The following is a 57,671-nucleotide window of genomic DNA, read 5'->3' on the forward strand; positions in this document are numbered from 1 at the left end:
ATGCAGTCACCAAGGGAATACAGAAGTTCGCTGCTAGCTATAAATTAACCGTGTCCGTTTTAGCGGGGGCAACTCCAGTGCACGTGCTGAATCTCCAGACCGGCGTGCCGACGGCAGGGATCGAGGTCGAGCTGGACAGAAAGCAGGGGGAGGAATGGATCAGGTTAAGTCAGGGAACCACTGACGGGCAGGGACGCATTACGGCGCTCTACCCGGCAGATCAGAAGGCACAGACAGGCGTATACCGCGTGATTTTCAAAACCGGTGACTATTACAAAAAACACGATCAGCCGACCTTTTTCCCTGAGATCCCGGTGATGTTCAGTCTTACTGACGCTGATCAGCACTATCATATCCCGTTGCTACTCAGTCAGTATGGATATTCAACTTATCGAGGCAACTGAGCGTAGACCGCTGTTTGTCGAACAGTGCCAGGTCAGGGATAAAACCTCTACTGGATTGAATAACACAAAGCGCAGCCTGCCGTGCGCGATGGGTTCCTTGCATAAAAAAACCGGCAGGTCGCCGGTTTTTATTCAAAAGCCAGAGATCTACCAGTGATACTTATTAGAGTCTTCCCAGTCTTTCAACTCTTTTTCCGCCTGCTCCTTGCCGTAACCGTAGCGTTCCTGGATACGACCAACCAACTGGTCGCGCTTACCTTCTGCCACGTCCATGTCGTCATCGGTCAGCTTGCCCCATTGTTCCTTCACTTTGCCCTTGAACTGCTTCCAATTTCCGCTAATACGATCTTCGTTCATGCCGGTCTCCTTAGTTAACTAACGGTCTGCCGCCGGGTGACTTGTGTGCAGAGTTTTATTCTATAAAATATGGTTCATATTCATGAATTTTCCTGATCGACGTCACATTTGCGGATTTTTCCTTAAGTGAAATCAGCCCAATCGGCAATAGGGTTAAACCTCAGAACTGTCGTTCCGGCTGCATGACGGAGATGCGGACGATTTCCTGGACCTCAGGAGATAATTCATGCACTCATATGAAAATCGTATCCGGGCTGTGGAGCTTTATTTCGGATATGGAAAAAGGCTGACAGTTGTTGTCAGGGAGTTGGGCTATCCGTCCGTTAAACAGCTTGTTCGATGGTTTCGAATTTTTAAGGAATACGGCGACTAACCCAGTGAATTAAAACCCAGAAAACGCTAAGTACGCGGAAATACGCATAACCTTGGCAAAGATCTTTGAGGGAAAGGCGGGCACAACGCTGGAAGATTTTATGTGCTTCCTGTAGAGGGACATACGCTGGTGTAACGAAAGTCGGATCAAAATATCATGAGGTGCAATGAGTCCGGTAAAGTACCGGCAGCATCTGGGGATCACAACATAACAGTCCAGGAAAACATCCGCATCTCCGTCGCGCAAAGGTTGCTCGTCGGATAATGCAGCGTGTGAAGGCTTCTTCGGGCGGGTCAAAAATGAAATGTACTACGGCAGAAGCTGGGCGGGTATAACGCTGGAAGATTTTATGTGCTTCCTGGACAGGTACATACGCTGGTACAACGAGAGCCGGATCAAAATATCATTAGGTGCAATGAGTCCGGTAAGTTACCGGCAGCATCTGGGGATCACAACATAACAGTCCAGGAAAACATCCGCATTCCCAAAAGTGACATTATCAAATTGGATTCTCAATAAATGTCAAACCTCAATTAAATTGACCGTTTTCAGGCTCAATTGAAATGTCCTTGGTATGTTTTACTGATAGACTTTTCATCATTTATTTAATGAGAAGGTTAAGTTTATGTTCCGGTTTGATCTGACTCCCAATAATGCTGGAATTGTATTCTGGGGTGACAAAGCATCACTGAATGAACTTTATGAATGTATTCATTATATTGTGGACGAAAGTCCTCTCATAAAGAACAAAGAAGGCTTCATACTTGCACTGGCTTATGACATTCGTAAGGCACGGGAAGGCCAGCGGCGAACTGAAGAATATCTCTACGATTTCAGCGAAACCTATCAGCTTTATGGTGTTGAATTACTCTGGCCTCTCGTGCTGCTTCAGGCAGCCATGCTCAGAATTTCAATGAGTTACATTGAAACTGACAAGTCAAAACTGTCTGTTATGTATGCTTTTGAATTCATTATTGAATCTGCGCTAAAACAATTTTCACCCGATCGTTTTGAAGAGATCACAAGAAGCGCAAAAAATGCCTCCAATTCCGATTTCGACTGGATTGAAGATAGTATTGACAGCCGGTGCTGTTATTTTATTAACCAGTCATCAGAAAACAGAAAGGAACAGCTTAATAAAATCATGAATTCTCTGGATTCATTCTGGGCACATTACACCAGAGAAAAACAGGACGTAAAAATGCTGAGCCTGATAAATAATACCGACTGGGAATGGCCCGAAGATATTACATGGTGAAATACAGGTTTTATTCACATCAGCTCCCGGGCTTTTTGCCAAATATATCTTCTGAGCGGGACTGAAGCTGTTTGAGCGCATTAAGGATGTCATTCTGATCCAGCGAACGCTGAGATTTTTTCTCTGCAGATTTCGGGCGGCGTCGTGAAGGCCCGTCACCGGCAGGTACTTACTGGGAGCGGGTGTCATCTCGCTTTTCCTGCACCAGCTGGATTAATTCCAGCGCTCTGCCAAGCCGCTTGTTATCGACTATCGCACCCTGGTCAATTTCCGACAGCCGGTCGTAGGTAGAGTAGGGAAGTGTAATGCCGTTCAGACGAAGCTCTTTTTTTCCGTCAGGGTAATGGTAGACGTCGATATATTTACCCAAAGCGCGGCGACTGTATTCGTTGTCCTGGATCAGATACAGCATTTTATCGTACTGCACCGTCAGTGATTTAGACACCTTACGCTTTTCCCGGACGGACAGAATAAGGTTCAGATCATCATCGGCTTCCAGTGGGCGGTGAACATCAAAGTCGTGTCTTGGCACTTTCCCGAAGCGCCGGTTGTAATCCGCAATATATCCTCCGGCAAACGCATTGGCTTCTTCAATTGAGCTGATCCCATGAAGTCTGAACTCTTTGACCAGGCGATCCTGCAGAGTCAGATGGGCACGCTCCACGCGGCCTTTAGCCTCGCTGGTCTCAGCACAGATCGTCTGAATGTTCAGCTCATACATCGCCCGGCCAAACTGCGTGTGGCCATCACCGGCGGTCGCACTTTTGTTGTTAACCCTGAAAACGCCCGCTTTGTCGCTGTACAACGCAAGGGGCTTCCCGTGTTTCAGAATATAGCGCCGCGTTGCTTCAAAATACGAGAAGGTGGACTCCGATTTAACGAACAGGAGCTCCATAATCCGGCAGGTCGCGTCATCAACATAAACCAGAGCAGTACATGCGGGACCGCGGCCTTCGAACCAGTCATGATCGCAGCCGTCAATCTGTATGAGCTCGCCCGTGCAAGGACGGCGGTAACGGGGTTGCGGGATCCGAGGCGCTCTTTGCTTGCGAGGGATCCAGAGGCCAGCCCGCGTCATAATCCGGCGAACAGTCTCTTTACCCAGGCGCAAACCGTGCAGTTCTTCAAGCTTCTCGCACGCCAGCGTGGGGCCAAAATCAGCGTAGCGTGTCCTGATAAGTTCCAGCGCCAGTTCAGCCAGTCCCGGCGAGAGCTGCCGGTTACCACGCATACCACGGCGCTTGTGAGACATACCGAGCGGACCTTCTTCGCGGTAGCGCACCAGAAGCCGGCGGCATTGCCTGTCACTGATTTCAGGGAGTTCTGCAGCGCGATGCGTGGTGAGGCGGCGCTCGATAACATCCTGAATGACTTTGACGCGGTTAATCTCTTTCAACGTAAATACCCCTGAGCTATCTGCGATCACGGCAAGCCTCCCGGTAGTTTTACTGACTGAAAACGACTCTGTGAGAGGTACCATAACGCGGTCATGTTTATTGAGCCACAAGCGGACATTACTATTGGGGTGCTACAATAAAGGTTCGTTAAATACTTATTATGTTAAATTATGTGTTAAGTAATGAAAACATCATTACTGTTGTTTTATGTCTCTCTCTACCTGAATACTAAAACAATTAAGCCTCTCTCCATGGCACCGATATACCGATAAATGTATGCGTGCAACAGCGGCACGTCACCGGAAGATCTTCGGCTGTTACCTGAGGATCGACCTGTTGCAATAACCCCTGTTCATCAATAAACAAACCCGGATAAAAGCTGAAATCACCACAGCACACGATATCCCGCTGCTGATGTTCATGTTGAGCAACCATCCAGAAAATAGGATCCGCTCGATCTAGACGTTTTACCGCTTCGCTAAACACCACATCCCAACGTTGTCCAATTTTACTCAGCAGAAAATGGAACAACGGTGAATAATCTCGGCCACGATGCTGCTTACCATGCATTGATGCCCGCAGAGGTAAATCTTCATCGGAAGCTCTTTTTTTGTTTCTCTCCCAGCGATAATCCCCGCCAGGGTTATTCGAGTGATGACGCGCCGTTGTGTTTTCGCTGCGGTAAAGCCTGCGGGATTTGTTCACTTTATTAACATGCACAATCTAAATCCTTACATACCGAACATTTTCAATCCTTAATCCTGTTTAAACTACTCCGGCCACGACTTGATTCGTGGCACATCTAGCTTTACTTGGCAGTCAACACCAAATCTTCGCCAGTTTAATAGCACTTTTATCACAGTTCAGCGCCTGAGTACTGCTTCGCAGCTATTATTCAAAAACAGCATTTTAAAATGATTGTTCCAATTGATTGATCACATTTAAAACGTTGCCTTTCGGAAGAGTGATATTATTTATTTCCCCCCCGTTTTCAGACCGCCAAACCAATCTGTCTCCATTGCTGGTCTTAAGGAAGTAAAGGTAGCAACAGTTATCTTCCATTGCAGTGCAAGTTAAATCTAATAACCCATCAATAAGCACTTCTTCATCACCCAGGAAGTATTCTTGAGCATTCTTGAAAACCTCACTTGCAGAACTTAGTGTGTTGTTCTCTTTTAACTCTTCAATATTCGACTTGGAATAAAATGATAAGGTTGTGGCTAATTCGAAAACATCCACAACACTGAAAATTCTTTTTCCATCAATATAAATGGCGAACATTCCATTTTTCCATATGTCCCCGGGTGCATTCCAGGAATCAACAACGTCAAACTGAAGTGCAAATGTAAAAGGGTCACCATAGATCATTTTATTTTCACTCCTAACTCTTTCTGAACGGCACTTGGTATCTGGTCACTTCTAAGTGCATTTTTGTCACCTGTACTGCCATTCCAATGATATTGACCATTAGTTCCTTCGAATCTATGTACATTGCCTTCACTGTCAACTGCAAATCTAACCTCTTTATTAGAATACTGTTTGGTGCTTGGAATTGATTGCTCAAAAAGAGCCAGAGAGTTGCTTGGCTCTATTCCAGCATTTGGCCTATTACCTTGTTGCCCCAAGGTGTGCTTGGGATTTGATTTATAAATTAGACCATTACTTGCAGTTACAGGTTCAGATACTGGTATCGAGCTACCTTTAGTAGCATTTGTATTGCTTTTTCCAACCCCCGTCGCAATCCCCGCAGCACTGGTACCAGCAGCCTGAATCAGAGAATTTATAGCAAGCTGCTTCGCTTCTGGCGAGTCCCCCGACATCAATGCATTGTGAATAGCAGCCAACCGATCTGCTTCCAGCTGAACCGAAGTCACCTGGAGGACAGATAGTTCGTCCTGTTCTTCCGCACTTAGTCTGCCATTAAGACGGGATTTTTCCAGTAACTCGCTTGTGCGATTGGCATAATCCGTCATTAATTGGCTAACTTCATTAGCTTTGTTGACACAATCCTTAGCGCCAGTGCATCCAACCACGCTCTGATGCTGTTCTGCGTTTAATTTTTTGTACTTTTCAATGACAGTATTTTCACAATCAGATTTGCCCCCGCACAGAGCCATTTCGTGAGCACGTGCCTGGTTCTGCTTAAGAGTCAGCGTATTATTCTCAACCTCAGTCCTGCCTGCAGAAGCCCCACTACCTGCTCCGGCACTGCCATCAACCGCGCCGCCGGCAGCTGCACCCGCCAGCGTGACAATGTTTGCGACCAGCATCTTTTCATCGGCTGACAACGCTGATGCATCCTTGCCGTACAGCAGGTGACTAAGCGCATCGTTGTAGCCGAGCAATCCGGCCGTCAGTCCGCCCGCCGCACCGCCAATGGTGCTACCGCCCTGCGCTTTTGCAATCAGACCCGATGCCAGCGTATGCAGCAGGACGCGCATTGGCTCGTTACCCTGCGACACCTGCTTGACCATCTGCGCCAGTAGTGGCGCGGCACCTGCCGCTACCGCACCGCTGACGTTGCCGCCCGCCAGCCCGGCAAACAGCCCGCTGATGGCCTGTGCCGCAATCTGCAGGTCAGAACCGACGCCGTACTTCTCTTCAACTTTCTGATCAAAATCATCGAGCGTTTTTTTCTTATCCGCGTCTGAGAGTCCATTGAACGCGGCATCAGTTTTAAGCTTCTCTCTCTCCTGCTCTTTCTCCTGCTTCTTGAGCGCGTCGAAGGTCTGCTGGATAGCCTGCTGCCCCAGTACCGCCATCTCTCGCTGAACAGCCAGGCTGTCTTCCGCCTTCTGCGCATCAAACTTATCCTTCAGCGCATTCTCCGCTGCGGCAGTGTCGCGGCTGATTTGCGATACGTCCTGCTTCTGGGCATCCGGGTTGCGGATCTCAATCGTTCCCGGCGAGATGGCACTGTAGGTGGTAGAACTTGCCCGGTCCTTCGTCTGCTGCAGCGTGCCCATCGGCAGCGAGTTGCCACCCGACGGCTGTGGCTCCCCGGATTTCGGAATGTTGTTGATGAAGCTGTCAGACGCTGGCGTGGTGGTTTTACCCATGCTGCCGCTGACGGCCACGCTGAAGCCATTGCCGCCGGAATTGGCGTGGTTTTCAATATCGGTCCAGCCGAGCGTACCGGTGCTGAGGTGGTTTTTGTCCGGCGTTGCGGAGGAGGCGATGACCGCGCCATCCAGCTGCGTATGGTTGCCGACGTAAATGTTGTAGCCACCGTCACCCGCGCTGATGCTGCTCTGCTGCTGTACAGAATCAAAATCGTTATAAATTTTGCTGCCGCTCATGCTGGCGCTGCCCTGCACCGGTACGCCCGCACAGATTGGCGGCACGCAGATGCTGGCGCTGAAGCCGGATGAGCTCTGATGGCTGTCGTAGCTCGCACGGTCCTGCTGGCTGGCAATCTCCAGATTACGTCCCGCGTCGAGGTCGACGTGATGACCGTTGAGGTTCGCGCCTTTCAGCGTCACGTCCTGACCGGCTTTCACCTTCAGGTCGCCTGCGGCGGTCACTTCGCTGTTGTGGTGAGTAATGCTGCTGCCGTTGCCGTTTGCGCTGTTCTGGCTGGCGGCCAGTTCAATGGAGAAGCCGTTCTGGCTGCCGCCGAGGCCAAAGCCCACGCCGACGCCATACTTGCTGCCCCCGCTGCTCGATTTCTGGCTGCTGCTGTCCGTGGCGCTGCTCAGAGCGATATCGCGGCCCGCACTCAGGGAGACGTTGTCGCCGCTGATTTTGACGCCTTCACCGGTGATGTCCTGCTTCGCCGTCACCGCTACGTCGCCGCCCGCTTTCAGCACGCTGCCGCTCTGCTGCGTACTGCTCTGCTCCACGGACTGATGGCTGCTGCCTGCGGTGGCGCTGACGGTGACTTTGACGGCTGCGGTGTTCTGGGTATACGCCGACAGCGCGGTCATGGCCGCCTGCGCGGAATAAATGGCCTGCAGGCGCGGATCGTCACTCTGTTTGTGCGACTGAGCGAGCTTGTCAGCCGCCTGTGCCATGCTCACGCCGTAGCCGGAGACCTGCGCGGTGATGCCATACTGCGAGGATTTACTGCTGCTGCTGGCGTCGTGCGTGTCTTTCGCCGGGTCGAGGTGGACGTTTTCGCCGTTAACGTTCAGCGCATTGCCGGCATAGACGTCTGCGCCCTGCAGGTTGACGTCTTTAGCCGCGTTAACGGTCACGTTACCCAGCGTACTGACGATCCCGCTGCGCACGGTGTTCTGCTGCGTGCCCGCGCTGGCGTTTTTCCAGCTGTTGTGGCCCACACCCACGGTTCCGCTGTAGCCGTCGCCACCCAGATCGCCAATGGCATGGTCCGATCCGCTGGCCGACGTCTGCTGACGGTCTTCCCCCGCGGCGACGCTGACGTTGCCCTGTTCAGCGTTCAGTGAAACGCCGGTGGTGCCGGTCAGCGTTGAGCCGGTAATCGCGATGTCGCCTTTGTGGCTGGTCACGTCAACGCTGCCAGCGGTAATCGATGACGTGTGCTGCGTGAAAATGCTGCTGTCGCCGTTCATCTGGCTGTTTTTGGAGCCGTAATTGGTGCCCGCCGATCCGTTGTTTGGTGAACCGCCGCCGCTGCGCGCCAGCGCACCTATTGAGGCGGAGGTCGTCGCCGACCAGTTCTTGCTGCTACTGCTGCTGGCCGCCTTCTGACTGTCGGCGGCGCTGGTGATGTCGATATTATGCGTGGCGTCCAGCGAGGCTTTACCGCCAGCGTTCAGGCTGCTGCCTTCGACCAGAATGTTGCCGGTGGCCGTATCCGCATCGCCACGGGCCGTCAGCGTCAGGTTGCCGGCGGCATTCAGCGTACTGCCACTCTGATAGACGCTTTCAGTGTTCTGGATGGCTTTGCTGTCTGAACGACCATAGGTCGGGCCCGGTGCGGGTGAATCCAGCGCGCTGGCGCCAAACTCGTTACCCACCTGCTTGACCTGGTCGTACACCGAGTTGGTGTTGCTCATGATGTCGCGCAGGTTGCGCACCGTGTCCAGCGGCCCCAGGTTCAGGCTCAGGCCAAACCCGCTGCTTTTTGACTCCTGTTTCGCGGTTTCGCGAACCTGATCCTGACCGGCCACGATGGCGATGTTCTTCGCCGTTACGCTGATGTCGCCGTTCTGACCGCCCGCGACCACGTCACTGCCCTTAATCAGCGCGTTGTTGCCTGCCGTCAGGGTCACCGCACCGTTGCCTGCGCCCACCAAGCTGCGCGCATCGCTCTGCGTGACTTGCTCGCCGTTGCGTTCACTCTTCGCCGACTGTTTGCCGTAGCTGAGACCGAGTGCGCCGCCCATCAGGCCGCTCTTCTTCACCTCTTTGAGGCTGTAGGTCGATTCGGTGTTGGTGGCGGTGACGATATTCAGGTCATGGCCTGCACTGAGTGCGACACCTTTGTCACCGGCAATGGAAGAACCCTGTACGGTGAGGTCGTTTCCGGCAATCACAGAGACCGTGTTGCCGCTCAGCTGTGAGCCCTTTTCGCGGGTGACGCTGTCTTCCTGAATGGTGTGCGTGGTGGTTTTCTTCAGGAAGCCTTTTTTGGTTTTGGTCTCTTCGCGGTACGCATAGTCGCTTTCGGTAGAGGTGGTGAGATCCACGTTACGACCGGCTTTCAGAGACAGGTCCTGGTCGGCTGTGATGTTACTGGCCTGGCTGGTGATGTCGCGACCAGCCGTAAGGGAAGTGCTGCCTGCGCTGGTGATTTCAGTACCCTGCTGCCGCACGGCTTCGTTGATAATGATTTTGTTACTGCTGCGTTCGCTGTTGCCAGATACTGAGTCTTCCGCGTTTAGATTGATGTCACGACCAGCCTGAAGAGATGCATCTTTGCCTGATTTCAGAACCGCTGCCTGACTGGTGAGGTCATGGCCTGCTGAAAGTGACAGGTTGCCCCCGGATGTCACTGAGGTACGGTCGGCAGAGGAACTATGCGACTCATTGTTGCCCTTCTGCGTATTTTGACTGAGCTGGCCTGCATTGAGCTGAAGGTCATTTTCCGCGATGAGCGTTGCATTCCCTGCGGCAGTGACAGAACTGGCGGTAACAGCAAGATTGCGTCCGGCATCCATAACCAAACTGCCACCTGCACTCACTTCACTGTTCTGATTGCTTAAGATATCTGTCTGTGCCGGTGTGTTACCCATGCGCCCGTTAATACCGGAGGTGCTGGCAATCTGATTTGCACTTACAGCAATGTCACCCCACGCGCTCATCAAAAGATCCCCACCAGATGAAAGTGAGGCACCCTGAAGCAAGATGTTGTTACCCGAGTTAAGTGTTAAGGATTGTCCTGCCGTAATTGCAGCAATGCTTCCCGTCTGAACGTTTTTCAGGCCAATGCTGTTAGTGCCGAGTGGGTTAGCCAATGTGATGTTATTGATGCTGCCATCCAGCGTTTCCAGCGCGACGGCTTTGCCCTTTAAGGTGCTGCTTATATTGTTGATGTCGCCAATCGCACTCAGGTTCAGTCCATTCCCCGCTTTGACGAGACCATCATTCAGGTTACTGATGCTGTTCTGGCTATCCAGAGACACCGAATCTGTCGCGAGCAGCGTACTGCCGCTATTGGTGATTGATCCGCCATCTACGTTGACGTTTCTGGCTGCAATCACGCTGCCGTTATTAACCGCTACGTCTTTAGGCGAAAGGTAGAGTTTTGGCACCATCACCGTCTCGCCGTTGATGGTGGTTGACTCCCACCACAGTATGCTGTGATCGAGGGACGCAACCTGATCCGCCGTTAACGAAACACCAAACTGCAGGTTTAATGACTGCTTAGCCGATGCTGCGTTATCCATCAGATACTGCATTTGTGCCAGATCCGACCCGGTGCCGTTCAGATACTGGCTCCCGGTCTGGTTAAGCACCACATTGCTGACATACCGGGTATCAAACGCGGCATCGCCCAGGAAGCGATAGTCACTGTCCGGTTTGAGATTAAGCCTGTCGAGCAGGTATGAAGAACCCAGGAACGTATTCGCATCAGTATATTGCTGGCGGGTTTCCTGCACTGCGCTGGTAGGCTGCTTACCCAGTAACGTATTGAGATCGCCAAATAAGCTGCTATCCAGCTGACCAAGCCCATTCAGTTTTGGATTGACAGTAATGAGGTAAGGGCTGGAGGGGTTGGTTGAAACCACAAAATAGCCGTTGTCGCTGGCAGGTACCGGGTACGCACTGCTGTCAACGTTTGTTGCCTGATATGACTTGAGTGATGACGGTGCAAGTGACCCGCCGGCATCTTTAAGTGCGCCAGACGTGCCGAGGCTGGCATGGCTTTTCTGAGCAACCGTTTTTTGGGTCAGGGAAACACCGTTTTCACTGGTTGAGTCCAGTTGACTCCCGCCAGTTATTTCCTGAAGTGCATTTTGAAGCTGATCCTTCCATGCGGGCGAGTTAACAGCCACTTTATCGGCCGAACTGAGTGATTGTTTCTGAACACTCGCGCTGATGGATTGCTGGCTGAGATGTGTTAATTCGGGTGTCGCTAACGTGTTGATCGTTCCGCTAACGTGCGGATCACTAGAGGTATTACTGACGTTCTGACTAAAGGCTGCATCAATGTTGTTACCTGCCTGAATGACGCTGCGGTATACGTTGCCGCTTCCGGTGGTTTCATATACCGGGTTTCCATCAAGTGTGTAGGCAATAGAACTTGAAGTGATTGAGTTATAAGAATGTTGTGTCTCTGAAGGTCTGGCGGGGTTGGCTAAGCCCAGACCATAACGATAAATCTGATAGACCGTGGTAGTGCCGTCAGTCCAGCTTTTGTTATTCAGGGTGCTACCCGTTAGCGAGATATTATTTCTCGCAAGCATGTTCGAGGCAAAATTATCGAGCTGGCTGGCTTGCACGTTCAGATTGCTACCCGCAGCGATGCGCCCTGCGCTGCCACTAGCCTGTGCAGTGACAGAAATTGTCTGATAAGCAATCTTTTGTACATCAGCTTCAGGATAAGGGGCGTAGCTACCGGTATAAGTATCCCAGTCATCGCCATGCCCGTGATGGTGTTCAGATTTGCTGGCGTAGAGTCCGTACTCATCAGGTGAAAACCATGAGAGCGGGATATTAACGTTAGTCCCCGTGGCCCATGCAGGTACCGCGAGTTGAGTGACCTGCTCACTGGTGCTTAGCGCGTCCCGCGTGTTAAGCAGATGTCCGGTTTTTATTGTGATATCACCATTCTGCGACTCAATAGTTCCCGACGTATTGATGACCTCGCCATTGGCATTCCCCGCTGCGTCGCGCTGCATCCACAGGCTGTTGCCCGCCAGCACATCGCCGCGCTGGTTTTGAATACTGTTAGCGTACAGGTAGAGATTCTGCCCGGCATACAACAGCGCGGTGTTCACAATGCTACCTGGCGAAGAAATGGTGAGGCTCCCGCTCGTACCAGTAAAGCCATTCAGCGCCACATCGCTGCGGCTGGTCAGCGCGACATTGCCTCCGCCCTGCAGTGTGCCTGCGCCGTTCATCGTGATGCGATTGCCGCTCAGGCTGCTGTCGCCGGTGCCGGTGGTGATCTGGCCGTTGTTCGTCAGGTCACCGCCTGCACTTAGCGTCAGCGCCTGCCCCTGTAACGTGCCCTGGTTGTCGATTGCACCGTTGCTGCTGATGCTGAGACGGTTGCCTGCGGCCAGTATGTTGCGCGCGGTAAAGCCGTTGATCAGCTTCAGCGTCGCGTCGCCCAGCGCCACCACCTGTCCGAGCTGATCAAATCCCGTGCTTTCCAGCAGCAGATTGCCGCCGCTGAACAGCTTACCTGCGGCCTGCTGGGTTACATTTGTCGCTTTGACATTCAGCTGACTGGCGCCGAGCAGCGTGCCGCTGTTGGTGAGTTGCGCGTAGTTCACCGCCAGGTTCCCGCCCTGCGCGGTACCCTGGTTCTGCAGGCTGTTGCCGGTGAGTGTCGCCTGCTGGTCTGCCATCAGCGTGCCGCTGTTGCTGGCGCTGGCCGCGTTGAGGACCAGCTGCGAAGCCTGCAGCCAGCCGCTGTTGACCAGCTGTGGCGCGTTGAGCGTGAGATCCGCCGAAGAGAGTAGTTTGCCGCTGTTACTGGCCAGGCCGCTGGTGGCAATGCGGCTGGTGGCGCCCTGAATCACGCCGTAGTTATAGAGTTCGGGCGCGGTCAGCGTCAGGCCGTTCTGAGTGAGCAACGTGCCGCTGGCGTTATTGGTGAGGCGTCCGCCGGCGTTGAGCTGCAGGCTGCTGTCGCCCTGCATGCGCCCGCTGTTGGTGACGCCGCCGCTGCTGAGTAACAGATCCTTACCCTGCATGCGGCCCGCGTTATCCACGGTGGCCGCATGCACGTCGAGCGTGCCGCCGCTCAGCAGCGCCGCGTTTTGCTGCTGCGTCAGCGCGCCCGTCAGGGTGGTGGTCAGGCCTTCCACGCCCGAAATCTCACCGCTGTTGTTAAGCGTCGCGCCCTGTAACGTGAGGTTGCGGGCAATCCACTGCCCCTGGTTGATGAAACTCAGGGCATTGAGCGCGGCGGTGCCATTGGCGGTGATTTTGCTGCCCGTGCCAGAGGTGAGCGTGTCGCTCAGGTTCAGCTGCAGGTCGCCGGCGCTCTGAATGGCGCCACCGTTGGCGAGGCCTGTGGCATCCAGCAGGATCTGCTGTCCCTGCCAGGTGCCGTTATTCGTCACGGCGTCACCGCTGATGTGCAGCGTGCCCTGCGTCAGCAGCTGGCCGCCGGCATTGTTAATCAGCACGCGCGCGGGCTGAGCCTGAACGGCAAGCAGGCGGAACCCCTGGATGGGTGCCGGGCCGAGAGTGAGTGACTTCAGGCCAATCAGGCTGCCCTGATTGGTGACGCTGGCGGGGCGGATGGCGAGCGCATCACCCTGTACCGTACCGCTGTTGTTAAGCGAACTGCCGCTGAGCGTGACGTCTTTTTCTGCCAGCAGTTTGCCGCTGTTATTCAGATTCTGCGCGTCAATCTGCGCTGCGCCCTGAGACAGCAGCTCACCCTGATTATTTAGCTCCCCGCTGACCGATGCCGTGAGGTCAGCGCCGCTCAGCAGCGATCCCTGATGCTGCCAGCTTCCCGCACTGACATTGACGCCCTCACCCTGCAGCGTACCGGAAGTCTCCAGCGTGCCGGCATTCAGCTGCAGCGCTCCCCCGGTCAGAGTCTGACCACCCGCTGACTGAACCAGACGGTCAGATGCCTGCGCATCAAGCGCCGTCGTGCCCTGCCACAGCCCCTGATTACTCAGCGAATCCCCGCGAAGCGTGAGGCTGTCCGCCATTATCTTTCCGCTGTTCGTCAGGCTGCCGGCTGATATGCTGGCATCTCCAGCGGACAGCAGGCTGCCGTTGTTGTCCAGCAGTGTGTCCGAGGTGCCGCTCAGGGAACCGGTGCCGTTGATGGTGCCGCTGGTGGACAGTGAGGTGAAGTGGTAGCCAAGATTTTTGCCCTGCCACATGCCTGCGTTACTGGCCGTCCCTCCCTTCAGGGAGAGTTCACCACCGCTGACAAGTTGCCCGTGAAGCAGGTTATCGAACTGGGCAAACTCTGCGCTCAGCAGCGCGTCACCCTGCAGCAGGCCCTGGTTCTGCAGCTTCGCGCCAGAGGTTTTGATCTGCTGTGCGGCAACGGTTCCTGCGTTATTCAGGGTGTTGACCTGAAGATCGGCCTGCTGCTGTGCCAGCAGCAACCCGCCCGCACTGTTGTCCAGCGCCCCGTCCAGATTTGCGTTCAGACTGGTTGCCGTGATGCGACCGCTGTTGCTGACGTTGTGTCCGGTCAGACTCAGGTCGCCTGTCACCTGCAGCAGGCCGGCGTTGGTGAGCGTGACGGGTGCAAGGGAGAGCGAATCACCGGTGATCAGCTCGCCGGTGGCGGTATTCGTAATGTCAGCGCTGCTGAGCGTTAGCACGCTGTTGCCCTGAAGCAGACCTGAGTTCGTCAGCTGGGGTGAGGTGAGGCTCAGGCGGTCCGCTGCCAGCGTCCCGCTGTTACTGATTCGGCTGCTGAGCAAAGTCATCGCCTGTTCGCTTATCAGCTTACCGCTGTTATCCAGCGTGCCACTGACATTCGCACTGAGCCCGGAACCCGCACGCGCGCTGCCGGCGTTCTGCCAGCTTTCCAGTTTCAGGTCGAGCTGGTCCGCCTGAATACTGCCCTGGTTGTTCAGCGATGAGCCCTGCACGTCTGCCTTGCCGGCCGTCAGTAATTGCCCGTTGCCTTTATTGACGAGCGTATCGCCCTGCAGCGTCAGGGCACTAGTCCCCTGCAGCGTCAGGGCACTAGTCCCCTGCATCAGCCCGCTGTTGACCAGATCCCCCCGCAGCGTCAGCGCCTGCGCGAGCAGCCAGCCGCTGTTGTCGGTGCTCCCCGTTATCCCGACGTGCTGCTGGCCCAGTATCTTGCCGCTGTTAGTTAACGTGCCGGCAGCAATGGTTGCATCTCCTTCACTCAGCGCATTGCCGCTGTTCTGCCAGTCGCCTGCCGTCAGGTCAAGCTGCTGACCCTGCATCTGACCGCGGTTATCCAGCCGGTCCTGCTTCAGCGTCAGCTGACCGCCGCTCAGCACAGTGCCGCTGTTCGTCAGCTGCTGCCCTGTCGCCTGCAGCGACTGTTTACCCTGCAGCGTGCCGCTGTTCTCCACGGTGGTACTGCTGATAGCAAGCTGGCCGGCGGCTATCTGCCCGGCATTGGAAAGACTGCCGTTTTTCAGCAGCAACGCGTTATCCGCCAGCAGCAGGCCACCCTGCTGATTGCTGAGAGTGTCGTTGTCTGCGGTGATATCAGTGGCGCTGATTTCTCCGGCGTTGGTCAGCGTGCCGCCGCTCAGGTTCAGGGCCGCACCGCTGGAAATCAGCCCGGCGTTGTTCAGCTCCGGCAGATCGAGCCCGAAACTGTTATCAGAGCTGACGGTGCCGTCTGCCAGGTTCGTGAGGCGCTGACCGCTGAAGCGGAGCGCCGTCGTCCCCTGAATTAGGCCGCTGTTGTCGGTTTCACCGCTGCTGAGCTGCATCGCCTGCTGGCTGAAGATGCTGCCGGTGTTGTTCAGGCTGCCTGTTGTTAACGTCCCTTCCGCCAGGCTCAGCACCTTTCCGCTGTTCAGCCAGCTGTCTGCACTGACATTCATCAGCCGGCCCTGAAGTGAACCCGCGTTATTAAGCCCGGCGGCATCCAGCGTCAGCTGGTCTTCACTGAGTACGGTCCCGGTGTTAGTCAGCTGACGGCTCTGCGTCTGCAGCGTCTGTTTTGCCTGCAGCGTGCCGCTGTTACTGATGGCGTCGCTGTTGAGGGTCAGCCCGACGGCGGACATTTTCCCCTCGTTGGTGAGCTGCTGGTTATTCAGCTGCAACGTCTGCCCGGCGAGCAGTGAGCCCCCCGACTGATTCAGCACCACCGCGTTAAACACGCTGAGGTCTGCCGCGTTAATTTCGCCCGCGTTGCTCAGCCTGTCGCCGCGCAGCGTCAGCGCGGCACCGCTGCTGATAAGGCCGCTGTTACTCAGATCAGGCAGGTTGAGCGCGAAGGCATTATTGGAACTGAGGGTGCCGCCGCTGAGATTGTTCAGGCTGCTGCCGCTGAAGCGCAACGCACTGGTGCCCTGTAGCATGCCGCTGTTATCGGTCTGCGCGCTGCTGATATCCAGCACCGGCGCAGAGAACACGCCCTGATTGAGAAGGCTGTCGCTCACCGTCGTCAGGCTGCGGGTCGCGGCGACGCTTGCGCCTTTACTGTTCTGGAACGTACCCGCTTTGACGCTGATGGCGCTCGCGGCCAGCGCACCGCTGTTGTTCAGCTGCCGGGTATCAACGGAAAGGTTGTCAGCCGCGGTGAACTGACCGCCGTTGCTGATGTGGTTCTGAGCCTTAAGCTGAATGCTGCTGCCGGCGTTGGCGCGGGTGGATTGATCCGCGGCCAGAGTTGCCCCGCTCAGCCGGATGTCACGACCCGCCGTCAGGCTGGTGCCGACGGTAGTCAGGTTGCCTTTCGCCGTCAAGGCGATCCCGGCATCACTCACCAGGGTTCCCTTGCCCAGCGTGGCATCCTGCTGTGCGGTGACGGTGATTTGCCCGGTGGCTTTATTATCACCGCTCAGCGCAACCGACGCGCCATTCGCCGTTAATGCGCCGCTGCTCAGGCTGTTACTGAGCGTCAGCTTACCGTTCGCATCCAGCTGAATATCGCCCTGCTTTGCGGCGAGGTTGCCGAGGTTGACCCCCACGCCTTTTTCGCTCGACACCAGATGAATACGGTTGGCGTACATGCCGCCGAGCGCGCCGGTATCGACCGAGACCGACGGCACCGCGCCTTCTCCCGCTATCGGCGTGACTGAACCGTCCGCGCCCACGCGGTTGGCCCCCACGGTGACGGACAGATCCTTCGCGTGGATCCCGGCGTTGATCTCGGTGGCGCGCGCGACGATCGATACCGCGTCGGCATCGCTGCCGTCCAGCCCTTTGCCTTCGACGGTGACCGAGCCCTTAGTGACTTCCAGGGAAGAGAGGTTGCCGTTTGCATCCAGTTGCGGCTTCCCGGTGGTAAGCGTGACGTTCGGCGTGTTGATAAAGCCGCAGCCGTTACAGGTGATGCCGTAAGGGTTTGCCACCATCACGTTGGCCGCTTTGCCCGCCACCTCGGTATAGCCCTGCAGCTGCGAGCGGTTCGCGCCCGTCACTTCGTTAATGATCGCCTGCGCCTCGTGCCCGGATTTCAGGTTGGGGTTGTTCTGGATCAGGCCGCCGAGCTGCGTCTGATTGAGCTGGCCGGTGGCATTATTGAGGATCAACCCTTCCTGGCCGACGTTGTACTGCTGGTACTGGTTGTGCGAGACGCCGGCTGCGTTCGGCGTGGCGATGTTGACCACCGGCACGCCGTTGCCGGCGGCATCCATCTGCGTGCCGGGCGTCACAGGGGTGATTTGTGCGGCGACGACTGGCAGCATGGGCTGCACCGCCACCAGATAACAGATGAGATAGCTCAGCGCGCGACGGGCGAGGGAAACGGGTTGACGATCGTCCATAATCTTTGCCTCTTAGAAAACCAGCCCGACGCGGGCATAAATGCTGACGCGATCCGGCTGCAGATGACCGGGATAGCTGAGCGGAATACCCACGGTGTACTGGGTGTAGAAATAGCGGCTGCGGGTGCTGATACCCACCGCGCTGCCCCACAGCGTGCCGGTGGACTCGCGGTTCTGCGCGTCGCTCTTCAGCCAGCCGCCGTCGACGGCGGCCAGCGCGCTGACCTCGCCAATGACCGGCAGCGTGAACAGGCTGTAGTCCAGCTCGTTACGCAGGTAGCCCCCGGCATCGCCGGAGAGGTACTGCTCTTTAAAACCGCGCACCGAACTTTCACCGCCGAGCGTCAGGCGCTCGCTGCCGTAGAGCCGGTCCGGCGACCACTGGGCGTACACGCTGCTCAGCCACCACAGGCTGTTCGTCAGCGGGCGCTGAAAGCTGCCGCTGAGGCTCCACTTGCGGAACTGCGCTTTCGGCAGGTCGCCGGTTTTACCTTCATCACTTTCGGCATCAAACCACGGCATGCCGCGGCTGAAGGCCGGGTTGAGCGTGGCCACGCCGCCGAACATTTTCTGCGTGTGGTTCAGCCCGAGCTGCAGGCTAGAGATTTTGCGGCTGCTGCTGGTGAGCAGCGTGTTGTTGAGGAAGTTGTGGCTGGTGTAGTGGTTCAGGCCGAGCTGGACGCCGGTTTTGATGTCCCCGTTGCGGAACAGCACCCAGGAGCCGTTCAGGCGGTGTGCGACGTTGTCACCGTTACTGAGCCAGGTGAAATCATTGTTGATGAAGCTGCTGTGGTAGCTGCTCCAGCTGTAGCTGTAGTCGAGCAGGCCGTAGCCGTACGGCACGCTGACGCCTGCCTGCAGGCTCTGCGCGTCGCGCCACTGGCTAAAGGCGCTGCTGCGCGCGCCGCTGATAAACCAGCGGTCGGCAAGGCCCAGCAGGTTGTTGCCGGTGAGCGAGGCGTTCAGCTGGCCCACCCCGGTGCTCTTCTGTCCGCTGTTGTCAAAGCCCACTGAGGCGCTGAGCGGAAACTCCGGTTTGGCCGTGAGGTTCACGACGGAAAAACCCGCTTTGGGCGACGGCTGAATTTCAATCTGCACCGGCCTAGAGCGCACGCGGTTAATCTGCTCCATGCCCTGCTCGATATCGCGCAGGTTAAGTATCTTCCCTTTTAGGCCGGGAAACGCCATTAACAGGGCGCGCGGGTGCTGCCCGTCGAGGCGTATTTCGTCGAGCTTCCCTTCCAGCACCGGAATAACCAGCTCGCCGGAAGATAAGTCCTGCTCGGTTAAAAACGCGCGGCTGGTGATATAGCCGCGCTGCATATACCAGTCGGAAATAGCGTGGACCAGCGAATTAATTTCCGTTAAGTTCAGGCAGCGGTCAATATAAGGCGCAGTGATATTCTGCTGCTGGCTCTGTGAGAGTAAAGACGCATTGCGGATAACGATATGATGGACGGGGAAACACGGGCCTGATGCGCCTGACCCCCCGGCTGGAGCGGTCTGAGGGCTGACGGCGTTCCACAGCGCGTCGCGCTGGTTCTGGTCCTGCTGCAGACGCTGTTGCTGCTGAGTCTGGATGTAATCGCGGTCGCCCGGATTTAACGGTGCCGCGACTGCTGAAGCAGTCAATAAGCCGACGCTCAGCGCCAGTAACTTCCCTGTATGTGCCATCATAAAAGACTTAAGTGAAATTGATTGTAAATGTTTTGTAAGTTTGTTTGCGCAGAATATCACCTAAACAATCAGAAAGTTCCTGATGGCTTTATAAAACGAGAATGGAGCTATTATTTAACTTAGCGCAGGGTCATTTCCTAGACTAAGTCAAATATAAAGTTGGTAGTTTTAGGTTGCAGACAACAGCAAATATTTCTCTGTATTATTTGCTTTGCTCCTATTAGCGCCAGCACTGAAATTAAGCGCGCATCGCCTCGGATTGATTAGTAAAAGCGTAGCGTAAGCATCTCCTGACACAGCAAGTAGCATTCCTCTTGTGCCAGTCAGACGATATCCGTTCTTCAGGCCGGCCAGGCTTTGGCTGAAGTGTGATTCTGGCGGTCATGACTGATGTCGGAGATCTCGAGTGCCGGGGTATGCATCAGCATGCTCCCCCTTGCTCGAAACGCCATCATTATCTTATTAAAATGCGTGTGGCGTTTACTGATGAGTTACGGCCGGAAGGCATCCAAAATGGCGGGCTGAGCGCTTCGATGAAGCACGAAGTTCACAACATCATAATTATGTTAAATAAACCTTGGTGTGTTTATAATCTTCGTTCAATAAGATAAAATACTTACCTATTCTATTCGTAATATTAACTAAGCAAGGGAATTGTCATGCGCAACAGTTTCTCAGGATTTTATGGAGTTAGCGAAGAAATATTAGGTACCGTGTTTACCGCAGATAATACTATATTTATTTTCGATGCAAACATACTCTTAACTCTTTATCGCTGTGAAGAAGAGACGCGAAATCAGTTCTTATCAATTTGGAGAAATATTAGGGAACAATGCTGGTTCCCACACCAAGTATGTCTAGAATACCAGCGCAATCGCTTGAAGGTTATAAAAGGAAGTCGAGATTCATTAGAAGCAATTTCAAAAAAATTAACTCAACTCTTAATGAATTACGAAAGGAAATTACTGGTGATAATCATAATCAAACAATCTCACGTTATACAAATCTTGGCGGTGAATTAGAACAGCTATTCCACCACTTTGATGGTATTTCATCTTCTTTCTTTGAAAAATCAATTGCTATTAGAACTAAAAATATTGACTTCTTTTCTAAGCATGATGTCATGCGTGATGTTATCGACGAACTAACAGACAACCGCATTGGTCCTGCCCCCTCTCAACAAAATGAAATTGATGATATTAATAAAGAAGGAAAAGTTAGATACAAGTATAAAACTGGTCCAGGATATGAAGATGTTTCTGATAAAAAGAATGACTTCTATTCTTTTGGTGAAATTAACTATGATGCTGAATTTGGAAGATTTATATGTTTGGAAGCAGATATTAAGCTTTATTAAAACTGCTCCAGGTAAAAACATTGTCTATGTGACAAATGATGCAAAGTCTGACTTTTTTTATAAAATAGATGGGAAAGTTCGTGGTCCAAATGAGTCTTTAGTTTCTGAAGCTAAGGATAATGGGGCAAGTGAATTTATTTTGCAAAATCTAAACACTTTCCTTCATCATGCAAATAATCATTTGCATGCTGATGTTAATGAAGACGCAATATCCGAATTGACTAATGCTAGTCCAATTTTAAAGAAAAAGAAAAAGATACCATCGGTTCGTTTCTTAAATTCTCGCGAAGATATTGCCAAAAAATTACAACTTGCTTTTATGACTAATGATGATTTAACTAAAAGGCGTCAAGAGGTATCTAACCGCATTGCAGAACTTACTCAAGAACTAAGTTATTATCATTCTGCACCTGTAGATGAGTTTAATGGTGCTCAGACTGCTGTTTTTGAAAATGATTATAAAGAAGCAATGTCTAAGCTTACTAGACTTGAGCGAGAGTTAGCCATGATAAACTCAATTTTCCATAATGCATCGTTAGGCTCAGGAGATCCAAGTTCAACGGTTAAAAATGATGATGTATAATGGGATGGTTATCTCTGCCTTCTCTAAATTAATGAATTAATAAGTCAATTTTATGGCGGTATATTTTACCGCCAATATTAATGATCGCCTAGGAAATAGGTTAATTGTAATAGTTCTTAACTTCTAATCATTGTGCTTTTATGAACTGGTAGGGGATAGCACTCACCTACTGATCTGGTGCTTAATCTTAATCATAACTTCATATAATAGGAGTTTTGTGAGCTTCGCAGAGCCGGCCCTCACCTACTGACCACATGATCACTTCGTATTTTAATCTTATATAATTATACTTATATAAGGCCAGACAAATGCCAGAAACCCCTGTATCATGCGGATCCGGGCCGGATACTGAGCTACACGGCTATTTATACGAGCCGGCGAAAGCTGAATGCTGCCCAGCTTATAAGCAGCAGGCGAAAGCGGTTAAAACTCCGGCAGCGCTACGTGAAATCTGGCGGGCATGTGCCCTGCTATTTCTGCAGAATTCACGTAGCGATGCTGTCATCAAAACGGGCAAATACTGAGCAATCATGAATGATTTATCCGGTTTTACCGGTGTGGCCCTCAGCGGCAGCGCCGATGACGATCTCACCGCGAAGCTGGCCGCCTTTGTCCGGCACCGCGAGGCCTTCTCGCCAAATACCTGGCGCCAGCTGCTGAGCGTGATGCGGATTAGCTGGCGCTGGTCCCAGGATAACCGCCGTTCATTTCTGCCGATGTCGCCGGAGGATATGCAAGACTACCTTTTCCACCTGCAGGCCATTGGTCGTTCAACTTCTACCATTTCGGTGCACGCCGCGCTCATGTCAATGTTACACCGTAATGCCGGGTTGGTGCCTCCGACGGTATCGCCTGACGTAGTGCGTGCTAAAAAGAAAATTAATCGTACGGCTATCGTCTCCGGCGAGCGCACCGGGCAGGCGGTCCCCTTCTGCCGGCCGGACCTGAATCGCCTCGATGCGGCCTGGAAGCATTCACCCCGGCTTCAGCATCTGCGGGATCTTGCCTTCATGCACGTGGCATACGGTACGTTGCTGCGAATGAGTGAGTTATCTCGTCTGCGGGTGCGGGACATTTCACGGGCAGCCGATGGCCGTATTATCCTCGACGTGGGCTGGACAAAAACCATCCTGCAGTCTGGTGGGATCGTCAAGGCGCTTAGCACCCGCTCTTCTGAACGACTGATGGAATGGATTAACGCGGCTGGCCTGGTGGGCGAACCCGATGCGGTACTGTTCTGCCCTGTACACCGGTCAAACAAAATCACGTCAGTCACTGAAGTGCCTATGAGTGCCCCGTGCCTGGAAGACATCTGGCGTCGTGCAAGACATCAGGCGGGTGCGAAAACTCCCCTTAAAACTAACAAGGGACGCTATTCCAGCTGGAGTGGTCACAGCGCGCGCGTCGGGGCCGCACAGGATATGGCCAGAGAAGGAATCTCAATCGCTCAAATTATGCAGGAGGGCACCTGGACTCAGACCCAGACTGTCATGCGGTACATACGTATGGTTGAAGCACATAAAGGTGCTATGGTCGGACTGATGGAGGCGGACGACTGGCCTGATTAAAGGTGGCACCTTATAAATCATCTGCCAGGCCCGCTCCGAATGTCATTAACGTGTGTTTATTCAGATCAATGCTGCCAGAGGCCTTAACCGGGAGACGGTTTCCGGAAGCTGCTGCCGCAGCAGGCAGTCAAGATACTCATCGGGCGTGAAAGGCGGAGACAAAAGACTGGCGCGCTGGCGCCGGGCCGCGTCGATCACCACGGTGATGTCCAGGTCGGTAAGATCAGTGATAAAGCTGTCAGGATGAATAGCACGCAGGTTCCATACCGACAGCACCTCATCAGGAAAATCCCTGAGATTAAACGTCACTATACCTTCTGCCTGGGCCACAATCGCAGCGGCAACGACATGACGGTCGTCTTCGTCAGGCAATCCCCTGATGGATTCAATCAGAGACTGATATCCGGTTACCAGGGCATCCGGTACGTGGCGGTCCATTAATGCACGGACACGTTCAAGCTGTGCCCTGTTAAGCTCGGTGCGATTGAGTAACACGTTACGGATCCACTCTTCATGGATGTCTTCACTCCATCGCGCACGAAACTGCCCGCCGGCAGCAAGGTACATCAGGAAGCTGCGCAGAGGTGCAGGGTAGAGAACGCAGGCGTCAAATACTACGGTATAACCAGAACTCATTCGTAACCCAGCCCAAGTTCCTGATCGAGAGCGCCCAGCTCATCAAGCGCATCATGCCTCTGGTTCACCAGTTTGTTGCGGTATGCAAGCGCGTCCACGTAGCGGATTTTACGACGGTTACCCGTACGATGGTAAGGCAGTTCACCATTGTCCAGAAGACGAATCAGCGTTGGACGCGAAATGTTAAGCAGATCGGCCACTTCCTGCGTTGTCATCTCTGCCCCGACTGGAACAAGGCGCACGGCATTTCCTTCACCCAGCTCGGTGAGTACATCAACCAGTATACGCAGCGCGCTGACCGGAATGCTGACATTATGTATCTGGCCACGTTTGTCAGTGAGTGAAACCTGTTGTGACTCTGCGCGTGTTTCGAGCACGGCGGAGAGTTCCCGGCTGCACAGGCGCGCAAGTTCCGCTTCCTGCAGTGAAGGAAGCTTATTCTGAAGCTGTGTCATGAACACCTCCTGTATCTATTATTCGAAATTTTCGCAAATGATGGCGTTTTATGCAACCGCATTATGGTGTGGCGTGTAGCTTAATGTTGCAGGTTGGGTCCTCTGGAAGAATAAGTGCCTGTAGCGCGGGGAAAGTTGTACTTTCAGGCAATCTTCACCTGCAGGGGCTTAACTGATCGGGTGTACTGTTCAGGCCTATCCTTCATAATGTAATCATGTTCCTTGATGAAGCTGAGAAAAATGGCTGTTGATGAAACCGGTTTTATCTCCGTCCCTGACGGAAAAAATTTGCAGCCTCAGTTCAGCAATGTGATTAGCGATGTTGTTAAAGCTTTCGTCATTTCTCAGGCAGACAACATACACAGCATCTATGTCTACGGGAGCGTGGCTATGGGTACCGCCGTAGAGACGGTGTCTAATCTGGATATCACGGTTATTTTCAGTCATGAACGCGTCGGGGCTGAATCGCCTGAACTGACTGAGGTCATTAGTTCGATCGAAGAGGCACATACGGTAATCAGTAAAATAGATTTGGACACCGGCACTCTCTCCACTGTGATGGATCCTCAGCAGCTCAATCGATGGGGATACTGGCTCAAACACCATTGCGTCTGCGTGTACGGCGAGGATTTACGCAAACGTTTTGCACCCTTCAGGCCTTCAAAGGAGATTGCCGTTGCCGTAAATGGTGATTTTTTTAACGTGCTGAATGATTACGCTTCACAGTTGAAACCGTCTTCAGAACCCGCACAACGGCAGAGGCTGCAAAGAGCTGCGGCCCGTAAAGCCATCCGATCAACGGGTATTCTGAGGGCTGAAAAGGACCGGGACTGGCCGGCCACGCTTGAGGAACAATGCGAGTGGTTTAATGAACGGTACCCGGCACTGGCGGAGGAGATGGACTACTGGCTGGCCATGAGTTATCGCCCGCGTGGCGACATAATGGCATTCGCTGGCAGGATAACAACATTCGCCTACTGGCTGAATGCAGAATTTCATACGCGTCAGCGATGATGCAGAGACCGGTCACGGATCAAGGTAGCAAAACTTTGTTCTGAATGACCAGGGCACGAAGGTCACTGCCTGATGAAGTTCTGACTGAAACGTCAAGCTGCTGAGTTTCAGTCAGGCTATATGTGGAGCGTAAAAAGCGGCTTAGCGTAACCGGCGCTTCCCCATTATCCTTCCTGAGGACATGTCATTAAATGATGCAGCAGAGGATCTGGTGTTCTTGCCTGACGTTGCCATCCTGCACGCTTCAGCAGCGCATCCACGGCAGGAAGATCGGCGGTGATACGCACAGCGAGAGGGTTAATCTGACAACCATCGTCACCAAATCCGTTTTCCAGATCGTTTTTTCTCATAAACACCCCCGGCACTTTAGGACTCAGTTTTACAGCGTGGCGCCCTTCCCATTCAGACTCCGTGAGAACGCCGTAATGAATACCCGTCAGCGTAATGGCGTGCATCACGTGCTGGAGGCGGAATAAATCATTCTGCGCCAGCAAATCGCCGCTGCTTGCCCGCCAGAGATATTCCAGCTTGCCCGGAAGATCCGCGCGAAGCCCTTTCTCCCGACCCTCCCTGAGCAGCCAGCGTATGTCATTAGCCAGTTCACGCCGGAACAGACGCTTCTTCTCTGCCGTCGCCAGCCATCTGCATAAAAAGAGGTTTTCCTGCGCAGAGGAACTGACGGCACCGGCCTGACGCGCCATGTTCAGTGCGATAAGTCCGCACCAGGCAAGGTGATCGACGTAGAGGTTTGAGGTATCCATACTTTGATTAATTTTCGTTGATATGCCGATTTAATTGCTGATCCTAACCTGCGCGGGCTTTAATTTCATACCTGTTTGTCAGGGAGCCTTTCGGCCCTTCAGGTGGCGAGAGGCTGATGGCGTAAACGGCAGCGCGGGTTATAGAAAACTCCTATGACCAGTAATAAAAGGTAAATATAAATTCCACCCTGGCCAGAGTAATATCGTGGTGCACACACAGCTACGCTGTTGCAAACGAGAATTTCTGTACTGATTTATTTAACCCGTCTTCAGACGGGTTTTTTTCAGTATACCCGCCGGCATTTTCTGGATATGAGTAACGCAGACCATCACGCCTCAGACGGCAGCTGTGTTCGGGCGCAAAGGCAGCTACCTTCAGCTCAGCGCATAGGGAAATCTGAGCATAAATACAGCGAGAGGTGTCTTGTGTTGCCTGCCGTACAGCTCGTGGACAATCAGCTGCCTGCCACTCTGGATCCTGACTTCCAGGACCGTCGTGACGCTGGCTGCGGCATTGTTTTCAGCTGATGCGAAACGACTGCCTACCAGTGTGGCCATTTCCGCTTCTGTTAACCTCATGATCATGCCGTTCTTTTCCAAAAGACCTTCAACATAAACAAGGTAGCTGAAATGCGGGCACCTGATGACGATTGCGTGCCTTTCCTGAAAATGTCCGACCGGACATGCATACCGGAAAATACGGGCACACAGATATCTGTGTGCCCGTTTACGTCAGTGACTTACTGATAGGTTACCGGCGTGATGGAAGCGGAGTCCAGATTCCGGCCAAGCGCTTTCAGTGCCGTTTTCATCGGACACAACGTGCCCGCTTCAGTGATACGGCAGTCGGACTGGCGCCACTCTTCCCGCAGCAGCGGATGGTGCTCATCAACCGTCTGCAGGCGTCGCAGGTCATCCAGGCTCTGTCCCTGGAAATAGATGTGCAGGAACCGTTCGCCGCTTTTCGTATCGCGCCAGCGTTCAAACACCAGGCTGCTGCCCGGCGGAATGCTGCCACGCGTGTAGCCTGGCAGTGTCCACGTGAAGTTCATCAGGGTGCGCACCATGGCGATATTGGTATCGTGCGCGACCAGCAGCAGCCAGCGGGTATCCGGCAGCCTGTCAGTCGTCCCGGAAACACCCTGTTCGACGCCCTGCAGCAGGGTGTTGAGCAGGATCGATCCTCGTTTCTGCGCGGTGTACATCACATCGTTACCCAGATCGTAATTCGCCGTGAGCAGCGGCAGCACCGCCGTGATCTGCGCGGATGAGGTGATGTTACCCCACGCCAGCTGGCTCAGCGGCAGGTTTTCATTCCATCCAAGACGCAGAGTTTCAACCATGTTTGCCAGTACGCTCAGGCCATCGATGGAGGCTTTACCGCTCTTACTCTGTTTAATCTGCCAGGGCTTGTCGAAGTACGAGCAGTCAGCATCCGGGCTGCACACCGCATGTTTAAGCGCCTGCACCGCCGGCTGCAACGCCTGCTGACGTGCGGCTAAATCCCCTGCCTTCGCTCTGACTGCCGCCAGCTGTTTTACCGGGTCAGTATTGGTGGCAGGAAACGCTTCCGTCTGAAACAGCGGATCGTCCTCTCCCTCAACCCGATGGACCTCGACGCCGCAGCCGGGAAAGGCCCCGTCAACCAGCGCCTGTGCCGTGGCGCGGGTGCGCTGCAGCGGGCTGGCCCGCACGTATACATCCTGCGGTTGCGGGCAGCCCGCGGTCAGCAGGCTCAGCTCGCGGTAATGCTCGCCTTCCCAGCGGCCCTTGTTAGCCACGGCGGCATAGCCGTGACCGGTGAGTTCACCGTCATGCGTGGTCCAGGTTGTCCAGGCACGATGCGTGGCCGCTTCAATATCCTTACGGTTACCCGGCGTGGGCGGGCGAATGCCGTGACGACTGAGCTCGACGACTTTCTCCAGTTGATACTGTGCTTCCGCCTGCGCCTGAGAGGCGCAAAGCCACAGTGCACCGGCAATGAACAGGCGTGCGGCGGCCTGATGTCTGCGTGGCATCATAATGTCTTCCTTACTGAGCTGATTAAGAGGTAGAAAGGGTGCGGTGTTCGCTGGCGTTGCGTTTTGCCACCATCACGGCGGTGACAAAGCACAACAGCGCGGAAACGAGACCGGCTGCCACCCAGAACAGGGACAACGTGTGAAAATCGTAGATTTTTTTGCCGTTCTCAATCACCGAGGTTTTGTCGATGATGATGCCGGTGAGAAACTCACCAAACCCGGCGCCGGCGTAGCTGACGATGCCGATGGTACCCAGTGCCGCGCCCGCTGCTTTACGGGATGAAATGTCCACGGCCAGCAGGCCGCCCAGGAAGCAGGTCAGCGCACCGATGGTGGCACCAAAAATGACCATGGAGATGACGTCGGTGTAGTAGCTGTGCGGTGACCACAGCATCAGCGCAAAGCCACCGGTGTTAATCAGGCTGATGAAACCGGCCATGATGCTGCGATTTTTTGCAAAGAAACGATCCGACAGCACCCCCGCGAGGATGGTACCGACAATGCCCGCGATAGCATTGACGCCAATGATCGCCGAGGCCTCTACCGTGGTGTAGCCCTTACCCTGCTGCAGGAAGAAAATGCCCCAGGAGTTCACGCCGTAGCGATCGATGTACATAAAGGCGGAGGCCAGTGCCAGCGTCCACAGTGCCGGGTTGCGCAGCGCGAAAAGCTGGTTTTTCAGGATGGAGCTTTTCGCCTCATGTTCTTCCAGGGGCTCGTTGCTGATTTCATGAATGGACGGGAAGCCGCTGCTCTGCGGCGAGTCACGCATAAACAGCAGCATGATCACCACGCCTGCTGCGCCCAGCGCGGCAGTGGAGAGATAGCCCATGTGCCAGCCGTATCCGGCAATCACCGCGGCGATCACCATATAGGTCATGGCTTCACCGATGTTGTGCGCCGTCGACCAGATCGAATAGAAGGTGCCGCGCTCTTTCGTGCCGTACCAGCGCGCCAGCGACACCGCGCAGGGTCCGACGCCCATCGACTGTGCCCAGCCGTTGATGCCCCAGAAGATGGCCAGCAGCATGGCGTTGGTCGTCATGCCCATCATCAGGTTCATACCCGCGCTGAGCAGCAGGCCAAGGCTCATAAAGCGCACCACGTTAGCGTGGTCGGCGATAAATCCGTTCACCAGCTTGCCTATGGCGTAGCTGAAAAACAGTGCCGAGCCGATCATGCCCAGCTCGGAAGGTGAAATACCCAGGTCCACCAGAGCGCTTTTGGCTACGGTAAACGACAGCCGGCACACGTAAAACGTGACGTACGCCAGCGTCATCGCCAGAAACGTCTGCCACCGTACGAAGCGAAAGCGCTGTTCATTAAAGGCGCCGGCGTGTTTCTCCGGGCTGGCGCGGAAATAGCTGAGTAATCCTGACATCATATTGTCTCCGAAAGGCGGCGGCGTTGCTGATTGCTGTGTATCATCCCTGACGGCCGGTTCCATTATATGTAGAGTACAGAATCAGAAGCCCTGCCCGTGCAGGTTAGCGTAAGGGTTGTTTAACCCATTGTTTTAATTGTGGGTAAAGCGTTTCACTTGCCAGAAGTACCGGGTTGCCGCGCGCGATGCCCTCGTCAGCCAGGTAGTCATTCGTGGAGCCGCCGGCCTCGCGCATCAGCACGATGCCGGGCAGGCCGTCCCACGGATTCATATGCGGTTCGTAATAACCTATCAGTCGCCCGGCGGCGGCCCAGGCGCTCATCAGGGCACCCGAACCGTTGCGGACGAACATGCCGCCGTGCTGCAGCAGCGCATCCAGAAAGGGCAGAAAATCCGCTGAGGACACGCGATGCGAGGTGCCGACACCCATGACGCCGCCTGCCACGCTGGCCGCCGCATGCGGTGCGATCCGCCGGTCATTGAGCCATGCGCCCTGTCCCTGCAAAGCATGAAAGAGTTCGTGGTGATTCGGGTCGTACACCACGCCAATCACCGGTTCACCGTCCACCACGATGGCCAGTGACAGGCACCAGGTGTGCAGCCCGTTAAGGAAACAGCTGGTGCCGTCTATCGGGTCAACGACCCACAGCACGCGCTGCTGCACATCCGCGGTGCCGCTCTCTTCACCGAGAAATCCATCTTCCGGAAAAGCTTCTGCGATGCGTGATTTGACGTAAGACTCCACCTCGCAGTCGGCGCGGCTGACCACGTCCTGCAGGTCATCCCCCTTGTGTTCAGTGAGCAGATTGTCGCGCTGCTGATAAAACTCATAGGCCAGTTTTCCCCCGGACTCCGCAAGACTGCAGGCGAAACGGTAACGCGCCAGAAGCGAATCAACTTCATGGGTAGCCATAACTTCTCCTCGATAATGCACACGTGTGCATTTTGTGGCAAAAAATTAGCCCCGCAGGGCAGAAAGGAGTCTGGCTGGATTGGGAGGATTAATCTGTGAGCAAACCCGCATAAAATTAATTTTCCATTATGCACTTTGGCGAACGATTAATTTCACCGGTACGGCGCGCTGGCGGGACGGGAGGTCAAACTGTTCAATACGGGTGACCAGCAGGTCGACCGCCTGCTGCGCCAGGCCGTCGGTATCCTGCTGCACGGTGGTGAGATGGTACGGATCCCAGCTGGCCTGCGGAATGTCATCAAAACCGATGACCGCAGGAAGAGGTCCGCTGCTGTTCAGCGCACGCAGGCCGTCCATCGCGCCCAGTGCCAGCATGTCCGTGGCGCACAGCAGCACCTGACATTCGCTGAGTGCCTGTGCCGCCGCCCTGCCCGCGGCATAGCCGCCGCCGGCAATGAAACGGGTGTTAACGGTGAGGTCTGGCGCACAGGCCAGCAGCGCCTCGTGGCGTTGTTCCGTGCTGAAATTGGTGCTGTGTTCGCCGATAAAACCGATATTCTGCCAGCCCTGCTGGCGGCAGTAGTCAGCCATCAGCTGCATGCCCTGCGCGTTGTCACTGGTCACGCGATCGCAGCCCGGCAGGTCTGCGTGGCGGTTAATCAGCGTGACCGGTATTTTGCGCGCCAGATACTCTTCGGCCAGCGACAGCGGCGGCGCGCCGGAGGTAATGATGACGCCCGCAACGTGATAGCTGAGCAGCTGCCGCAGTGAAGGCGCCAGCTGTTCGGGATCGTCGGCATTCATCAACAGCGGCATGAAGCCGTGCAGGGCAAGTTGGTGCACCAGAGGAGCGAGTAGTTTGCTGCGGAAAGGGTTATCGAATCCTGCAGTGACGATGCCGATAAAGTTGCTGCTGCCGGTGTTCATGGTGCGGGCAATAATATTGACCTGATAGCCCAGCTGCTCGGCGGCACGCATCACCTTTGCGCGGGTTTTTTCCGCAACGGATGCGCCGGGCGTAAAGGTTCTGGATACCGCAGAACGGGAAACCCCCGCCAGCCGCGCCACGTCCTCTGCCTTTACCCAGCTTTTTCCTTTTTTAGTCATCCGTTGTCCACCCTGCCGATTCGTCTGCACTGATTACACAGGGAAAACTCACCTCAGGGCTACAACTTTTTAAGCATTTCTGACAGGAAGTGGGATCAGGCTGACTGCAGAGCGAGTTTATTTCGTCTCAGTCTGGCATGCTTAGCATGGGCAACGCTGAGTTCATCCTGCAGATGGCTGTACTCACGCCTCGCCTCAATCAGACGCTTTTCGTGAATAAACACCTCCCCTGCTGCCGTTTTCTGTTCTTCCAGGGCGCGCAGTATCACTACTGATTCCCGCAGAAAACTTTCCAGTGTTTGAATATGTAATTTAGAAACGCTCAGCGCGTTCTTAACTTTGCCACGTGCCATAAACTATCCGGAGTTTAAATAGCTAAAGCAGAAAGCGTAATCACAAAAAACAGATCCCGCCATAAATCAACCTGCCATGCAAGGCTATACCTCTTATGGCATGATGAAACGTGACCTCCTGGTACGGTACAGGGTAAAGGCTATTGACAGCAAGGCGATGGATATCAGCACTATCCCGGGGACTGCCAGTGCACTGTATCCCATTGTCCGGTACAGCAGCACGCCTGCCAAACCCCCGCCCAGAAATGAACAAGCGGTGATTAGGTGGGTACTGAGCTGGAGTTTACTGGTGCTGAGGGATCGATGTTGCTCCCGGCGCAACCATCCACTCAGAAGCGAACCCGCTGCTATCCCGGCATCCTTCAGGGTGCCGGTAATGTGCGTGGCACGCACCCGCCCATCTGACAACTGCGTCGAGGTTGAATTATGCATCCCCATCAGAAATGCCAGTAGCAGGATAATTTCGGCGTTGTTTGCAGGCGAGTAGTGATATACCTCAAAGAGAGATGTAAGGACCAGCATGCCTCCTTCAGCCAGCAACAGGCAGCTGAAAATTGTCCGGATACCGTTGCGTATGCCTGCGGCGATACCGATTCGCGCAATTACGGAGCCAGATATAAAGACGGCGATCATGGCAGCAAAAATAAGCAGGTGCCACAGGTCGTGTCCGCTGAGGTCGCCAGGCAGTTGGGAAACATTTCCAGACATATGTGAAGGAAACAGACCAAATGCGCCCAGCGCAACCGCGTTGAGCAGCCCGGCCGAGGTGGCCAGACACAGTGCCAGCTTTCTATCCTCATTGTGACTGCGAATCCGTTTCAGTTTCACTAACATGCCTCGTCCCTCTCACGCCGTTTGAATAAAAGTGCTGTCTTATGCTTGTTTTTGCGAATAAATATCAGCTCTTTCCTGTGCTGGGTTAATCGCAATCCGGAAGCATGTCTGTACCCCAATATCTTTTTGCCCAATGCGATTACGAGTAAAACATGATGTTCTTAACAGAATCTTAAGAATGCGGTAATAATCCATGTTGCTTAAAGAGAGGTATCTCAATCGGCACGCAATGAGCAGCAAGCTGAAGGACTGGTTTATATTCATATTGCTGCCGGTTTGTGCTGAAAGCGTCATCCATACTTTCTCTGATGCAAATTCTCAACAGGCAGAATCTCAACCTGTCCGACCACCGTTTAAGCAGCGGCCTTTCAGGCGCACTGAAGTCAGACGGTCGGAGACGAAAGATAAAACCCGCGGCACCACTCACAGCAACGAAGAACCAAGTAGTTACAGCATTCAACCCAAAGCCTTAAAAGACTTACCGGCCCTTCGGGCCGGGCAGCGGCCGCTATTCAGTGGGGGCAACCCGGGTGCAGGTTCGGCGCGGGTCCGGGTTGAGAGGGGCGTGTGAGCTGAGGTTCAGCTCAGTGCAGTTTTAAAATGTGACTTATTGTTTGTTGTAACTAATGAATTGCGATCCCCTCACCTGCTGGTGGGCGCTACTTCCAGGTGTGTAGGGTTATTAACGCTACAGGATTCGCAAACGGATTGAGCATTTTGATGGCGAATAATCAACATCGTTTCAACAGAAAACAACCTAAACAGAGCCCTCATTAAAGAGGGCCTGAATAAAACCATTAATATCAGGAGCCATCGCGCTTAAATCAAGCCTTACTTTTCCGGGTGCTGACCAGACCTGACTCGCTTTTACGATGCAGTAAAGGATACGCGATACTCGTCACCACGAAACTAATAATCCATGAAATATCGACGCCCGGAATTAAATTCGCATAGGGACCGGAAAAGAATGCATTTTCAACAAAGGGCACTTGCACTAAGATTCCAGCGAAATAGACCAGCAATGCCTGGGTATTGAGCAATCCATAACGTCCGCCGTCTGCACGAAATATCGCTTCAACGTCATACTTCTGCTTATTCACATAATAAAAATCCAGTAGATTAATCACAATCCATGGAATCAATACCGCAATCAACGCCAGAATCAAATTGATAAAGAAGGATACAAAGTTCTGCGATGCCGCCAGCGCGACCAACACGCTTCCCACTAATACCAGTGATGAGACCACTAAACGCACTGCGGCACCCGGCGTCCAGTGTGGACGGAACGTCTGCACAGCGGTGATCAGTGATAATACCGCGCCATACAGATTCATTGAATTGTGGCAGATAATATTGACCAGGAACAGCACCATCAGAATAGGGCCGAGCCAGCCAGTGGCGTGGCGCACTGACATCATCGCATCGCTTGTCGGTGCGATATTGACGGCCATCATACCGAAGATAAAGGCCAGAATGGTACCGCCGCAGGCGCCTAAGTAAGTGGCTATAAACGGGCGTGCAATACCGACATTGGCGGGCAGATAGCGCGAGTAGTCAGAGGTATAGGGAGAGAAACTGATTTGCCATACCGCACCTATGCAGAAAGTGCCAAACCACCCTGCTGCACTCATGCTGCCGCGAGACCAAAAGTCTGCGGGTAAGGGTTGTGACACCATCAGCGCCAGGCCCAAAATCAGCGCCGCACCCATGATCCATGCACCAACTTTATTGATGCGATGGATAAAATGATAACCGACGATACCAATGGCGGTGGCAAGAATAGCGCCAATGACCGTGGCACTGCTTACCGGCATCGACGGAAAGACGTTGTTGATGACTTTACCGGATAGCGAAATATTCGAGATAAAGAACCCGAGATAAATCACCGTCGTAAAGCTAATCACCAGCAGCGAACCGTAGCGACCAAATTGCGCGCGGCTCTGCACCATTTGGGGAATGCCGACTTTGGGCCCTTGCGCAGAAGTTAACGCAAGGAAGATCCCGCCAAACAGATGACCGGCAATAATCGCGGTTAATGCGGAAACAACATTCAGATGAAACGTTTCGGTGGCAATCGCACCGCTGACTACCGCCAACGGTGCAATGTTGGTACAGAACCACAAGGTAAATAAACTGTGCGATTTACCGTGGCGTTCCGATTCCGGGACATAATCCACTGACTTATTTTCTATAATTTGACTCTGACGTGGTTGTGTATTCACCATACCCTCCAATTCTCAAAATGGGATTGTTTTTTAATGTGGGTAAAACCTTCCTCGCGAAAAAAAGCCACAGCCATCCCGACGAATGGTTTTTCGTCTTCTTATTAAAGAATTGGCGGTAAGACTCCCGGTGCTATTTAATGCTTAACAACTGTACCTGTGACGGTCGTCATAAATAACGACGCTGAAAATTCCAACTTTATTTCTGGCAGAGCGCGCATTGATATATGCAAACCAGATTCCCGCAAGGTGCGCATGTCAGCGCACCTTAACCCCTCAGCGCATAATAAAGGGATCGCTAATCGGCTCATCGCTGGTGCGCAGCCAGATTGTTTTCGTGGTGGTGTATTCCAACGCCGCGTCAATGCCGCCTTCTCGACCAAAGCCAGACTTACCGTAGCCGCCAAATGGCGCCAGCGGTGAAACCACGCGATAAGTATTTAGCCAGACCACGCCGCTGCGCAACTTACGCGTGACGCGATGGGCGCGAGTCAGGTTCTGGGTGAATACGCCTGCCGCCAGACCATACTCTGTGCCGTTGGCTAAACGAATCGCGTCGGCTTCATCTTTAAACGTCAGCACCGACAACACCGGACCAAACAACTCCTGCACCACGCTTTCTGCATTCGGTACGGCGCTGCAATCGAGAATGGTGGGCGGATAATAGAAACCAGGGCGATCAACCGGCTGATTGCCGATCACCAGACGCGCGCCCTGCTCGATGCTGCGACTCACTACCTGCTCGTTATTGCTTTTCTGCCGCTCGGTACAAAGTGGACCAAACTGCGTCTCCTGCTGTTGCGGGCAGCCAATCACAATCCCGCGCACTTTGCTGGTGAGCTTTTCAATAAAGGCATCTTTTATCTGCTCATCCAGCAACAGACGCGATCCCGCCACACAGCTCTGTCCTGAGGCAGAGAAGATGGCCGCCACCTGCGCATTGGCTGCACTGTCTAAATCGGCATCGGCAAACACGATAAACGGGGATTTCCCGCCTAATTCCAGGGAGGTACTCGCCAGGTTTTCCGCGCTGTTGCGAATGATGTGACGTGCCGTATCTGCGCCACCAGTAAAGGCAATGTGATCAACCAGCGGATGCTGTGTCAGCACCGTGCCACATCCTTCAGCAAATCCGGTGATCACGTTGATCACGCCAGCCGGAAAACCAGCCTCATGCACCAACTCTGCAAAAGCCAGCAGTGGCGTCGGGGCAACTTCTGCCGCTTTCACCACCACCGTACAGCCGGCCGCGATGGCAGGCCCGATTTTCACCGCGGAGAGAAACAGCTGACTGTTCCAGGGAATAATGGCCGCAACCACCCCCACCGGTTCGCGTTTGATCCAGGTTTCCATATCGGCTTTGTCGATGCTGAGCGTGGCGCCGTCCATCTTGTCGGCCAGTCCGGCATAGAAGCGATAGTATTCCGCCACGTAGGCTATCTGCGCCTGGGTTTCACGGATAATTTTGCCGGTATCGAGCGTTTCCAGACGTGCCAGTTTTGGCGCGTCGCGTTCAATCAAATCCGCCAGCTTCAACAGCAATTTGCCGCGCGCACCGGCGGTTAATCCACGCCACGCGTCAGATTCAAAAGCACGTGCCGCAGCCTGAACTGCGCGATCGGTTTGCTCGCCGCGCGCTTCGGCAATGCTGGCCCACGGCTCTGCGGTGGCCGGGTTCAGCGAGGTGAACGTCGCGGCACCCGCGTCAAATTTGCCATCGATGTAGAGTTTGAAGGATTCCATGACGTCTCCGCTTAGTGAAATGCAGGTGCAACGTTTTGAATAAAGCGTTCCAGCGAAGCTTTTTTGCGCCCGAAGGTCATACCGCTGTCCAGCCACAAGGCGTACTCATCGTAGCCCATCGCCTCATAGTTTTTCAGGCGCGCGATCACCTGGTCAGGATTACCGATCGCCAGGTTTTTCCGCATGCCTTCCACGCTGTAATAGGTGTTCGCCGCGATCTCTTCTTCCGTCAGCGGCTTAATCAGGCCTTGCTCCACCGGGCGCTCGTTCTTAAACCAGGCGCCGAAGTAGTTATAAAAACGATTGAGCTCAACAGCGGCTTGCTGCGCATCTGCCTCATCCTCCGCGATGAATCCATGCTGCAGCAGCATGATTTTCAGCGGCTGATCGGGTGCGTATTCACGGCAGGCATCTTTAAAGGTGGTGATCAGGCGCGTGATCTCCTCTTCCCCCTGATGCAACGGCGTACACTGCACGTTGCAACCGTTCTTCACCGCAAACTCATGACTGTTCGGATCGCGGGCGGCGACCCAGATCGGCGGATGCGGCTGCTGTTTAGGCTGTGGCGATGACGTCGTAGACGGGAAATTCCAGAACTCACCCTTGTGTTCGTAATCCCCTTTCCACAACGCTTTCACTGCCGGAACAAGTTCACGCATGCGCTGGCCCGCTTCCCAGGCATCCATTCCCGGCATCAGACGCTCGTATTCATAGGAGTACGCACCGCGTGCAATCCCGAGGTCCAGACGCCCTTTGGTGATCAAGTCCGTCATTGCCGCTTCGCCCGCCAGGCGGATCGGATGGGTGAATGGCGCAATGATGGTGCCAGTGCCCAGACGCACGTTTTGCGTGCGGCTGGCGATATCCACCAGATTGATAAATGGGTTCGGCGCAATGGTGAAGTTCATACCATGGTGTTCGCCGGTCCAGATAGCGTGCAAACCGCCTTTATCCGCGATTTCACACAGTTCCATCATTTCATCGTACAGCTGGTCCTGCGCGTCATCCGCTGACACGCGCTCCATATGCAGGAACAGGGAAAGTTTCATACCACCTCCTGATGAGACGGAGTAAAGAAGTGGCGCACTGAGCCCTCAACTTCATCGCCGTAATAAAGCCCGTAATTACCGACGGCATTTTCGCGGATAAACCGATCGACCAGCGATTTCAACGCGCTGTCCGGCACCGGCAGTTGTGCCAGCGTGTGGACATCCACCCATTCGCCCTGCTGCACCGCTGGCAAAGTGCTGCCGGTTGGTTGCGCGCAGAGGAACACGATATGCTGCTGTTTCATCTGGCGGTCTTCCCAGATGGAGTAGACAAAACCCGGGCTGGCTTCGATGTTAAGTCCATCGAACACCTGCTTCAGGGTGTCACTGACGCTGCGGTTATTCACCGTTTGCGACGGCAGGCCGTAACCCTTCTCTTTTTTCACCACCAGCGCCTGGCCCGCCGATTCAATCAACGCACTAACCACCACGTTAGGACCGGCAATCAGAGACTCGGCATTCTGATAAGGCGTGAAGTACGCGCCGCGATAGTAGCCCAGCCCCGGGGTGCCACAGGAATCGAACTGCTCAACTTTGCCGATCAGGATCGCGTGGTCACCGGCATCCACCACCTGATGCATCGCGCATTCAAACCAGGCGGAGCTGTCATCCAGCAGCGGTGTGTTGAACTCTCCTTTACGCCACTTCACCAATGAGAAGCGATCGGCAATCTTCTGCGCGAAGATGTTCGACGTCTCTTTCTGCTGCTCCGCCAGGATGTTAATAGCGAAGTGCGGGCACTGAGTGAAGTTGTCGAAATTGGCGGAGCGCTTATCGATGCTCACCAACAGCAGCGCGGGATCGAGCGATACCGAAGAAAACGAATTGGCGGTAAAACCAATCGGCTGTCCCTGCGCATCGTTGGTGGTGACCACAGTGACACCGGTCATGAAGGCGCCAAAGGCGTCGCGTAACTGTCTGCGTTTATCTGCGTCCATAAGTTACTCCTTTACAGGCTCTTTTTGCGTGACGGCGGCAGCAACCGGATTGAGGAACGATAAAATCTCTTCGTTCACGCGGTCGGCATCCGTCAGGTTCAACATGTGTTTAGCGTTAGCGACCACCACCGCCTGCCCCTGGCGCGCGGCCTGGGCCATCTGGCGCGTCATGTCTGGATTCGAATTGGCATCCAGTTCACCGGTCATCACCAACACCGGACATTGCATTTCGTTCCAGCGTTCTGAATAAAAGCGATCTCCGGCCGCAAACGCCTGATAGGCGCGGGCATAGCCGTCGAGATTCACTTGCTGCAACCACGCGCCCACTTTTTTACGCAGGGGCTGTTCGTGGTGATCGTCACTGAACCAGCGATCCAGCGGAGCATCGAGCCGCACATTGCCGCTGGCCAGCTCTTGTGCCCGCTGCAGCACGGCGTTGCGTGCAGTGTCGTTACGTTTGAACACGCCGCTCATCACAATCGCGTGATTCACCAACTGGGGATAATCGATGGCAATCCCTGCAGTAATCAGCGCCCCCATTGAGTGTCCGGCCACGGCAAAGCTGGATTCCGGTTGTGTCTTCAGGAACAGGGCCAGCCACTGCACGTAATCTTTCAGGGTGGCGGGATGGCGAAAACCGCTGCTTTCGCCATGGCCCGGCATATCCACCGCGATCACGCGGAAATAGCGACTCAACACGTCCATTTGCGGGAACCAGGCGTCAGCGTTCATGCCGACGCCGTGGATCAACACCAGCGGCGTGCCTTGTCCAGCCTCCAGATAACTCACCTGGAGACCTAACTCAGATAGCTGCTGGGTTTTTCTGGTCATGGCCTAACTCTTTCAGGTCAAGATAACGGTTGCCGATGCGATGATGCGGACGGCCGCCCAGTGCCGCGCCCAACGCGATCACAATCTCATCGCTGAATGGCGCATCATTGATGTTGAACTGCATGGTGAGGTAGTGCTCGCGAGTCCCTTCATCATCGGTGCCCATCATCGGCACCAGAATGGGCGTATTGGCTGGACCGCGGGTGTTGTTAAAGGCCAGATAGGTTTTACCCTTTACCGCTGAGCGGTAATGGTTGCCGAAATGCAGGGTGTGAATCAGCGCTGAAGCGTGCTCCAGTTCGCCGTTCAGACCGACGACGGCGCTTTTGCCATAAGCCACAACCTTGTCGCCGCCGCCCGCTTCTTTCACGATTAACCCGGTCAATAACTCGCCCAATACGGGTGCCATTTCACGAATCTTAGGGGCGAGATCTTCCACGAAACCCTCACCTGCCCACGGATTTTTCACCACGGCAGCCGCCGCAATCATCACCAGCGGTGTCGTCGCCGCTTTGCCGCCGTCGGAGTAAATGGTCTCGGTGGTAACGAACGTCTTGCGTATATCTGGATGCATGGTCAGAACCTCATTCAAGTTAACGGTTTGTTAATCTGGTGTGTCGGGAAGTGATATAACACTGAGATTTCTGGCATGTCAAAAGTTGGTATACCATCATACGGTATTAAATTTTCCGGCGGTTTTGCTATGCTTAAGCGATGCAAAACCCCGCCATGACTGGGGGGATGAGGATCAAAAAGGCAATGTGTCACCGGCGGTTTGAGCAGCGAGATGAGTGTGATTGAGGTCATAAAAATCACACGAATTATCCGGGCAGTCGTTTCATAACGGCATGAATTCACGAGATTTTGATTATTCCTCAAGGATATTTTTATTTCGTGCTCAGACCGCATGATGAAACTGTGAGCTAACGCTGATTTCAACGGGCGGGCCGGTGAGAAGTCGATAGGCGGTGGTAGCAAAGAGAGTAAAGGCGGCGTTGCTTTCAGAACGGAAACAGTGCTAATAGTTAAAACGCTTGCAGGACAAGACATTGACTTCAGGCTGAATTTTTAAATTTCAACGAAGAGACGATTATGGATGCGAGTCATTCCCTAAAAATTGAAAATACGCCGGTGACGTTACGTGAACTGGCGTTGGCTAAAGTTCGTCAGGCCATTATCTCGGGATACTTTAAAGCTGGCGACCGTTTGGTTGAGCGCTCACTGTGTGATGAATTAGGTGTAAGCCGTACCGTGGTGCGCGAAGTGATTCGCTATCTGGAAGCGGAAGGTTTAATTGAAAACCTGCCGAAAAAAGGCCCGATTGTGGCGATATTAACCTGGGAAGTGGCCGAGCAGATTTACGATATTCGTATCCTGCTGGAATCCGAAGCGGCGAAGGATTGCGCAAAATTAGCCACCAGCAGTGATAAAAAGAATCTGCACAAGAAACTCCTGCGCATTGCTAAAGCCTCGCACGATCATGATGATATTGAACGCGTTGAAGCGTCTCAGGCCTTTTATGAAGCACTCTTTTCCATTGCAAAACATCATATTGCGTGGGAAATCGTCCAGCGTCTTAATAGCCGTATCAGTCGACTGCGCGCACTGACCCTGCGCAGTCCGGAGCGCCAGGTGGCGGGTTTTGAACGTATGTCGCGAATTTATGAAGCGATTGAAGAGAACAATGCCGAACACGCGAAAGAGGCCGTCAAACAGCATCTTTCAGAAGCGGCCACGCTGGCTAAATCTATTCTGACTGCCGAGGAAAAATAATGTCTGCTTATTGGATCGCCCACGTCAATATTGAGGATGCACAGCAGTACCAGAATTATATTGAGCTGGCACCGCTTGCGTTTAAAAAATATCAGGCGAAATTTATCGCTCGCGGTGAAAATGCCACCTCACTTGAGGGCGATGAATTCAAGAAACATGTGATCATTGAATTCCCCGATTATCAAACGGCGCTGGACTGCTATCATTCTGACGAGTATCAGTTAGCCAAAAAGCAGCGTGAGAACGTGGCAACGGCCATGATTACCATTGTGGATGGGCTGGCGTAGGTTTTTGGGTAGCAATATTACTCAAGTAGCAGCAATGATGAGAAGCATAGAGGACGGATATGAGGGTATCTCGACTACTTGCTCACCATCCTTGTGAAAGAATTGGATGGCTGCATTTAGGTGGGTGGCCTGATTCAGGCCATTATCCTTGCGCGCACCCTCACCTTTTACAGCCCAAAATCGCTTTAACTCTCCAGATTGCCAATCACCCCATAATCTGAACACAGATCACAAAATCGGCACGCATAATTTTGTAATCGATTACTTTAAGTTAATTTGTAATCGATTACTTCTGATAAGGAGCTGAATTAAGTTGAAAAAATTGATGGTTTTGGCTGGGATATTATCCATGTTGAGTGCTGTGCCCTCGCAGGCGTCAGCAGCAGGTGTTGAAGATGAAATTGGACTGCAGATGTACACCTTACGTAATGTCGGCACCCCGGCAGAACAGTTCGCCATGGCCCATAAAGCGGGCTTCGAGCACGTTGAGCTGGTAGGCACGCAGGGTCTGGCAGCCAAAGAGCTGAAATCCTTGCTGGATAAAAATCACCTGACCGTAACCTCATCCCACGTGCAATTAACGGCACTGGAGAGCGACTACACGCAGACCGTGGCGTTCAATAAAGCGGTGGGTAATCACACCATCGTGGTTCCGTGGATCAAACCGGAAGATCGCCCGGACAGCACCAAAGCATGGATAGACTATGCACAACGCCTGGATAAACTCGGCGCGAAACTGCGTAAAGACGGCATGCAGCTCGCTTACCACAATCATAATTTCGAGATGAAAAAGTACGATGGCGTGACCGCGCTTGAGATCATCTTCAATCACTCACGGGCAGAAAATCTGAAACTGGAGATGGACGCGGCGTGGGTTTCACGCGGCGGTCAGGATCCGGCGCGCCTTTTGAAAGAGTATCCGGGACGGATCTATGCGATCCACGCCAAGGATAATGCGTCGATTGGTATCCGCGACGATGAGATGAATTTTGCGCCGCTGGGCGAAGGCTTGCTGGACTGGAAAACCATTCTGCCTGCCGCCAAAGCCAGCGGCGTGAAGTGGTTTATCATTGAGCACGACAAGCCGAAGGATGCCTGGAGCATCATCACCACTTCACATCAGAATCTGCGTGCGGCGCTGGAAAAACTGCCGCATTAAGCGATCAAGCACTGGCGCGCACGATCAGGCGCCAGTCCATCATGACGCGCTCAGTTGGCGATTGCGGGTCGTCAATCTTCTGCAGCAGTAGGCTGAACGCGGTCCGCCCGATATCGCGTGATGGCTGCGCGATGGTGGTCAGAGGCGGAGAGATCATTTCAGCCAGTTCCGACCCGTCAAAGCCTGCAACGGCGATATCTTGTGGCACCTGATGTCCCGCGGCCTGGATAGCGGCCATCGCCCCGGCCGCCAGCGTGTCGGAGACGGCAAATACCGCATCAGGCTGCGTATCCGCGTTGAGTAACGCTTCCATCGCGCGCTTGCCAGCGTTGTAGCTTAGATCACTGGCGTAACTCACCGCCTGCCAGGACAGACCGCGCTGTTCCAGCTCCTGCTGATAGCCCTGCTGACGCAGTTGGGCGTACTTATAGCTCAAATCATGATTGATCAGGGCAATGCGTTTGCGTCCGCTGGCCACCAGATGCGCCACCAGCTGGCGCGAAGCATGAACATCATCAATACCCACACAGGAGATATCGCCGGCATCGGCGTATTCGGCACACTGCACCCAGGGCATGTTGCCGATCAGCTGTGTTAGTTCAGTCAGGGTGGTGAAAGCATCCATGGTGATCACCCCATCGACCATTTTGCCTGCCAGCAGTTGCAGGCTTGAGCGGGAGCGATTGATGTCCGATCCGGAGTTACACAACAGAATGCGGTAGCCATTCTGCTCGGCCTGCTCTTCGATACCTTTCACAATTTCAGCGCAAAACGGGTTGGAGATATCAGAAACCAGCACCAGCACCATGGAGCTCCGCGCCGTGCGCAGCTGACGGGCTAACAGATTTGGCTGGTAGTTGCTGGCTTTAATGGCTTCCAGCACCTTATCCCGGTTCTTATCCTTTACGGTGTCACTGTTATTAAGCACGCGTGACACCGTGGCCACGGAAACACCGGCCAGCTTCGCGATTTTCTGAATGGACATGATGACTCAACTTCCTGCGTCAGTTTCTGAATTGCAGGCTACCATAAATCGACGCGTGACAATAAGTTAGGCGGGGTGGCTTATGCGGAAGATCAGGCGCGCCGGAACGCGCCTGTGTATCAAATGCTGACGTCGACCCAGCGTTGATCGCGATGGCTTTTAACGATCGCCTCAACGATGGCCATCACCTGCGCCCCATCGCTGAAGTCGGCAAAATGCCGTTCGTCTTGCGCCGGCATTTCACCCTTCTCCACCGCCTGATAAAACTGCTGCATCATGGCGCGAAATGCATCGGGCCAGCCTTCGATGTGCCCGCCAGGAAAACGGGCACGGGCGGCAACATCGCGGTTCATCAACGACGCATCGTCCGTCAGGGTTTGATTGGCCTGATGACGATGACCGACCCACAACTGTTGTGGCACTTCCTGATCCCACGCCAGCGAGGCCTGACTGCCACTCACCTCCAGATAAAGGCGATTTTTGCGCCCCGCCGCCACCTGTGACACGCTCAGACAGCCTTTACTGCCATCATCGAAGCGCAGCAGCACAAAGCCCAGATCTTCCGTATTCACCGGACAATCCTGATACTGAGCCTGCTGTGTCTGCGCGTTGAAGGTGGCCTGACCCGCCAGATTGGCTTTGCGTGTGGGCCAGACGATGGCGAGGTCGGCCATCACCGCCACTATCTTGCGGCCTGTAACAAACTGTATGGTGTCGCACCAGTGAGAACCGATATCCGCTACTGCACGCGATGCACCGCCCTTGTCGGCCTCCACACGCCAGTTGTAATCCGTCTCTTCCAGCATCCAGTCTTGTAAGTAGCTGCCCTGAACGGCAAAAGTGCGGCCCGTTTCACCACTGCGCACCATGCTCGCGGCTTGCTGGACCATGGCAAACTGTCGGTACACGAAGCTGACCCCGTTGACCACGCCTGCCTGTTCTGCCAGTGCCACTAATTCACGCGCTTCGCCCATCGTCATGCAAAGTGGTTTTTCCGAGAACAGGTGCTTACCGGCGAGTAAAACCTGCTTATTGATGGCAGCATGAAGGTGATTGGGCGTGCAATTGTGCACAGCATGCAGCTCTGGATGCTGTAAAAAGGTGACAATGTCACCATAGGCGTGCGGCACGTGCAATTGCGCCGCCTGGGCTTGTGCTTTCTCGAGCGTGGAGTCGCACAGAGCCACGACATTGATGTTGCCGAGGCGACGTAGTGCCTCAATGTGCGCGGGGCCGATAAATCCGCTGCCGATAATCCCGACATTAATCATTTACGACTCCTCATTAAGTCCGAGCTGTGCACGGATACTGCCGCTGTCATCCTGCGCGGCAAAATCATCAAAGGCACGGCTGGCGACCGGAATGATGTGACGTTGAATGAATTCAGCCCCTTCCCGTGCACCGGTTTCCGCATCTTTTAGGCAGCATTCCCACTCCAGTACCGCCCAGCCGTTGAAATCGTACTGCACCAGTTTGCTGAAGATGCTTTTGAAATCAATCTGCCCGTCGCCTGGCGAACGGAAACGCCCGGCGCGATCGATCCAGTTTTGATAGCCGCCATACACCCCGCTACGACCGTTGCGCTGATACTCCGCATCTTTGACGTGGAAGGCTTTGATACGCGAATGATAGATATCGATGAACTGCAGGTAATCAATGTGCTGAAGATGCAGATGGCTGGGATCAAACAGGATATTGCAACGAGGATGGTGGTTCACCTGTTCAAGGAAACGCTCAAAGGTGGCGCCATCGTGCAGGTCCTCGCCTGGGTGTAATTCGTAACACACATCCACGCCATGCTGATCATACACATCCAGCACTGGCTGCCAGCGACGGGCGAGTTCCTTAAAGGCCTCATCCAGCAACTGCGGGTTGTGCGGCGGCCACGGGTAAACATAGGGCCAGGCGAGCGAGCCAGAGAAAGTGGCATGGGCAGTCAGTCCAAGTTTACTGGAGGCGACTGCGGCATGTTTGACCTGCTCGATCGCCCAGGCCGTGCGCGCTTCCCGCTTGCCGCGCAGGTGTGCCGGTGCAAAATTATCAAAGGCAGCGTCATGCGCAGGATGCACGGCAACCAACTGCCCTTCCAGATGCGTCGATAACTCGCTGATGCTGAGGCCATACTGCTTCAGCAATCCCAGCACTTCATCGCAGTAAGTCTGGCTGGTGGCTGCGCGTTGCAGATTAAATATCGCCGGGTGATTGCACGGGATCTGCAATGCCTGAAATCCCAAAGCGGATGCCCATTTCGCCAATCCTTCCAGTGAATTGTACGGGGCATCAGCGCCGATAAACTGTGAAAGGAAAATGCCCGGACCTTTTAACGTTTTCAAAAAACACCTCCAGTAACAACAAAAACTCAATCGCGATACTTAAATGTGAACATAAACAACAGGGCAATCACGGCAGCCGCGATCGCCGGGATCCACCAGAATATGCCCCAACTGGCGGCCGATACCTGACCCGCGACCAGATGGTTATACAGCGCACCTGAAATCTGTGATCCCAGCAGCATGCCGATACCGTAGGTGAACATCACAATCATGCTCTGCGCTTGTCCTTTGACTTTGTCTCCCGCAATGCGGTCGGTGTAGATGAAGCCGACGACAAAGAAGAAGTCGTAACAGACGCCGTGCAGCAGAATCCCCAGCCAAATCAGCGCGCGTCCCTCCTCGCCCATGCCCATGGCAAACAGCGCATAACGCACAAACCAGGCGCACATGCCGACCAGCAGCATGTATTTCACGCCCAGTCGGCGAAACAGCAGCGGAATCACCAGCATGAAGAAGATTTCAGACATCTGGCCGAGGGACATCAGTGAGCTGACGTTTTCAACACCGGCGTCGGCCAGCCAGGAAGCGGTGTAGGCGTAGTAAGTGCCCAGCGGAATGGAAATCAGCGTGGCGCAGAGCGAAAAAATGAAGAAGTGACTGATTTTCAGCAGGGCAAACGCATCAGCACAGAACAGATCGCGCGGTCTGAATGGCATACCTTTAGCGGGTGCGGGCGTATGCGGCAGCGTGAGGCTATAGAGCGCCAGCACCACGGAACAAATCGCCGCCACCGTGAAGACGCTGACACTGGAGGCGATTCCCGTGAACCCGATGAACAGGCCAGCGACAATCCAGCCAATGGTGCCGAACACGCGCACTACCGGGAAACTCTTCTCGCTGCTGGCGAGACTGTGGAAGGCAATATTATTGGTCAGTGCCAGCGTGGGCATGTAGCACAGCGTGTAACCGAACAGTAAGCCGATCAGCAGCGCGCCGTTCTCGGCAATCATCGCCTGAGGCACAAACCACAAAATCACTGCACCGGCCAGATGCATCACCGCCAGGACTTTTTGTGAAGGGAAAAATCGGTCCACCAGCATGCCGAGAACAAACGGCGAAAGAATGGAAGCAATCGGGCCCGCCGAGAAAGCATCGCCAATCAGCAAGGACATGTTGTGCTGCGTCATCACCAATCCCAGCGTGACCGACCAACTGCCCCAGATAAAGAACTGAAGAAACATCATCAGCGACAGCCGTGGGACCAGCATGCGCTGCATTGCCTGGTCTTGCGCGGTGCCTTGTGTTGCAGCAACCATATCCAACCCCCAAAAAGTAATCGATTACAAAATGCGAGAAAATAAAAGTAATCGATTACAAAAAGGAAATCATCGTGGCTGATCACAAATTTTTACTTAGGTGGAAACGGAGGATTAATGGCTGATGAATGGGGACGAATAGACCATACAAGGATTGAGCCGCCTAACGATGAGTCCTTGTGAGCGTTAACAGCCGCCGAACTATCCCAGACAATTTCAACGCTCACAATTTCCCATGCTGTGCACGCTCTCTCAATTTATCCATGTGAGAAGTGACCTCCTCATGGCTGATATACTCCCCATGGTCGGAATCATGTCGCTCAAAAGCTTGGGTGATTTGCTGTTCAAGCAAGATATCGTGCTCATGATTTTGATGACGACGTTCTTCATCAGCTAACTCAACAGCTCTTTGACGCATAAGCTCAGTCAGGCTGAGATTGACCCGTTCAGCAGCCTGCATAGCCAATCTTTTGGTTTCATCATCAATTCGAAAATGTTTGGTGCTGCTCATTCTGATCTCATGCGTAGTGTCGTTTGTACTGTCATTATGGGGGAGCTATTTTGTGAATGTCATCCTGTCATTCTATTGCTTAACACAGTGTGAAAACGACATGTTGGCCGGGCTGGATTTAAGGCTTAGCCTATTTTCCCTAAGCACCATGATGGTCGTTTAAGACTTAATGTGGTGGATGTTTAATTCACTATGTCGCGACTTATGCAATTGGGTTGAACTGTAAGTGTTCATTTTAATGGTTCTTCAACCCCCTCTCTTATCCGGTTAAAGTGAACTCATTAGCTTCAAGCAACACTCACTCGACACACTATGACCGTATTCATAAAAGCTCTATAATGAACTCTTATTCATCTTTAATGACATTCAGGGCTTTTAAAATGACTCTTAACCTCTTTACTGAATCTCAATTGATTGCAGGACTGGGGCAACGTCTGAAGGAGCAACGTCTTAGGCGCAATCTTCTCCAGAAAGAGTTGGCTGATAACGCAGGGATTTCAGTGTCAGCGCTAAAAAAACTAGAAAATGACGGTAAGGTGACGTTAGAAAACTTTATAAAGGTCGTGTTTGCGCTCCGTCTTGAAAGAGAAATGATGAATTTGTTTGCACCACCCGCATTGAGCATCGCGCAGGTTGAGGCACTGAATGCTCCGTCCCGACAAAGGGCAACGAAGCGTGGTTTGAAAAAACTAAATTCATCTTCTTAAAAACTTTTGCCTGCAAGCCATTGACTTTGCTTCTTCGCAGCGCCTTGAAGTGAAAAGTTATCAATTCGATCGTTTACTGAACATGTGAGTGCACTTTTAAACGTATAAAGCATAAAGATCTTATCCGCATGATATTAACTCCCCTAATTTCACGCGTCATCCCTTATCCCGCAGAATTGAACCACGATCCGTCATGGCTATCTTGCATACCGTTATGACGATTCGCAGTGACGCATCGTGACGTTATCTGAACGAGGGAACGCTTTAAGCCGGTCATTAATTAAGTAGCCATTAACGTTAGCTTCCTCCGCTCCGTGGGTCGTGACAATCATTATGACCGGGTAACATAAGTTTTTCTGCGTCGACATACTTAAAAATATTACCAAACGCTAAAATCACTGATGGTTAAAATAGAGTTCAAAGCGCAATTATCGACTTCTCATCGCCTGGTCTACCCCGAAATTTTGAGAAATATCTAAAAATTGACACTTTGCAGGCTTTATTATTGATATCTGATGTGTTGTACTTCTGCAACGAGGGTAACATCTATATACTCATCCCTAATTTGTTATCTACTGCACCACTTAATTTATTTCGTTCAGCGACAAAATATTCAGGAGAAGTTCATGAGTGATTCACTTAAAGCGTTAAACAATATCCGTACGCTTCGCGCGCAGGCACGTGAAGTGCAGCTTGCAGATCTGGAAGAAATGCTGGAAAAATTCACTGTTGTCGTGTCAGAGCGCCGTGAAGAAAACAACGCCAGCGAAGCCGCCGTGCGCGAAAAAGAAGAGAAACTGGCTAAATATCGTGAACTGCTGCTGCAGGACGGGATTGACCCGAACGAACTGCTGGGCGCATTAACGCCAACGGGTAAGACTCGTGCTAAACGTGCTCCACGTCCGGCTAAATATAAATACACGGAAGATGGCGTTGAGAAGCACTGGACCGGTCAGGGTCGTACACCAGCTGTGATTAAAGCCGCTGTTGATGCCGGCAAATCTCTCGATGATTTTCTTATCTAATCGGGCTTTCCCCGTTTAATTTGAGTTATCGAACATTTTTGGTGGGTGCTCTGCCCACCAAAAATTAAACACTGATTGATATCTTCTCCCTCTCCCCCTTTCGTTAAATCCCATATTAAGATAATGACGGGGTTTACTATCAACTATTGTCATTGTAATGTTCAAATCGCTGTCTCTGGCTGACTATAACAACGCACAATTGTCGGTGATCATCCATGACTCTTTTTTCTGCCTTACTCAGGTTTAGCTCGCCTTTAAACCAGGTAAAAAGCCTGAGTCCGTTGCAGGCTGATATTATTAAAACCATCGCACTGGTTGCGATGCTGGGTGATCACATCAACACCATATTATTAAGTGGACGAAGTGCATTTTTATATGCATTCGGACATATCGCATTTCCGCTGTTCACGTTGTTCTGGGCGGCTAACTTACCTGCTGATGCAATATGTTTACGCCAGCGGGCAAGAAGATTATGGCTTTGGGCTATCGTGACTCAACCATTATTCTGGCTGGCCTTTATGATGAAGGGCCAATCCTGGCTGGCGCTAAATATTCTCTTCGCTTATGCCGGATGTACTCAGCTAATCAGCTGGGCAGCACGCTGGGGTGTTAACGGCGCAATGGCGGGAGTCGCATTATTACTGCTGATTGCCTGGCCTCTTTCCCCGGCGAGTTACGGCGTATCGGGGCTAGTGTTTTGCCTGCTCTGCATTATCGCCAGATATCATTCAGGAGCAGCAGAGAATGGCATGTTCCTGCTCCTTCTTTTTGCCGCGATGGCATGGCTTAACATGCCGCCTGTTCTCAACGGGTGGTGGGAGGATGCGATCGTTTACGATTTCCTGCCGACTTTGGTGCTGCCACTGCTGGTAATTGGTTTGGTTGCGGCGATGCCAGGCGTTTCCTCGCTACGTATCTGGCCGCGCCGATTTTTCTATCATGCTTACGCCGCGCATTTGGTTTTGCTTGGGTGTCTGGCGGTTATGCCCGTTCGGCCTTGATCAAAATCAGAGCGCTTTTACAGGCCTGTCAGATGCACAATTTAGGGTTTGGATGCGATGCCCAAAAGCACGAGCACCCAATCATATAACCTTAACGCTGCACCATAAACACTTGATGTCCTGCAAACGCCAATGCCGTTCCCGGCTGGGGCCAATCACCGACTAGAGAGTGAATATTAATTTCCAGAAATTCACGAATTTGAGCCGTAAAGGATAAACTTTATAAGCGCAGCGTTAATTATGATTAAACTCTTTATTTACAATAGCGTGTGAGGACAAATTTATATTTAAAAATTAGGAATGCCGGAGATCCAATTATTTAAGGGTATCGGTAGAGGTTCAGATATGACACACTGTATTTTTATACAGAGTGTGGAGTCGCGGTGAAGCATGATGGCCAGATTACACAAGATATATTAGCGTTGTTAGGCTCCACGGTGTCAGCGTTTATCCGGGAAGGCTTAGCTTTTGAGGTGCATGAAATTTCGTTAGCCCTGCAAAAACTCAAAGACAATGAAGCGGATTCAGTTTTAAGAGAAAAATACGAAACGCTTATCCGCTTACTTTCGAAAATGATGCACTGATATACGCGAGCTAGCAAAGAATCAAGCATTAATCATCCGGTGTTACGCCCACAACGATTTCAAGAGTCTGGCGTAAGAGCTGGGCTTGAGAATCATCGTGAGTTGATTCAAGTGCCCGGATTAAACTGATGATAATGGCTTTATTCGTTATCTGCCCTTCCGATGCCAGCACATTACGGATGATGACGCCTAAGATCTTCGCCTCATCTTTCAAATCCGGACCCGCATTGCGGAAACGTTCAGCCAGTTCCTGATCGGCAAGCGCAGAAAAGATGTCTTCTGATGTATGCATGATTTGTTTCCGAGCTAAATGGTGTCAGGGGTTAATCACTAATAGTAATGGAGCCGATATTCAATGCTTTCTGTTATTACCTGAATGATGTGAGTCCGTGTACAAGTGCTGGACAGAGTTTATTCCCTCCGCCCTCTGCTGTTTAACTCGTTCTCCTTCGGCGATGCTCTTCCTTACTTCAACAATTGTTTGGGCGATCAATTGCCGCCTGTCAGCATCATCTGACTGGTCTTCCATAACCTGAAGTTGTTCGATGAGTGCACGGAAAGAAACAGGCCCCGCTCGCTGGAGCAGAATCAGTGTGGCTTCACCGAGAATTTCATCGACTAACTGCTGGTGTTCACTTCTATTCATATACTTCTCTGATAACGGCATCTGCATGGCAATTCTGCTGTAAACAGAGTGCAAATTGCAATTTCTGTCACGGAGCCAGGAATCATTCTCATACCATGCAAATTCAGAACGGTAATGTTGTACAACTTAGGCCTGAATACTGAATCACTCATCCCGATCGAAAAGCAGTCCAATTAGCTGATGATAGTGGTGTTCCTCTTCAGCGTTGGTGGAAATTTCCAGACGACGAAGTAACTTGGTGCAGAGTGATTTACGGTTCAGATTCTTGCCCTCTCGCAGGATTTCTACCACGATCTGACCCAATGTTTCTTGCTGAGAAGGCAAAGAGGCTTTATTAAAATATTGTGCAATAGCTTCTGAAGAGTTCGGAGTGTATCCATTCTGACGCATGTGTTAACCCTCTCATGTTGGGTCAGGCAAATGGCCTGATAAAGTTGTACAGTTATTGCAAAATCTGTACAGAAATATAGTAAAAGTCAGGCGCCCATTTTTTTGCAAAAAGTGCTATGGGCTAAGAGGGAATTCGCCAAACAGAAAAATCTTAATCATCTGTAACGACAAGTATTTTGAGCGGATATTAATATTTGAGTTAAGTACTCTCGCTACTTTTTAATATTTTCAACTGGCAATAATGTGATGCTGTCAGAGCTTTCACTCAGACGCCGTAACGGTGAGCTGCTGCGCTTATCTTCTGACGAGGGTTGCCGATAATCGTTTAACCAGTTAATCGCAGCCAAAACGGCTTGTTTACGCTCTGGCGCATTCGCCTCGTCGGCCATGCGATGCAGTTCCTGATTTAATTGAATAACACTGATTTTTTCACGGCGGGCAAGAATCTGATAAGCAGCCTCGCCTAAAATTTTGTCTGAATTTTCCATTGTTTTACCTCATGAGAATCAGGCTTACGCTGAGTCCTCAGGATCTATTGTAGCTGATGAGAAATTTGGGTTAAACCTGGCGCAGAATTTATGCGCCATTCAGGGTTTATCCAGAGGCAATATATTCTTGCCATTATCAGGCGTTAACGCCATTGCTGTCAGTGATGAGCACACTGACAAACCCATGAAGAGTTTATGTGGATGAACCCTGCAATAACAAGGAAAGCACGATGACAAAAACCCAATGGATCCTGAGCCAGCTTACCCGGAAACTGTGGTTCAGAAGTTCCCTTTTTGCTGTTCTGGCGGTGATGACAGCCCTACTCGCCATCGTGATGAAACCCTTTATCCCTTCAGGAATTACCGGGTTAATCGGCACGGATGCCGTGGATAAAATCCTGGGTATTCTGGCTTCCAGCATGCTTGCGGTCACCACCTTCTCACTCAATATTATGGTGTCAGCCTATAACACGGCGAGCAGCAGTGTCACGCCGCGCGCCACGCGTTTACTTGTAGAGGATCGGACCACGCAGAATGTGCTGGCAACGTTCATCGGGTCTTTTCTTTATAGTCTGGTGGGCATTGTTGCACTGAGTATGGGGGCTTACGGATCTCAAGGACGTGTCATCCTGTTCTTTGTCACGCTGGTTGTAATTGTGATGATTGTGATTACGTTGTTGCGATGGATCCAGCATCTGGCGCAGTTTGGTCGTATGGCAGAGACTTCCCAACGTGTCGAAGAGGTCACTCAGGCTGCGCTGGTTAGTCGGTTACAAGACCCTTATATGGGCTGCTCTCCCTGGCATGTCTCCGATGAACTGCCGGACTCATTGATACCGGTTTATGCTGAAGAAGTGGGTTATCTGCAACATATTGATTTCAGTATGTTGTCTGATTTTGCTGAAGGTCAAGGGATCTATCTGTATGTTGCGGTTCAACCAGGCGCCTTCATACATTGCTCGACTCCCCTGGCCTGGCTTAAGACATCAAAAAGTCTTGCTGCTGAAACGGTAAAAGATGCGTTCACAGTTGATCAGCAGCGTTCTTTTGATCAGGACCCGCGCTTCGGGTTGTGCGTTTTGTCTGAGATTGCGTCACGAGCACTCTCTCCGGCAGTCAACGATCCCGGGACTGCCATTGATATTATTGGCAGACTGGTCAGGCTCTTTTGCTTGCGCGTGCAACCTGACATTGGCGATACCCGCTTTCCTCGTCTCTTTCTGCAAAAACCGTCCATTCAGGATATGTTCGATGACGCGTTTGCCGCTATTGCACGTGACGGTGCTGGCATGATTGAAGTACAAATTCGCCTGCAGAAAGCGTTTATCGCATTGGCACAATTTAATGCTGCCAGGTATGGGTCTGACGCCAGGCGTCACGCGGAGCGAGCCATTGCCTTTGCCAGTGCCGCTATACCGATTGAGACGGATATAGAGAGACTCAGAACGTTGGCCAAAGGCCTTCATCAACCCTAATGTCAGGGATGGGCAAGTGACTAATAAAACGTCATGTCCTCATACGGTTGTGCCATACAGGCGCGTAATCTGCTTTCCAGATCACCGGCATGGAGTTCCAGCTTGTGGCCGTCCGGATCGAGGAAATAGAGTGATTTGCCCTCACTTTTGTTGACCTTCCATTCTTTTACGCCTGAAGCTTTCAGCCTCTCGGCAAAAGCTTCAAACAATTCATCTTCAATGCTGAAGGCATAGTGCGTGTAATCTTTACCGATGGAAACGGCATCCAGTGAGAGGCACAGCCAAAGCTCACCTAATGAGAGATAGGCGCCTTTCTTCCATTGCGCCCGGGGAGTGAATCCCAGCGTCTCAACATAAAAGGTGAAACTCGCAGAGACATTGCTTACAGCAAGGGTGACGTGATTCAAACCGGTTAGCATGTTGAACTCAATACAAGAAGTTGAAGCGCTAATTTAGCACAGGCGATGCGATGGAATGCGGTTGTCACGCGAGTCGCTAAGCAAACTTCTGCAGAATTCTTATCGCCATTTCCATGCCCTGCTCACGCTCGGCATCGTAGTGATGACCATCGTTTTGCGCTTCCTGCAAGACATCAATCAGCGACTGAACGGCGAACTCGCTTTTTCCGCCCAGAACTTACAGCACCGCGCCGCCGATCTCATTGCAAATGGCTTTTCCTTCCGCGTATTTGTTTTGCTCAGACATGACTGTCTCCTTTTTTGCCTTTTAGGCATTAGACACCACCAAGCCATAAAAGCGAAAATTCAATCCTCAATTCCGCCAGCAACTTCATCGGAACTCGAATCAAACCGGAAGTAACTGCGCCAGCATCTGACCAGCCATGCGCGATGTCTCCCGCAAACGCTCGGCGCTGGCGCCCTGCCGCGATCGAGCCGACAGGCCCGACATGATCGTCACCATAAAATCCGTTATCCGCACAGCCTGTGCTGGATAGCGCTCGGCAATATAGGCATGAAACATCTTCTCGGCCGCCGTATGAAAACCGCAGGCAACCTCACGCGCAGAGAGATCGTCGCAATGAATACCCTCAAGTACCAGACACCCGGTGGCTTCTGGATCGGCGGCATAGCGACTTGCAGCTTCATCCAGTACCGCAGAGAGACACTCCGCCACCGGGTGATCGTGACGCAAAAGCGCTTTGAAACTGATAGCGCCATTTTGGGCATATCGATCAAGCACCAGCCGATAAAGCCCGAGTTTGCTGCCGAAGGCGGCATAAAAGCTGGGCGGATTGATGCCAAAGGCTTTGGTCAAATCCCCCACACTCACCCTGTCGTAACCACTCGAGTGAAACAAATTCTGCGCAATGCATACCGCCTGTTCCGCATCGAACTTGCGTGGGCGGCCTGGCGTACGGCTAATTTTTGTAGTCATCACTACATAATCCTTTGACAACCTGACTCACTCAATAATATTGTAATGACCACTACAATACAATTGAGGACACTCTAATGGCGGTATTTACTAACAAATCGGTACTGGTGTTGGGCGGTAGTCGGGGCATTGGTGCGGCCATCGTGCGGCGTTTTGCCTCCGAGGGTGCTGCGGTGGTGTTCAGTTACGCCGGCTCGCGCGAAGTGGCAGAGAAACTGGCGGAAGACACAGGCAGTAAAGCGGTTCAGGCGGATAGCGCCGATCGCGATGCCGTGACCAAGCTGGTACGCGATTCCGGGCCTTTGGATGTGCTGGTGGTGAATGCGGGCGTGGCAATTTTTGGTGATGCGTTAGAGCTGGAAAGCGATGCCATAGATCACTTATTCCGCATCAACATTCACGCACCTTATCACGCTGCGGTGGAAGCCGCCCGTCAGATGCCAGAAGGCGGTCGCATTATCGTCATTGGTTCCGTCAACGGAGACCGGATGCCAATGCCAGGCGGCGCAGCCTATGCCGTCAGCAAATCGGCCCTGCAGGGATTAGCGCGCGGTCTGGCCCGTGACTTTGGACCACGTGGTATTACGGTGAATGTCGTCCAGCCGGGTCCCGTCGACACCGATATGAATCCGGCAGACGGCCCGATGAAGGAGCTGATGCACAGTTTTATGGCCATTCAGCGTCACGGTAAACCTGAAGAAGTGGCCGGTATGGTTGCCTGGATTGCCGGTCCGGAAGCTTCATTCGTGACAGGCGCTATGCACACGATTGATGGCGGATTTGGCGCGTAAGATGTCATCGATGAATTTGAGCCAGGTTGCCCCACTAAACCTGGCTGCATTTGCTCTTTCAGCTGTGAGTGTTCAGATATGACTCATCGCTCTTCACCTGATTTCTGCCCGCCTGCTTAGCGGAATAAAGCGCCATATCGGCCTGCCTGATCAACAACTGAGCCGAGCGATTTTCTCTCTCAGTGTTCAGCGATGCACATCCCGCGCTTAGCGTCACCCGTTGGGAAGCTAACAGAGACGAGTCATGGATGATGTCCTGCTCACGTACAGCTTGCACAGCAGCAGCAGCCACCGCCATCGCATGTTCAATATCAGTACCGGGAAGTACGATGGCGAACTCTTCTCCGCCATATCGTGCCACCAAATCGGTACCGCGCAGAGAGATGGCGTTTATCGCCTGCGCCACACGCTTCAGGCATTCGTCCCCGGCCACATGGCCGTAAGTGTCGTTATAGCGTTTGAAATAATCGATATCGATCATCACCAGCGAAACCGGCTCGTTGTGCGTGTCAGCGGCCAGGATGCACTCCTCAAGGTAGCGATCAAATGCACGTCTGTTCGCCAGCCCCGTTAACGCATCCGCATGCGCCAGTCTGTTCAGTGCACGGTTGGTTACGCTCAGTTCATCACGAAGATTGGTCAGTTCAAGCTGGTAATGCAAGCTGTGCCGGGCCTGACGCAGCACGAATACGCCCATGGCAACGATGGCGGATAATAGTGCAAGACTCAGCAACACATCCTGTACGCGTCCTTTCATCCATTTAATGAATAGGCTATGCGTGTCATACCCTGCTGCAACCACCAGCGGGTAACGATCCGATCGTGCAAAACCAAAGATACGCGGTTTGCCATCAAGAGCCGAGGTCCACTGCCCGCTTCCACGATTTGTGGCCTGCAGCATCTGCTGAAACAGATGGCTGGAAGAGAGGTCTTTGCCGATAAAACTATCAGGCATCGGCCGTGCGTATAACACGGAACTGTCAGCCAGCATTAACACCAGTACGTCCTTAGGCCCCATCTCGTAATAAGCGTAAAAGTGCCGGAAATAGTCAACTTTCACCGTAGCCAGCAAAACGCCCTGAAAACCGCGCAGCGCATCGCTGATGCGAAGTGAGACGGGGATCACCAGATCACCGGTGCTTCGGCTACGGATCACCGGACCAAGATGAATGCTGTTGCGCGGATTGTCGCGTTGAAACCTAAAGTACTCGCGATCGGAGTTATTGATGTCTGCCGGTATCTGCGATGCAGAGGTGGCTATCCACTTGCCCTGGGCGTCGTAATAGAAAAGACCGTGCAGCTGCGGCAATCGCCCCTGAAGCTCCCGCATGGTCTGGCTCAGATTGCGGCTATTGATACCGGTCACCAGCTGCGATTCAACGTCACGCTGCATTTCACGCATCGCGAGCTCAGTTTGCAAGAAAGTATCTTCTGCCTGCCGCGCCTGCGACAGCGCCAGGTTTGTCGCCGTTTCTTCACTCTGCCTGACAGTATCATTCCAGTCCTGATGCAGCGTCCATATGCTAATACCTAACACCGCGGCGATAAGCACAATGCCTGCAAGCGTGATACTTCTGATGAGGGAGTGATAAAGGAGCCCTGCCTGTTCGCGCGTGTCTTTTTTATC

At 53.0% G+C, this 57,671-nt stretch carries 49 protein-coding genes and 3 pseudogenes (1 of these 52 running past the window's edge); 18 read left to right on the forward strand and 34 right to left on the reverse strand.

From position 1 onward, the window contains the following. Positions 1-17: 17 nt before the first annotated feature. The gene (uraH, locus tag QMZ65_RS22470; RefSeq protein WP_283216766.1) at positions 18-404 is read left to right on the forward strand and encodes a hydroxyisourate hydrolase; all 387 of its coding nucleotides are present in this window, start codon (positions 18-20) and stop codon (positions 402-404) included. 147 nt (positions 405-551) lie between these two features. Here the strand turns inward: uraH and QMZ65_RS22475 are convergent, their stop codons facing one another. Then, positions 552-761, reverse strand: coding sequence for a CsbD family protein (locus QMZ65_RS22475; RefSeq protein WP_283216714.1), 210 nt, complete (start codon positions 759-761; stop codon positions 552-554). A gap of 605 nt (positions 762-1,366) precedes the next feature. Between QMZ65_RS22475 and QMZ65_RS22480 the strand changes: the two are divergent. Both QMZ65_RS22480 and QMZ65_RS22485 read left to right on the forward strand, forming a co-directional pair. Further along, a pseudogene (locus tag QMZ65_RS22480) lies at positions 1,367-1,594 on the forward strand (IS3 family transposase); the annotation flags it as partial. A gap of 165 nt (positions 1,595-1,759) precedes the next feature. Further along, positions 1,760-2,392: a DUF6904 family protein gene (locus QMZ65_RS22485; protein WP_283216715.1), complete on the forward strand. Its 633-nt coding sequence runs from the start codon at positions 1,760-1,762 to the stop codon at positions 2,390-2,392. A 19-nt stretch (positions 2,393-2,411) separates the two neighbouring features. Here the strand turns inward: QMZ65_RS22485 and QMZ65_RS22490 are convergent. The 5 genes and pseudogenes from QMZ65_RS22490 to QMZ65_RS22510 form a co-directional block, all read right to left on the reverse strand. Then, positions 2,412-3,872, reverse strand: a pseudogene (locus QMZ65_RS22490) (ISNCY family transposase). Positions 3,873-4,026: 154 nt separating this feature from the next. Continuing rightward, on the reverse strand, positions 4,027-4,509 hold the full coding sequence (locus QMZ65_RS22495) for a hypothetical protein (RefSeq protein ID WP_283216716.1): 483 nt from the start codon (positions 4,507-4,509) through the stop codon (positions 4,027-4,029). A gap of 189 nt (positions 4,510-4,698) precedes the next feature. Continuing rightward, entirely contained in the window at positions 4,699-5,157 is a 459-nt protein-coding gene (locus tag QMZ65_RS22500; RefSeq protein ID WP_283216717.1) for an immunity 42 family protein, read from the reverse strand. Next, on the reverse strand, positions 5,154-17,792 hold the full coding sequence (locus QMZ65_RS22505; protein WP_283216718.1) for a hemagglutinin repeat-containing protein: 12,639 nt from the start codon (positions 17,790-17,792) through the stop codon (positions 5,154-5,156). Before QMZ65_RS22505 ends, QMZ65_RS22500 begins: the two co-directional genes overlap by 4 nt. A 12-nt stretch (positions 17,793-17,804) precedes the next feature. Further along, positions 17,805-19,469 (reverse strand): ShlB/FhaC/HecB family hemolysin secretion/activation protein, encoded by a 1,665-nt coding sequence (locus tag QMZ65_RS22510; protein WP_283216719.1) that lies wholly within the window; start codon positions 19,467-19,469, stop codon positions 17,805-17,807. Positions 19,470-20,128: 659 nt separating this feature from the next. On the opposite strand from QMZ65_RS22510, the pseudogene QMZ65_RS25400 reads away from it, so the two are divergent. The 4 genes and pseudogenes from QMZ65_RS25400 to QMZ65_RS22525 form a co-directional block, all read left to right on the forward strand. After that, positions 20,129-20,260: pseudogene (locus QMZ65_RS25400) on the forward strand (hypothetical protein); the annotation flags it as partial. Positions 20,261-20,301: 41 nt separating this feature from the next. Continuing rightward, complete coding sequence (locus QMZ65_RS22515) at positions 20,302-20,826, forward strand: PIN-like domain-containing protein (protein WP_283216720.1); 525 nt, start codon at positions 20,302-20,304, stop codon at positions 20,824-20,826. After that, positions 20,771-21,409, forward strand: coding sequence for a PIN-like domain-containing protein (locus tag QMZ65_RS22520; RefSeq protein ID WP_283216721.1), 639 nt, complete (start codon positions 20,771-20,773; stop codon positions 21,407-21,409). Before QMZ65_RS22515 ends, QMZ65_RS22520 begins: the two co-directional genes overlap by 56 nt. Before the next feature lie 530 nt (positions 21,410-21,939). Beyond that, positions 21,940-22,977 (forward strand): tyrosine-type recombinase/integrase, encoded by a 1,038-nt coding sequence (locus tag QMZ65_RS22525; RefSeq protein WP_283216722.1) that lies wholly within the window; start codon positions 21,940-21,942, stop codon positions 22,975-22,977. A gap of 60 nt (positions 22,978-23,037) precedes the next feature. Here QMZ65_RS22525 and QMZ65_RS22530 read toward each other — a convergent pair whose 3' ends face one another. Further along, positions 23,038-23,613, reverse strand: a complete 576-nt coding sequence (locus QMZ65_RS22530; RefSeq protein WP_283216723.1) for a PIN domain-containing protein — start codon at positions 23,611-23,613, stop codon at positions 23,038-23,040. Further along, positions 23,610-24,068 (reverse strand): helix-turn-helix domain-containing protein, encoded by a 459-nt coding sequence (locus QMZ65_RS22535; RefSeq protein ID WP_283216724.1) that lies wholly within the window; start codon positions 24,066-24,068, stop codon positions 23,610-23,612. Before QMZ65_RS22535 ends, QMZ65_RS22530 begins: the two co-directional genes overlap by 4 nt. A gap of 225 nt (positions 24,069-24,293) precedes the next feature. On the opposite strand from QMZ65_RS22535, the gene QMZ65_RS22540 reads away from it, so the two are divergent. Continuing rightward, on the forward strand, positions 24,294-25,082 hold the full coding sequence (locus QMZ65_RS22540; protein WP_283216725.1) for a nucleotidyltransferase domain-containing protein: 789 nt from the start codon (positions 24,294-24,296) through the stop codon (positions 25,080-25,082). 164 nt (positions 25,083-25,246) lie between these two features. Here the strand turns inward: QMZ65_RS22540 and QMZ65_RS22545 are convergent, their stop codons facing one another. The 14 genes from QMZ65_RS22545 to QMZ65_RS22610 all read right to left on the reverse strand — a co-directional run bounded on the left by QMZ65_RS22545 (position 25,247) and on the right by QMZ65_RS22610 (position 39,812). Further along, a complete protein-coding gene (locus QMZ65_RS22545) occupies positions 25,247-25,843 on the reverse strand; it encodes a DUF2913 family protein (RefSeq protein ID WP_283216726.1) in 597 nt (198 codons plus the stop codon). A 375-nt stretch (positions 25,844-26,218) separates the two neighbouring features. After that, entirely contained in the window at positions 26,219-26,401 is a 183-nt protein-coding gene (locus tag QMZ65_RS22550) for a hypothetical protein (RefSeq protein WP_283216727.1), read from the reverse strand. 182 nt (positions 26,402-26,583) lie between these two features. After that, complete coding sequence (locus tag QMZ65_RS22555; protein ID WP_283216728.1) at positions 26,584-27,864, reverse strand: histidine-type phosphatase; 1,281 nt, start codon at positions 27,862-27,864, stop codon at positions 26,584-26,586. Positions 27,865-27,886: 22 nt separating this feature from the next. Continuing rightward, positions 27,887-29,245: an MFS transporter gene (locus tag QMZ65_RS22560; protein WP_283216767.1), complete on the reverse strand. Its 1,359-nt coding sequence runs from the start codon at positions 29,243-29,245 to the stop codon at positions 27,887-27,889. A 106-nt stretch (positions 29,246-29,351) separates the two neighbouring features. Further along, on the reverse strand, positions 29,352-30,161 hold the full coding sequence (locus QMZ65_RS22565; RefSeq protein ID WP_211729753.1) for an inositol monophosphatase family protein: 810 nt from the start codon (positions 30,159-30,161) through the stop codon (positions 29,352-29,354). Between the two features lie 126 nt (positions 30,162-30,287). Further along, the gene (locus QMZ65_RS22570; RefSeq protein WP_283216729.1) at positions 30,288-31,268 is read right to left on the reverse strand and encodes a LacI family DNA-binding transcriptional regulator; all 981 of its coding nucleotides are present in this window, start codon (positions 31,266-31,268) and stop codon (positions 30,288-30,290) included. A gap of 95 nt (positions 31,269-31,363) precedes the next feature. Continuing rightward, positions 31,364-31,621, reverse strand: a complete 258-nt coding sequence (locus QMZ65_RS22575) for a hypothetical protein (RefSeq protein ID WP_283216730.1) — start codon at positions 31,619-31,621, stop codon at positions 31,364-31,366. Positions 31,622-31,714: 93 nt separating this feature from the next. Then, on the reverse strand, positions 31,715-32,455 hold the full coding sequence (locus QMZ65_RS22580) for a YoaK family protein (RefSeq protein WP_283216731.1): 741 nt from the start codon (positions 32,453-32,455) through the stop codon (positions 31,715-31,717). An 824-nt stretch (positions 32,456-33,279) separates the two neighbouring features. Next, positions 33,280-34,680, reverse strand: coding sequence for a purine-cytosine permease family protein (locus tag QMZ65_RS22585; protein WP_283216732.1), 1,401 nt, complete (start codon positions 34,678-34,680; stop codon positions 33,280-33,282). Positions 34,681-34,953: 273 nt separating this feature from the next. Then, positions 34,954-36,420, reverse strand: a complete 1,467-nt coding sequence (locus QMZ65_RS22590) for an aldehyde dehydrogenase (RefSeq protein WP_283216733.1) — start codon at positions 36,418-36,420, stop codon at positions 34,954-34,956. A gap of 11 nt (positions 36,421-36,431) precedes the next feature. Then, positions 36,432-37,469, reverse strand: a complete 1,038-nt coding sequence (locus tag QMZ65_RS22595; protein WP_097119756.1) for an LLM class flavin-dependent oxidoreductase — start codon at positions 37,467-37,469, stop codon at positions 36,432-36,434. After that, complete coding sequence (locus tag QMZ65_RS22600; RefSeq protein WP_283216734.1) at positions 37,466-38,407, reverse strand: flavin reductase family protein; 942 nt, start codon at positions 38,405-38,407, stop codon at positions 37,466-37,468. The genes QMZ65_RS22595 and QMZ65_RS22600 overlap by 4 nt, the downstream gene beginning before the upstream one ends. Positions 38,408-38,410: 3 nt before the next feature. Continuing rightward, entirely contained in the window at positions 38,411-39,238 is an 828-nt protein-coding gene (locus QMZ65_RS22605; RefSeq protein ID WP_211729747.1) for an alpha/beta fold hydrolase, read from the reverse strand. Then, positions 39,210-39,812, reverse strand: a complete 603-nt coding sequence (locus QMZ65_RS22610; RefSeq protein WP_034827626.1) for an amino acid synthesis family protein — start codon at positions 39,810-39,812, stop codon at positions 39,210-39,212. Before QMZ65_RS22610 ends, QMZ65_RS22605 begins: the two co-directional genes overlap by 29 nt. 518 nt (positions 39,813-40,330) lie before the next feature. On the opposite strand from QMZ65_RS22610, the gene QMZ65_RS22615 reads away from it, so the two are divergent. The 3 genes from QMZ65_RS22615 (at position 40,331) to QMZ65_RS22625 (ending at position 42,457) form a co-directional block, all read left to right on the forward strand. Further along, complete coding sequence (locus QMZ65_RS22615; RefSeq protein ID WP_097119759.1) at positions 40,331-41,011, forward strand: GntR family transcriptional regulator; 681 nt, start codon at positions 40,331-40,333, stop codon at positions 41,009-41,011. Next, on the forward strand, positions 41,011-41,298 hold the full coding sequence (locus QMZ65_RS22620) for a DUF1330 domain-containing protein (RefSeq protein WP_034827637.1): 288 nt from the start codon (positions 41,011-41,013) through the stop codon (positions 41,296-41,298). Before QMZ65_RS22615 ends, QMZ65_RS22620 begins: the two co-directional genes overlap by 1 nt. Before the next feature lie 349 nt (positions 41,299-41,647). Further along, a complete protein-coding gene (locus QMZ65_RS22625; protein ID WP_283216735.1) occupies positions 41,648-42,457 on the forward strand; it encodes a sugar phosphate isomerase/epimerase family protein in 810 nt (269 codons plus the stop codon). Between the two features lie 4 nt (positions 42,458-42,461). On the opposite strand, the gene QMZ65_RS22630 is transcribed toward QMZ65_RS22625, so the two are convergent. The 5 genes from QMZ65_RS22630 to QMZ65_RS22650 all read right to left on the reverse strand — a co-directional run bounded on the left by QMZ65_RS22630 (position 42,462) and on the right by QMZ65_RS22650 (position 47,542). Then, positions 42,462-43,442 (reverse strand): LacI family DNA-binding transcriptional regulator, encoded by a 981-nt coding sequence (locus QMZ65_RS22630; RefSeq protein WP_200575227.1) that lies wholly within the window; start codon positions 43,440-43,442, stop codon positions 42,462-42,464. A gap of 119 nt (positions 43,443-43,561) precedes the next feature. Further along, positions 43,562-44,713 (reverse strand): Gfo/Idh/MocA family protein, encoded by a 1,152-nt coding sequence (locus tag QMZ65_RS22635; RefSeq protein ID WP_283216736.1) that lies wholly within the window; start codon positions 44,711-44,713, stop codon positions 43,562-43,564. Further along, on the reverse strand, positions 44,714-45,775 hold the full coding sequence (locus QMZ65_RS22640) for a sugar phosphate isomerase/epimerase family protein (RefSeq protein WP_283216737.1): 1,062 nt from the start codon (positions 45,773-45,775) through the stop codon (positions 44,714-44,716). A gap of 26 nt (positions 45,776-45,801) precedes the next feature. Continuing rightward, complete coding sequence (locus QMZ65_RS22645; RefSeq protein WP_097119764.1) at positions 45,802-47,031, reverse strand: MFS transporter; 1,230 nt, start codon at positions 47,029-47,031, stop codon at positions 45,802-45,804. A gap of 223 nt (positions 47,032-47,254) precedes the next feature. Then, positions 47,255-47,542, reverse strand: coding sequence for a damage-inducible protein J (locus QMZ65_RS22650; protein ID WP_097119765.1), 288 nt, complete (start codon positions 47,540-47,542; stop codon positions 47,255-47,257). 380 nt (positions 47,543-47,922) lie between these two features. Here QMZ65_RS22650 and QMZ65_RS22655 point away from each other — a divergent pair, with 380 nt between their 5' ends. The 4 genes from QMZ65_RS22655 (at position 47,923) to QMZ65_RS22670 (ending at position 50,859) form a co-directional block, all read left to right on the forward strand. After that, positions 47,923-48,249, forward strand: coding sequence for a helix-turn-helix domain-containing protein (locus tag QMZ65_RS22655; protein ID WP_211729741.1), 327 nt, complete (start codon positions 47,923-47,925; stop codon positions 48,247-48,249). A gap of 626 nt (positions 48,250-48,875) precedes the next feature. Continuing rightward, complete coding sequence (locus QMZ65_RS22660; protein ID WP_224934561.1) at positions 48,876-49,274, forward strand: H-NS family histone-like protein; 399 nt, start codon at positions 48,876-48,878, stop codon at positions 49,272-49,274. A 215-nt stretch (positions 49,275-49,489) separates the two neighbouring features. Beyond that, entirely contained in the window at positions 49,490-50,275 is a 786-nt protein-coding gene (locus QMZ65_RS22665; protein WP_283216738.1) for a TraX family protein, read from the forward strand. A gap of 383 nt (positions 50,276-50,658) precedes the next feature. After that, positions 50,659-50,859 carry a hypothetical protein gene (locus tag QMZ65_RS22670; protein WP_058962459.1) on the forward strand — a complete coding sequence of 67 codons (201 nt, stop codon included), beginning with the start codon at positions 50,659-50,661 and terminating at the stop codon, positions 50,857-50,859. Between the two features lie 28 nt (positions 50,860-50,887). On the opposite strand, the gene QMZ65_RS22675 is transcribed toward QMZ65_RS22670, so the two are convergent. From QMZ65_RS22675 to QMZ65_RS22690, 4 genes are all read right to left on the reverse strand, one after another. After that, a complete protein-coding gene (locus tag QMZ65_RS22675) occupies positions 50,888-51,151 on the reverse strand; it encodes a biofilm development regulator YmgB/AriR family protein (RefSeq protein ID WP_058962458.1) in 264 nt (87 codons plus the stop codon). A 60-nt stretch (positions 51,152-51,211) separates the two neighbouring features. Then, a complete protein-coding gene (locus tag QMZ65_RS22680) occupies positions 51,212-51,532 on the reverse strand; it encodes a hypothetical protein (protein ID WP_283216739.1) in 321 nt (106 codons plus the stop codon). A 117-nt stretch (positions 51,533-51,649) separates the two neighbouring features. Further along, complete coding sequence (ycgZ, locus tag QMZ65_RS22685; RefSeq protein WP_283216740.1) at positions 51,650-51,895, reverse strand: regulatory protein YcgZ; 246 nt, start codon at positions 51,893-51,895, stop codon at positions 51,650-51,652. A gap of 212 nt (positions 51,896-52,107) precedes the next feature. Continuing rightward, positions 52,108-52,383 (reverse strand): hypothetical protein, encoded by a 276-nt coding sequence (locus QMZ65_RS22690; protein ID WP_283216741.1) that lies wholly within the window; start codon positions 52,381-52,383, stop codon positions 52,108-52,110. Positions 52,384-52,613: 230 nt separating this feature from the next. Here QMZ65_RS22690 and QMZ65_RS22695 point away from each other — a divergent pair, with 230 nt between their 5' ends. Beyond that, the gene (locus QMZ65_RS22695; RefSeq protein WP_283216742.1) at positions 52,614-53,858 is read left to right on the forward strand and encodes a DUF2254 domain-containing protein; all 1,245 of its coding nucleotides are present in this window, start codon (positions 52,614-52,616) and stop codon (positions 53,856-53,858) included. A gap of 20 nt (positions 53,859-53,878) precedes the next feature. Here QMZ65_RS22695 and fos read toward each other — a convergent pair whose 3' ends face one another. Beyond that, on the reverse strand, positions 53,879-54,277 hold the full coding sequence (fos, locus tag QMZ65_RS22700) for a fosfomycin resistance glutathione transferase (protein WP_283216743.1): 399 nt from the start codon (positions 54,275-54,277) through the stop codon (positions 53,879-53,881). Between the two features lie 55 nt (positions 54,278-54,332). Here fos and QMZ65_RS22705 point away from each other — a divergent pair, with 55 nt between their 5' ends. Then, complete coding sequence (locus QMZ65_RS22705; protein WP_283216744.1) at positions 54,333-54,677, forward strand: hypothetical protein; 345 nt, start codon at positions 54,333-54,335, stop codon at positions 54,675-54,677. Here QMZ65_RS22705 and QMZ65_RS22710 read toward each other — a convergent pair. Next, a complete protein-coding gene (locus QMZ65_RS22710; protein ID WP_283216745.1) occupies positions 54,663-55,253 on the reverse strand; it encodes a TetR/AcrR family transcriptional regulator in 591 nt (196 codons plus the stop codon). The genes QMZ65_RS22705 and QMZ65_RS22710 overlap by 15 nt on opposite strands. Before the next feature lie 77 nt (positions 55,254-55,330). On the opposite strand from QMZ65_RS22710, the gene bdcA reads away from it, so the two are divergent. Further along, positions 55,331-56,044, forward strand: coding sequence for an SDR family oxidoreductase (gene bdcA / locus QMZ65_RS22715; protein ID WP_283216746.1), 714 nt, complete (start codon positions 55,331-55,333; stop codon positions 56,042-56,044). 58 nt (positions 56,045-56,102) lie between these two features. On the opposite strand, the gene QMZ65_RS22720 is transcribed toward bdcA, so the two are convergent. After that, a protein-coding gene (locus QMZ65_RS22720) for a sensor domain-containing diguanylate cyclase (RefSeq protein WP_349306771.1) crosses the window boundary here: on the reverse strand, positions 56,103-57,671 show its 3' portion. It continues 3 nt past the right edge of the window; 1,569 of the gene's 1,572 nt are visible here — the last part of the coding sequence; its start codon lies off the right edge, out of view — the gene reads right to left on this strand; it ends in the stop codon at positions 56,103-56,105.

Origin of the sequence: Pantoea sp. EABMAA-21 (genome assembly GCF_030053335.1) — a bacterium.
Classification (GTDB): Bacteria; Pseudomonadota; Gammaproteobacteria; order Enterobacterales; family Enterobacteriaceae; genus Pantoea; species Pantoea communis.

Coding starts and splice junctions, on each gene's coding strand:
- QMZ65_RS22475 (WP_283216714.1), bottom strand. CDS start 761: ATGAACGAAGATCGTATTAGCGGAAATTGGAAGCAGTTCAAGGGCAAA.
- QMZ65_RS22485 (WP_283216715.1), top strand. CDS start 1,760: ATGTTCCGGTTTGATCTGACTCCCAATAATGCTGGAATTGTATTCTGG.
- QMZ65_RS22500 (WP_283216717.1), bottom strand. CDS start 5,157: ATGATCTATGGTGACCCTTTTACATTTGCACTTCAGTTTGACGTTGTT.
- QMZ65_RS22505 (WP_283216718.1), bottom strand. CDS start 17,792: ATGGACGATCGTCAACCCGTTTCCCTCGCCCGTCGCGCGCTGAGCTAT.
- QMZ65_RS22510 (WP_283216719.1), bottom strand. CDS start 19,469: ATGATGGCACATACAGGGAAGTTACTGGCGCTGAGCGTCGGCTTATTG.
- QMZ65_RS22515 (WP_283216720.1), top strand. CDS start 20,302: ATGCTGGTTCCCACACCAAGTATGTCTAGAATACCAGCGCAATCGCTT.
- QMZ65_RS22520 (WP_283216721.1), top strand. CDS start 20,771: ATGATGCTGAATTTGGAAGATTTATATGTTTGGAAGCAGATATTAAGC.
- QMZ65_RS22525 (WP_283216722.1), top strand. CDS start 21,940: ATGAATGATTTATCCGGTTTTACCGGTGTGGCCCTCAGCGGCAGCGCC.
- QMZ65_RS22530 (WP_283216723.1), bottom strand. CDS start 23,613: ATGAGTTCTGGTTATACCGTAGTATTTGACGCCTGCGTTCTCTACCCT.
- QMZ65_RS22535 (WP_283216724.1), bottom strand. CDS start 24,068: ATGACACAGCTTCAGAATAAGCTTCCTTCACTGCAGGAAGCGGAACTT.
- QMZ65_RS22540 (WP_283216725.1), top strand. CDS start 24,294: ATGAAGCTGAGAAAAATGGCTGTTGATGAAACCGGTTTTATCTCCGTC.
- QMZ65_RS22545 (WP_283216726.1), bottom strand. CDS start 25,843: ATGGATACCTCAAACCTCTACGTCGATCACCTTGCCTGGTGCGGACTT.
- QMZ65_RS22550 (WP_283216727.1), bottom strand. CDS start 26,401: ATGGCCACACTGGTAGGCAGTCGTTTCGCATCAGCTGAAAACAATGCC.
- QMZ65_RS22555 (WP_283216728.1), bottom strand. CDS start 27,864: ATGATGCCACGCAGACATCAGGCCGCCGCACGCCTGTTCATTGCCGGT.
- QMZ65_RS22560 (WP_283216767.1), bottom strand. CDS start 29,245: ATGTCAGGATTACTCAGCTATTTCCGCGCCAGCCCGGAGAAACACGCC.
- QMZ65_RS22565 (WP_211729753.1), bottom strand. CDS start 30,161: ATGGCTACCCATGAAGTTGATTCGCTTCTGGCGCGTTACCGTTTCGCC.
- QMZ65_RS22570 (WP_283216729.1), bottom strand. CDS start 31,268: ATGACTAAAAAAGGAAAAAGCTGGGTAAAGGCAGAGGACGTGGCGCGG.
- QMZ65_RS22575 (WP_283216730.1), bottom strand. CDS start 31,621: ATGGCACGTGGCAAAGTTAAGAACGCGCTGAGCGTTTCTAAATTACAT.
- QMZ65_RS22580 (WP_283216731.1), bottom strand. CDS start 32,455: ATGTTAGTGAAACTGAAACGGATTCGCAGTCACAATGAGGATAGAAAG.
- QMZ65_RS22585 (WP_283216732.1), bottom strand. CDS start 34,680: ATGGTGAATACACAACCACGTCAGAGTCAAATTATAGAAAATAAGTCA.
- QMZ65_RS22590 (WP_283216733.1), bottom strand. CDS start 36,420: ATGGAATCCTTCAAACTCTACATCGATGGCAAATTTGACGCGGGTGCC.
- QMZ65_RS22595 (WP_097119756.1), bottom strand. CDS start 37,469: ATGAAACTTTCCCTGTTCCTGCATATGGAGCGCGTGTCAGCGGATGAC.
- QMZ65_RS22600 (WP_283216734.1), bottom strand. CDS start 38,407: ATGGACGCAGATAAACGCAGACAGTTACGCGACGCCTTTGGCGCCTTC.
- QMZ65_RS22605 (WP_211729747.1), bottom strand. CDS start 39,238: ATGACCAGAAAAACCCAGCAGCTATCTGAGTTAGGTCTCCAGGTGAGT.
- QMZ65_RS22610 (WP_034827626.1), bottom strand. CDS start 39,812: ATGCATCCAGATATACGCAAGACGTTCGTTACCACCGAGACCATTTAC.
- QMZ65_RS22615 (WP_097119759.1), top strand. CDS start 40,331: ATGGATGCGAGTCATTCCCTAAAAATTGAAAATACGCCGGTGACGTTA.
- QMZ65_RS22620 (WP_034827637.1), top strand. CDS start 41,011: ATGTCTGCTTATTGGATCGCCCACGTCAATATTGAGGATGCACAGCAG.
- QMZ65_RS22625 (WP_283216735.1), top strand. CDS start 41,648: ATGTTGAGTGCTGTGCCCTCGCAGGCGTCAGCAGCAGGTGTTGAAGAT.
- QMZ65_RS22630 (WP_200575227.1), bottom strand. CDS start 43,442: ATGTCCATTCAGAAAATCGCGAAGCTGGCCGGTGTTTCCGTGGCCACG.
- QMZ65_RS22635 (WP_283216736.1), bottom strand. CDS start 44,713: ATGATTAATGTCGGGATTATCGGCAGCGGATTTATCGGCCCCGCGCAC.
- QMZ65_RS22645 (WP_097119764.1), bottom strand. CDS start 47,031: ATGGTTGCTGCAACACAAGGCACCGCGCAAGACCAGGCAATGCAGCGC.
- QMZ65_RS22650 (WP_097119765.1), bottom strand. CDS start 47,542: ATGAGCAGCACCAAACATTTTCGAATTGATGATGAAACCAAAAGATTG.
- QMZ65_RS22655 (WP_211729741.1), top strand. CDS start 47,923: ATGACTCTTAACCTCTTTACTGAATCTCAATTGATTGCAGGACTGGGG.
- QMZ65_RS22660 (WP_224934561.1), top strand. CDS start 48,876: ATGAGTGATTCACTTAAAGCGTTAAACAATATCCGTACGCTTCGCGCG.
- QMZ65_RS22665 (WP_283216738.1), top strand. CDS start 49,490: ATGACTCTTTTTTCTGCCTTACTCAGGTTTAGCTCGCCTTTAAACCAG.
- QMZ65_RS22675 (WP_058962458.1), bottom strand. CDS start 51,151: ATGCATACATCAGAAGACATCTTTTCTGCGCTTGCCGATCAGGAACTG.
- QMZ65_RS22680 (WP_283216739.1), bottom strand. CDS start 51,532: ATGCAGATGCCGTTATCAGAGAAGTATATGAATAGAAGTGAACACCAG.
- ycgZ (WP_283216740.1), bottom strand. CDS start 51,895: ATGCGTCAGAATGGATACACTCCGAACTCTTCAGAAGCTATTGCACAA.
- QMZ65_RS22690 (WP_283216741.1), bottom strand. CDS start 52,383: ATGGAAAATTCAGACAAAATTTTAGGCGAGGCTGCTTATCAGATTCTT.
- QMZ65_RS22695 (WP_283216742.1), top strand. CDS start 52,614: ATGACAAAAACCCAATGGATCCTGAGCCAGCTTACCCGGAAACTGTGG.
- fos (WP_283216743.1), bottom strand. CDS start 54,277: ATGCTAACCGGTTTGAATCACGTCACCCTTGCTGTAAGCAATGTCTCT.
- QMZ65_RS22705 (WP_283216744.1), top strand. CDS start 54,333: ATGCGGTTGTCACGCGAGTCGCTAAGCAAACTTCTGCAGAATTCTTAT.
- QMZ65_RS22710 (WP_283216745.1), bottom strand. CDS start 55,253: ATGACTACAAAAATTAGCCGTACGCCAGGCCGCCCACGCAAGTTCGAT.
- bdcA (WP_283216746.1), top strand. CDS start 55,331: ATGGCGGTATTTACTAACAAATCGGTACTGGTGTTGGGCGGTAGTCGG.